General features: G+C 52.5%; 50 protein-coding genes and 1 pseudogene (1 of these 51 running past the window's edge). 31 read left to right on the forward strand and 20 right to left on the reverse strand.

The features are described from left to right. Positions 1-176: 176 nt before the first annotated feature. The 6 genes from KDM89_RS13280 to KDM89_RS13305 all read right to left on the reverse strand — a co-directional run bounded on the left by KDM89_RS13280 (position 177) and on the right by KDM89_RS13305 (position 7,979). Positions 177-404: an acyloxyacyl hydrolase gene (locus KDM89_RS13280; protein ID WP_212688556.1), complete on the reverse strand. Its 228-nt coding sequence runs from the start codon at positions 402-404 to the stop codon at positions 177-179. A gap of 259 nt (positions 405-663) precedes the next feature. Beyond that, a complete protein-coding gene (locus KDM89_RS13285) occupies positions 664-2,154 on the reverse strand; it encodes a vanadium-dependent haloperoxidase (RefSeq protein ID WP_212688418.1) in 1,491 nt (496 codons plus the stop codon). Positions 2,155-2,601: 447 nt separating this feature from the next. Then, complete coding sequence (locus KDM89_RS13290) at positions 2,602-5,424, reverse strand: ATP-binding protein (RefSeq protein WP_212688419.1); 2,823 nt, start codon at positions 5,422-5,424, stop codon at positions 2,602-2,604. 39 nt (positions 5,425-5,463) lie between these two features. Continuing rightward, positions 5,464-6,159 (reverse strand): hypothetical protein, encoded by a 696-nt coding sequence (locus KDM89_RS13295; RefSeq protein WP_212688420.1) that lies wholly within the window; start codon positions 6,157-6,159, stop codon positions 5,464-5,466. Further along, positions 6,156-7,484, reverse strand: coding sequence for a hypothetical protein (locus tag KDM89_RS13300; RefSeq protein WP_212688421.1), 1,329 nt, complete (start codon positions 7,482-7,484; stop codon positions 6,156-6,158). The genes KDM89_RS13295 and KDM89_RS13300 overlap by 4 nt, the downstream gene beginning before the upstream one ends. Before the next feature lie 162 nt (positions 7,485-7,646). Next, positions 7,647-7,979: a hypothetical protein gene (locus tag KDM89_RS13305; protein WP_212688422.1), complete on the reverse strand. Its 333-nt coding sequence runs from the start codon at positions 7,977-7,979 to the stop codon at positions 7,647-7,649. A gap of 408 nt (positions 7,980-8,387) precedes the next feature. Here KDM89_RS13305 and KDM89_RS13310 point away from each other — a divergent pair, with 408 nt between their 5' ends. The 4 genes from KDM89_RS13310 to KDM89_RS13325 all read left to right on the forward strand — a co-directional run bounded on the left by KDM89_RS13310 (position 8,388) and on the right by KDM89_RS13325 (position 12,100). Continuing rightward, entirely contained in the window at positions 8,388-9,386 is a 999-nt protein-coding gene (locus KDM89_RS13310; protein WP_212688423.1) for a reverse transcriptase domain-containing protein, read from the forward strand. Continuing rightward, positions 9,383-10,891 (forward strand): AAA family ATPase, encoded by a 1,509-nt coding sequence (locus KDM89_RS13315; RefSeq protein ID WP_212688424.1) that lies wholly within the window; start codon positions 9,383-9,385, stop codon positions 10,889-10,891. The genes KDM89_RS13310 and KDM89_RS13315 overlap by 4 nt, the downstream gene beginning before the upstream one ends. Positions 10,892-10,920: 29 nt before the next feature. Then, positions 10,921-11,472 carry a peptide-methionine (S)-S-oxide reductase MsrA gene (msrA, locus tag KDM89_RS13320; RefSeq protein WP_212688425.1) on the forward strand — a complete coding sequence of 184 codons (552 nt, stop codon included), beginning with the start codon at positions 10,921-10,923 and terminating at the stop codon, positions 11,470-11,472. Positions 11,473-11,587: 115 nt separating this feature from the next. Further along, positions 11,588-12,100 (forward strand): lysozyme, encoded by a 513-nt coding sequence (locus tag KDM89_RS13325; RefSeq protein ID WP_212688426.1) that lies wholly within the window; start codon positions 11,588-11,590, stop codon positions 12,098-12,100. A gap of 43 nt (positions 12,101-12,143) precedes the next feature. On the opposite strand, the gene KDM89_RS13330 is transcribed toward KDM89_RS13325, so the two are convergent. Both KDM89_RS13330 and KDM89_RS13335 read right to left on the reverse strand, forming a co-directional pair. Continuing rightward, a complete protein-coding gene (locus tag KDM89_RS13330; protein WP_212688427.1) occupies positions 12,144-12,644 on the reverse strand; it encodes a hypothetical protein in 501 nt (166 codons plus the stop codon). After that, complete coding sequence (locus KDM89_RS13335) at positions 12,553-13,791, reverse strand: MGDG synthase family glycosyltransferase (protein WP_212688428.1); 1,239 nt, start codon at positions 13,789-13,791, stop codon at positions 12,553-12,555. Before KDM89_RS13335 ends, KDM89_RS13330 begins: the two co-directional genes overlap by 92 nt. 628 nt (positions 13,792-14,419) lie before the next feature. Between KDM89_RS13335 and KDM89_RS13340 the strand changes: the two genes are divergently transcribed. The 3 genes from KDM89_RS13340 (at position 14,420) to KDM89_RS13350 (ending at position 17,495) form a co-directional block, all read left to right on the forward strand. Beyond that, on the forward strand, positions 14,420-14,938 hold the full coding sequence (locus KDM89_RS13340) for a hypothetical protein (RefSeq protein ID WP_212688429.1): 519 nt from the start codon (positions 14,420-14,422) through the stop codon (positions 14,936-14,938). A gap of 837 nt (positions 14,939-15,775) precedes the next feature. Continuing rightward, complete coding sequence (locus KDM89_RS13345; RefSeq protein ID WP_212688430.1) at positions 15,776-16,078, forward strand: hypothetical protein; 303 nt, start codon at positions 15,776-15,778, stop codon at positions 16,076-16,078. 1,057 nt (positions 16,079-17,135) lie between these two features. Further along, positions 17,136-17,495 carry a hypothetical protein gene (locus tag KDM89_RS13350; protein WP_212688431.1) on the forward strand — a complete coding sequence of 120 codons (360 nt, stop codon included), beginning with the start codon at positions 17,136-17,138 and terminating at the stop codon, positions 17,493-17,495. A 272-nt stretch (positions 17,496-17,767) separates the two neighbouring features. On the opposite strand, the gene pdxH is transcribed toward KDM89_RS13350, so the two are convergent. Beyond that, the gene (gene pdxH / locus KDM89_RS13355) at positions 17,768-18,403 is read right to left on the reverse strand and encodes a pyridoxamine 5'-phosphate oxidase (protein ID WP_212688432.1); all 636 of its coding nucleotides are present in this window, start codon (positions 18,401-18,403) and stop codon (positions 17,768-17,770) included. A 31-nt stretch (positions 18,404-18,434) separates the two neighbouring features. Continuing rightward, positions 18,435-18,974, reverse strand: coding sequence for a hemerythrin domain-containing protein (locus tag KDM89_RS13360; RefSeq protein WP_212688433.1), 540 nt, complete (start codon positions 18,972-18,974; stop codon positions 18,435-18,437). Positions 18,975-19,135: 161 nt separating this feature from the next. Between KDM89_RS13360 and KDM89_RS13365 the strand changes: the two genes are divergently transcribed. Then, complete coding sequence (locus tag KDM89_RS13365; RefSeq protein ID WP_212688434.1) at positions 19,136-19,936, forward strand: tRNA threonylcarbamoyladenosine dehydratase; 801 nt, start codon at positions 19,136-19,138, stop codon at positions 19,934-19,936. 29 nt (positions 19,937-19,965) lie between these two features. After that, positions 19,966-20,454, forward strand: a complete 489-nt coding sequence (locus tag KDM89_RS13370; protein WP_212688435.1) for a chemotaxis protein CheW — start codon at positions 19,966-19,968, stop codon at positions 20,452-20,454. A 175-nt stretch (positions 20,455-20,629) separates the two neighbouring features. Here KDM89_RS13370 and KDM89_RS13375 read toward each other — a convergent pair whose 3' ends face one another. From KDM89_RS13375 to KDM89_RS23065, 5 genes and pseudogenes are all read right to left on the reverse strand, one after another. Next, positions 20,630-21,394 carry an energy transducer TonB gene (locus KDM89_RS13375; RefSeq protein ID WP_212688436.1) on the reverse strand — a complete coding sequence of 255 codons (765 nt, stop codon included), beginning with the start codon at positions 21,392-21,394 and terminating at the stop codon, positions 20,630-20,632. Between the two features lie 371 nt (positions 21,395-21,765). Next, positions 21,766-22,806 (reverse strand): GMP reductase, encoded by a 1,041-nt coding sequence (locus KDM89_RS13380; RefSeq protein ID WP_212688437.1) that lies wholly within the window; start codon positions 22,804-22,806, stop codon positions 21,766-21,768. A gap of 186 nt (positions 22,807-22,992) precedes the next feature. Further along, on the reverse strand, positions 22,993-23,910 hold the full coding sequence (locus KDM89_RS13385) for a metallophosphoesterase family protein (RefSeq protein WP_212688438.1): 918 nt from the start codon (positions 23,908-23,910) through the stop codon (positions 22,993-22,995). A gap of 463 nt (positions 23,911-24,373) precedes the next feature. Continuing rightward, positions 24,374-26,224: a copper-translocating P-type ATPase gene (locus tag KDM89_RS13390; protein ID WP_438947524.1), complete on the reverse strand. Its 1,851-nt coding sequence runs from the start codon at positions 26,222-26,224 to the stop codon at positions 24,374-24,376. A gap of 195 nt (positions 26,225-26,419) precedes the next feature. Beyond that, a pseudogene (locus KDM89_RS23065) lies at positions 26,420-27,052 on the reverse strand (YHS domain-containing protein); the annotation flags it as partial. Between the two features lie 56 nt (positions 27,053-27,108). Between KDM89_RS23065 and KDM89_RS13395 the strand changes: the two are divergent. The 8 genes from KDM89_RS13395 (at position 27,109) to KDM89_RS13430 (ending at position 35,476) form a co-directional block, all read left to right on the forward strand. Further along, on the forward strand, positions 27,109-27,591 hold the full coding sequence (locus KDM89_RS13395; protein ID WP_212688440.1) for a MerR family transcriptional regulator: 483 nt from the start codon (positions 27,109-27,111) through the stop codon (positions 27,589-27,591). Between the two features lie 108 nt (positions 27,592-27,699). Continuing rightward, positions 27,700-28,086, forward strand: coding sequence for a hypothetical protein (locus KDM89_RS13400; protein ID WP_212688441.1), 387 nt, complete (start codon positions 27,700-27,702; stop codon positions 28,084-28,086). Further along, positions 28,067-29,347 (forward strand): efflux RND transporter periplasmic adaptor subunit, encoded by a 1,281-nt coding sequence (locus tag KDM89_RS13405; RefSeq protein ID WP_230427863.1) that lies wholly within the window; start codon positions 28,067-28,069, stop codon positions 29,345-29,347. Before KDM89_RS13400 ends, KDM89_RS13405 begins: the two co-directional genes overlap by 20 nt. Before the next feature lie 35 nt (positions 29,348-29,382). Next, positions 29,383-30,084 (forward strand): ABC transporter ATP-binding protein, encoded by a 702-nt coding sequence (locus KDM89_RS13410; protein WP_212688442.1) that lies wholly within the window; start codon positions 29,383-29,385, stop codon positions 30,082-30,084. Between the two features lie 11 nt (positions 30,085-30,095). After that, a complete protein-coding gene (locus tag KDM89_RS13415) occupies positions 30,096-31,409 on the forward strand; it encodes an ABC transporter permease (RefSeq protein WP_212688443.1) in 1,314 nt (437 codons plus the stop codon). A 4-nt stretch (positions 31,410-31,413) separates the two neighbouring features. Beyond that, a complete protein-coding gene (locus KDM89_RS13420; protein ID WP_212688444.1) occupies positions 31,414-32,664 on the forward strand; it encodes an FtsX-like permease family protein in 1,251 nt (416 codons plus the stop codon). Between the two features lie 79 nt (positions 32,665-32,743). Next, the gene (locus tag KDM89_RS13425; protein ID WP_212688445.1) at positions 32,744-34,081 is read left to right on the forward strand and encodes a sigma-54-dependent transcriptional regulator; all 1,338 of its coding nucleotides are present in this window, start codon (positions 32,744-32,746) and stop codon (positions 34,079-34,081) included. 9 nt (positions 34,082-34,090) lie between these two features. Continuing rightward, positions 34,091-35,476 (forward strand): sensor histidine kinase, encoded by a 1,386-nt coding sequence (locus KDM89_RS13430; protein WP_212688446.1) that lies wholly within the window; start codon positions 34,091-34,093, stop codon positions 35,474-35,476. On the opposite strand, the gene KDM89_RS13435 is transcribed toward KDM89_RS13430, so the two are convergent. Further along, positions 35,453-36,064: a TetR/AcrR family transcriptional regulator gene (locus KDM89_RS13435; RefSeq protein ID WP_212688447.1), complete on the reverse strand. Its 612-nt coding sequence runs from the start codon at positions 36,062-36,064 to the stop codon at positions 35,453-35,455. The two genes, KDM89_RS13430 and KDM89_RS13435, sit on opposite strands and share 24 nt — an antisense overlap. Before the next feature lie 177 nt (positions 36,065-36,241). On the opposite strand from KDM89_RS13435, the gene KDM89_RS13440 reads away from it, so the two are divergent. The 5 genes from KDM89_RS13440 (at position 36,242) to KDM89_RS13460 (ending at position 44,121) form a co-directional block, all read left to right on the forward strand. Continuing rightward, positions 36,242-38,554, forward strand: a complete 2,313-nt coding sequence (locus KDM89_RS13440) for a putative bifunctional diguanylate cyclase/phosphodiesterase (protein WP_212688448.1) — start codon at positions 36,242-36,244, stop codon at positions 38,552-38,554. Positions 38,555-38,821: 267 nt separating this feature from the next. Then, the gene (locus KDM89_RS13445; protein WP_212688449.1) at positions 38,822-40,744 is read left to right on the forward strand and encodes a PrkA family serine protein kinase; all 1,923 of its coding nucleotides are present in this window, start codon (positions 38,822-38,824) and stop codon (positions 40,742-40,744) included. A 40-nt stretch (positions 40,745-40,784) separates the two neighbouring features. Further along, complete coding sequence (locus KDM89_RS13450; RefSeq protein ID WP_212688450.1) at positions 40,785-42,059, forward strand: YeaH/YhbH family protein; 1,275 nt, start codon at positions 40,785-40,787, stop codon at positions 42,057-42,059. Between the two features lie 11 nt (positions 42,060-42,070). Then, positions 42,071-43,615: a SpoVR family protein gene (locus KDM89_RS13455; RefSeq protein ID WP_212688451.1), complete on the forward strand. Its 1,545-nt coding sequence runs from the start codon at positions 42,071-42,073 to the stop codon at positions 43,613-43,615. A 188-nt stretch (positions 43,616-43,803) separates the two neighbouring features. Then, positions 43,804-44,121, forward strand: a complete 318-nt coding sequence (locus tag KDM89_RS13460) for a hypothetical protein (protein ID WP_212688452.1) — start codon at positions 43,804-43,806, stop codon at positions 44,119-44,121. Positions 44,122-44,303: 182 nt separating this feature from the next. On the opposite strand, the gene KDM89_RS13465 is transcribed toward KDM89_RS13460, so the two are convergent. Further along, positions 44,304-46,415: a heavy metal translocating P-type ATPase gene (locus KDM89_RS13465; RefSeq protein WP_212688453.1), complete on the reverse strand. Its 2,112-nt coding sequence runs from the start codon at positions 46,413-46,415 to the stop codon at positions 44,304-44,306. Positions 46,416-46,733: 318 nt separating this feature from the next. On the opposite strand from KDM89_RS13465, the gene cadR reads away from it, so the two are divergent. Next, positions 46,734-47,189 (forward strand): Cd(II)/Pb(II)-responsive transcriptional regulator, encoded by a 456-nt coding sequence (gene cadR, locus KDM89_RS13470; RefSeq protein WP_212688454.1) that lies wholly within the window; start codon positions 46,734-46,736, stop codon positions 47,187-47,189. Positions 47,190-47,231: 42 nt separating this feature from the next. Here cadR and KDM89_RS13475 read toward each other — a convergent pair whose 3' ends face one another. Beyond that, positions 47,232-47,927: a MarC family protein gene (locus KDM89_RS13475; protein WP_230427864.1), complete on the reverse strand. Its 696-nt coding sequence runs from the start codon at positions 47,925-47,927 to the stop codon at positions 47,232-47,234. A gap of 166 nt (positions 47,928-48,093) precedes the next feature. Here KDM89_RS13475 and KDM89_RS13480 point away from each other — a divergent pair, with 166 nt between their 5' ends. The 7 genes from KDM89_RS13480 (at position 48,094) to KDM89_RS13510 (ending at position 54,309) form a co-directional block, all read left to right on the forward strand. Beyond that, positions 48,094-48,675 (forward strand): GNAT family N-acetyltransferase, encoded by a 582-nt coding sequence (locus KDM89_RS13480; protein WP_212688455.1) that lies wholly within the window; start codon positions 48,094-48,096, stop codon positions 48,673-48,675. Beyond that, positions 48,672-49,754 carry a calcium:cation antiporter gene (locus KDM89_RS13485; RefSeq protein ID WP_212688456.1) on the forward strand — a complete coding sequence of 361 codons (1,083 nt, stop codon included), beginning with the start codon at positions 48,672-48,674 and terminating at the stop codon, positions 49,752-49,754. The genes KDM89_RS13480 and KDM89_RS13485 overlap by 4 nt, the downstream gene beginning before the upstream one ends. A gap of 65 nt (positions 49,755-49,819) precedes the next feature. Beyond that, the gene (locus KDM89_RS13490; protein ID WP_212688457.1) at positions 49,820-50,425 is read left to right on the forward strand and encodes a hypothetical protein; all 606 of its coding nucleotides are present in this window, start codon (positions 49,820-49,822) and stop codon (positions 50,423-50,425) included. Between the two features lie 10 nt (positions 50,426-50,435). Beyond that, positions 50,436-50,783, forward strand: a complete 348-nt coding sequence (locus KDM89_RS13495; RefSeq protein WP_212688458.1) for a hypothetical protein — start codon at positions 50,436-50,438, stop codon at positions 50,781-50,783. Between the two features lie 535 nt (positions 50,784-51,318). Beyond that, positions 51,319-52,779 (forward strand): APC family permease, encoded by a 1,461-nt coding sequence (locus tag KDM89_RS13500; protein ID WP_212688459.1) that lies wholly within the window; start codon positions 51,319-51,321, stop codon positions 52,777-52,779. A 76-nt stretch (positions 52,780-52,855) separates the two neighbouring features. Beyond that, positions 52,856-53,329, forward strand: coding sequence for a CreA family protein (locus KDM89_RS13505; RefSeq protein ID WP_212688460.1), 474 nt, complete (start codon positions 52,856-52,858; stop codon positions 53,327-53,329). Between the two features lie 122 nt (positions 53,330-53,451). Then, the gene (locus KDM89_RS13510) at positions 53,452-54,309 is read left to right on the forward strand and encodes an HDOD domain-containing protein (protein ID WP_212688461.1); all 858 of its coding nucleotides are present in this window, start codon (positions 53,452-53,454) and stop codon (positions 54,307-54,309) included. A 253-nt stretch (positions 54,310-54,562) separates the two neighbouring features. Here KDM89_RS13510 and KDM89_RS13515 read toward each other — a convergent pair whose 3' ends face one another. Both KDM89_RS13515 and KDM89_RS13520 read right to left on the reverse strand, forming a co-directional pair. Beyond that, positions 54,563-55,360, reverse strand: coding sequence for an N-acetylmuramoyl-L-alanine amidase (locus tag KDM89_RS13515; protein ID WP_212688462.1), 798 nt, complete (start codon positions 55,358-55,360; stop codon positions 54,563-54,565). Beyond that, positions 55,357-56,313, reverse strand: coding sequence for an N-acetylglucosamine kinase (locus tag KDM89_RS13520; protein ID WP_212688463.1), 957 nt, complete (start codon positions 56,311-56,313; stop codon positions 55,357-55,359). The genes KDM89_RS13515 and KDM89_RS13520 overlap by 4 nt, the downstream gene beginning before the upstream one ends. Before the next feature lie 243 nt (positions 56,314-56,556). Here KDM89_RS13520 and KDM89_RS13525 point away from each other — a divergent pair, with 243 nt between their 5' ends. Then, on the forward strand, positions 56,557-57,671 hold the 5' portion of the coding sequence (locus KDM89_RS13525) for an MFS transporter (protein ID WP_212688464.1). 175 nt of this gene lie beyond the right edge of the window; only the first 1,115 of its 1,290 coding nucleotides appear in the window; the start codon lies at positions 56,557-56,559; the stop codon falls past the right edge of the window.

Consider the following 57,671-nt stretch of genomic DNA (forward strand, 5'->3'; position numbering starts at 1 on the left):
GGTCAAAAACAAAAAGACAAAGACAAAGACAAAACAAACCCGGCTGCCGCCGGGTTTGTGCTTTGCAGATCAGAAAACAGGCAAAATGCGGTGTTCAGCACACCAGCTCCCCGCTCCACGGCAGAAAGTCTGGCTCTCCAAAAACAGCGAATGCCGATATCTGCACAGACTACCCGTCAGAACGGATACGCAACCCGGATGACCGCAACATTGGCGCCGGGATTAGGGCGTTTGATGGCGCCGTTCGAGAAATGCTGCACCTTCAGGCCAACGTCCAGCCCGTTGTCGAACACATAGCCGACACCGAGGTGATCGCCAAACTGGAACGCCGTTGAAAACCGGCGGCCGTTATTGTTATACACATGGCTGAACAGATGGATACCGACGGCGGCTTCGCCGTACAGACCTTTACGGTTGTTTTGCTGACTGACTCAGTACACCTTTGCTGCGTCATTAGTCAGTAATGCAGTTCGCTTGCGAAATGCCGCAGCATAAAAGTTCACTATCGAGGAATGAGAAGTGCGGAGCGAGCAGCGCAGGAGTATGAAGGAATCAAAGAATCAAAGCGAAAACCTGTTACCGGATAATCGAAATACACTTACCAAAAACAAACCCGGCTAAAACCGGGTTTGTTTTACTCATCCTGATTCAGTGCTCAGCAGATCAGGCGGTACCTTCCCAGTAACGGCGGGCTTTGGCAAATGCCTGAGCGCCGGTTTTTTTACCGATATCTTTACCTGCATTATTACCGTCGGCGAAGTGAATGCCGCCGTATAAGCGTGACATGCCGGCTTCTTCGGTGGCTTCCGTAAATGTTGCCCAGCTCAGTGTGAGCGGTGCAGCGGGCAAGCTGTTGTCGGCGATCAGCGAACGCGCCGGAATGGTGGCGCTGTGACCGAAGGCATCGCTGCCGGTAAAGCTGCGCAGCACTTCGGCGCCGGCAGCGGAGAAAGCGCTGTGACCGGAAGTGTATTCCGCGAACGGTGGTGTCGGGAAAGTGTCGCGCTGGAATGGACGCCATCCGGAACCGGAAATATCGACGAGTCCGGCTGGCGGGCCGCCTGCACCATAACCTTTGATGGTCTGGCTGTTGAACAAATAACGGATAGCGCTGATCGGACGTACGTAATCATAGAATCGTTTGCATTCCCAGGTGGCGATACCGGCATCAAAGACCGCATTCGTCAGCGCAAAGAACAGACGTACGTCTTTGTCGTTATCGTGTTTATCGCGTTCGGAAATGACCTGAGCAAACAAATTCCAGTGACCCGGCGGTAACTCGGAGTTCGGGCCGTCGGCCCAGTATTCCGCGATACATTTCTGTTTTTCCGTCAGATTGATGAGCAAGTCGACGATTTGCTGTGCCTGTGCGGTAAATGCCGGTGTATTCAGCGCAGCGGGCGGGCCGGGGCGGAACTGGCTGGATGAAGTCATCGCGAACGGTACGACATGACGCCAGTGTGGTGCGATGAAGCCGGGCGTGCGCGTGACACCTGCCGCATCGGTGAATGTCAGCGGCTGCCAGTGATCCGGTGCCGGAAAGCTGGTCATTGGTGTGGTGCCGGTGAAAACGGTCGCAGGATTCACAGGCGCGTAGCCAGTGTAATCAGCGTAGGCTGTACCGGATGCCGTCAGGCTGCCATCCTGATTGGAGCCGTCACCGCGACGGAAGTCGATTACGGCCTGAGCGGCCAGATTGCCGATGCCTTCCGGTTGCGCTGGATCAAAAGACGCAGAAACGCTGAAGCCAAGCTGACTCATCGCTTTATCAAAGATCGCTTTTTGCGCCGGAAACTGGTTCAGGCACGCGACATAAGCGGCCTGACTCATGGCTTTGACTTTGTTCAGTGCGGTGCGTTCTGCCTCCGGGCGACGCAAGGCGCCGCGTAAGCGAGTGCCGATGGCAACCGCATCATACGCAGCCCAGGCATCGTAAATGGCGGTGTGAATGACGGCCAGCGAACGTGCCACCATCGGCGGACCCGGTTTCGCATCACGCACCGCAGCCAGCGCTGCGGTATTCCACAGCACAACTACTTTGGGTTGCGGTGCTTCTGCCACACTGCCTGTACCGCTGTCGCTGCCACCGCAACCCGGCAAGGCTGCAGCAGTACCGCTGATGGCGCTGATACGTAAAAAGTCACGTCGTTTCATTTTTCTCTCTGATGAATAATAGTTTTTTGTAAAGTCAGAAAAATAATCCACGAAACGCAGAATGCCAATATCAAAGTTATAAAAAATTCAAATATTGTGTTGGCAGCAAATAGCGGTGGCACATTTTCCTGTTAACCGGGAAAGTAAGGACAGTACGCAGAGACACTGCTACATACCGGCGGCGACGCTGAAAACACCTTAAATGCGGTGTTCAGCACAGCAATTCGGCGCTCCACGGCAGAAAGTCCGGCTATCCGGAATACGCCAATGCGGATAGTTGCACAGCGGAGCGCAGAAAATCATCCGCAGTGTTGTATGTAAGCAATCCGGAAAATCCGGAAAAAACGGAAAGTGGGAAAAGAAAACGGGTTCTGCTGTTCAGGCAGAACCCGTTAGTGCAGCAGAATCATCAGTCCCGCTGAAACCTGAGATCAGTGGCCGGCGCTATCAGCGTGCATCGCGGCCACGGGCTTTACGCTGCAGTACGAAGATTGGCTGCGCCCACGGCATTTCTTTTTTCTTTTTGCTGGTGATCAGCGTCAGTTCAGACGGGTCGTACACATCGGTATTATGTGTCAGCGGCGTCGTCATCAGATACTGTGCATCGGTGTTTTTCAGGAACTCGCCGACCAGCTGAATATTGCGGATATCCAGATGGGCAAAAGGTTCATCGATAAACACGAAGCCACCACTGCCATCTTCGGATTTTAATAAACCGATTAACAAAATCAGCGATTTCATGACTTGCTGACCGCCGGACGCTTCGCCGTCATTCATGCCGATCGGGCCTTTGCCGTCGAATTTGAAGCGCACATGCAGGCCAGCCTGATTGAGCTGGATATCATCATTTTCCAGCTTCACCGGATCGGTATGCACTTCGATGCCAGCCAGTTCACCCAGTTCACGGATGTTTTTGCTGTACGCCTTGATCGTGAAACGCAGACGTTCGATATAAGCAGCGCGCGCGTTGATGGTCGCTTCAATCGCGCGGTTATTCTGATAGCGGCGCTCTTCAGTTTCAGAGACGCGGGTTTGCAGCAAATGCTGCAGGCGGCTGTACTGGCTGACCACGGTTGCATCGGTTTCCCAGTCTTCGCGTGCCAGCTGATTACCGAGATTGCGCAAACGCAGTTCGGTCTGATGCGCGTTTTCATGTTCTGCGATCAGCGCTTCGCGATGTGCGCGGCGACGCCAGCCAACCGGCAAATGCTTCCATTCCGTGCGCAGATTGCGCAAGTGTTCCGCATGACTGCGACGCTCGTCGGCATAGCGTTTTTCTGCCTGTGATTTTTGCGCTTCGGTTTCTGCCAGCGCCGCTTTCGCCTGCTCCCACTTCAGATGAGTGACTGAGCGTTGTTCGGTCGCGGATTTCAGCAGCGGTGCGATCTCGCCGAGGCGTGTTCCGGTTTCGGTACGCTGTGTACGCAGCGGCGCAACCTGCTGTACTGCTTCATCAAATTCCGCCTGACGTGCCATCAGTTCCTTGGTGGCATCGACACCGGCCAGACGGCTGCGGATATCGCTGATCTCGCCGGCCAGACGCGAGATTTGCAGCGTCAGCTGATCTTCCTGTGCCTGCAGACGCGGCAGACTGCGCTGCAGCGCTTCCAGACGTTGCGAACGGCCTGCATTACCGAAGCGGTAGCGTGAGACTTCAACAAACAGCGAGCGGCCGCCGCGACGTTCGAAATGGTAGGCTTCTGGTGTGATCCATTCGCGCTGACGCGAAAACGCCAGACCTTCTTCAATCGAATCGACACGGGTAATACGCTGCAGCTGATCAATCAGCCATTCCGGCGCGAGCGCGGTGAAATTCACCACCGACAACAAGCTGTTATCTTTGACCAGCGGTGCGCTGACGCGGTCTGCCACGATGAAGTGGTTGTAGCGTTGCTTTTCACCGATCTTATACGCACGCTGTGCATCGCTGGCTTTATCCAGCAGTATCACCGAGGTATAGCTGCGCAATACACCTTCAATTGCTGCCTGCCAAGCCGGATCGGTCACTTCGACGATATCGGTCAGCATGCAGTGCGCGATGTCTTCATCACGCAGTGCTTTGCGCATCTGGCGCACATTGTCCGGGTCCGGCAAACCGGTTTTACCCTGCAATGCAGAAATCGTTGACTGGTCAGCCGCAATGCGCTGGCTGAGCTGATCGCGTTCTGATTTCAGGCGCGTAAATTCAGTTTCTTTCTGCGTTAAACCCTGCGCCAGACCGGCAACCTGTTCATCGGCTTCCGCCGCCAGTTTTTCCAGTCGCTGCTTTTGTTCCATCAGACTTTCCAGCGGTTTCAGTTTGCTGTTGATCTTGCCCAGTTGTTCGCGCAGCGTGTTTTCTTCCTGTTCCAGTGCCGCTTCCGACTGACGCGATTCCGTCAGCGTTTGCGCCAGCTTTGCAATGTGCTGACGCTGGCTGCTCAGGGTTTCATTCTGACTGCCCAGATGGCGTCGTGATGCGCGCAGGCTGGCAGAAATGCCACCGGCTTTTTCGCGCGCTTCATGGTATTGCAGGGTCGGCAATACCGATTCCTGCAAATCGCGTTTTTCTTTGTTCAGGCTTTCATACTGATGGAAATTCGCGACGCGCAGACGCAAGCCTTCCAGGCTGGTTTTTGCGCCATCCAGTTCGGTTTCAAAGCGCTGCAATTCGATTTCCGTATCGTGCTGATGGCGCTTGGCATCGTCATACGCATCCAGCACTTCTTTATCGCCGAATACCTGAAACACCAGATCCAGCAACTGACGCGGCGAGTATTCGCACAGCTTGTCGGTTTCACCCTGTTCCAGTGCCAGCACCTTGCCCATCGCATTCGATAAGCCGGCATGCGCCAGACGTTTTCGGTAACTTTCCACACCCAGCCAGTCACTGGCTTCGGTCACTTCTTCGATATCGACCACGCCACCGCGCATCAGATACTGACGCTTCCAGTCGCCGCCGTTTTTTTCGATTTTGCAGATCAGTGTGACTTCATCGTCATACAGACCGGACATGCGGAACGGACGATTAGAAATCTGCGGGCCAACCGCTTTGTTATCGACCACAGCGCGTATCCACGATGACTGCTGGCCGGAGTGACGCGCATAATGTTTATATGAGCGGCCCATCGAGCATTCCAGCCCGAACAGCGTGCGCAATGCATCCAGCAGCGTGGTTTTGCCGGAACCGTTCTGGCCGGCAATGGTAATGATTTTCGCATTCAGCGGAATATTTTTGATGCGCTGCCAGTAATCCCAGTGCACCAGTTCCAGCGATTGAAGATGAAACATAATTCTGTCTTATTAACGTTGAGACGGCGGGATGCCTGATCAGGAGGCGTCGTCAGCGGACGGTGCCGCGACATCATCCTGCGTGCTTTGCAGTTCAGCAGCAGGGCGGCTGACCGGCAGCGGGAAAATATCCGATAAGGCGCCATTGATAATGCGGTCGCGCAAGGTATCGGTATCCATCAGCAAATCCAGCAGCGGCCCTTCCAGTAACTGATCGCCTTTGCGTTCGATAAAACCCAGACGTGCCAGCAAACCCAGATTCATATCCAGACGGGTTTTTTTGCCAAGCTTTTCACCGAAATCCGCCAGCAGCGCACGGTAAGAAATGCCGACCGAAGTTTCTTCTGCGCGCAGCATCGGTTTTTCTTTGCCAAACATATCGGTCTGATCTTCCGCCGCAGCCTGATGCGCTTCCTGACGGGCGCGTTTCGGCAGAATAATCAGCGACCATAACACCACCAGTAAGGCGACGCCATCACGTGCCAGTCCGAAATTATTGTTTTGCCAGGTTTCGCGCGTACCGAATACACGCGGTTCGCAATCCCGGGTAAATGCCAGCGTGACGTGATCGGCGTACACATTGTCCACAAAGCGCATGCCACAGGCTTTCAGGCGCGCATCCAGATCGGTACGGAAAATTTCGTCAGACAAGGCGCGTTTCACCAGCTTATCGTCACGGCGCAAGGTCTGATGCGCCAGCAATCTGGCGATCAGGATTTGTACTTCTTCAGTCATGATGTGGAATCGGAATTCGGTGTGGTTTCGGATGGCAGGCGGACGATGGTCGCAACGGACATTGAGGCGATGTCCTGCGCCTGTACCTTTTTCATTTTGTCCTGAATCTGCCATTGCAGCGGCAGGCGCGCCAGCGTACCGGTTGCGCCCTGTAAGGCAGATTCGTTCGGATCGCCGATCAGCGGCAGCATGGAAGCGCGGTAAGAAGCCACCGCAAAATTCACCGGCGTCAGCAAGTCTGCCACCAGTTGCGGTTGTTCGTTCTGGCTTAGTCCCTGCAACATGCCCAGCCAGTGATCCAGTTCATGCAACGCATCAGAATCATCACCGGCCAGCGCGACCGCATTCTCACCGGCAGGCAGCGCGCCGGATACCGCAGACACGCGGTGACTCAGCAATTCGCTCTCTGCCACGTCGATCATTTCAGACGGTGTGATAAACAGCGGCGTGACCGGATGCGATAAGGCATCGTCAGCCAGCGAGGCCAGATCGTCTTTTTGCAGCAGCCAGGTTTTGATATCGGTGGTGGATAAGCCGGACTGGCCCAGATGCACGCGCTGGCGTTCAATCTGGTTCAGTGCGCGCGAGAACATGCCCTGCATATTCAGCAAATGACTCTGCGCACGGCCAATCGCTTGTGCTGCTTTATGGGTGGCTGCATCCGCACGTTCATCATGCGTAATGGCATGGATAATTTGCGAACCTTTTTCCACCCAGTCGCAGGCGCTGTGCCACTTTTGCTGCGCGCTGCGTAACTGAAATTCCGAGCCGGAAGCAATCGCATCCGAAAACTCTTCTGTCAGTTCCAGCAATCGGCCCAGCAAGTGATGCAATTGTTCGACCGACACGCCGCCCACCGCCTGCGCACCGGCCACCTGTGTCAGCACAAAGCTCATTTCAGCCGCATCGGCATTTTCATCCGTGCCGAGCAGGGATTCGGTGGCAGCCAGTACATTGCGCGCATTCGGCGTAATCCGGTACACAGACTGGCTGTTATCCCAGCTGATCAGACCGGTGGAACGCAAACGGGTCAGCACGGTTTCCAGTGCATCGGGGTCCAGATAACCGAGACGGGCATTGATATCGGCACGGCTGAATGCCGTTGTCGCAGTATCGGAAGCCAGCTCGCGCAATACCAGCAGACGCAACAGTACGCCGTTAAATCCGCCGTGAAAAATCGCTGTGAACGCCTGCAAAACGGGTTGCGCCCGTTTCAGGGAATACACAGCGGAAATATCGTCGGGGGAAATACCGGTCTTAAAAAAAGTCTGCAGAGCGAAATCATCAGCGCTCTGGGTATGAACATCGTCGGAAAAATTCTGCATACCGCATTTTAACCGTTCACCCAGTGCTTGAGTACAGGGCGACGGCAGGCGGTGGCGGTGTACAGACAGGTCAGTGGCAGATGCCAGCCGCAAGCGGGGATACCAGCGGCTGGCCGGAGAGAGAACTTGTTACAAAGCTACGTTTATGTGCGCTTATCTGCATCAGTGCAGATAACGTGCCGGATAACGGGTATCCAGGATGCGCTGATGGATTTCATGGCGCTTTTCTGCGTCGGCGCGTAATAAGCGCTCCACGGCCTTACGCGGCACGCGGTAGTAACGGCGGCGGTTACTTTTGTAATCCATCGCGCGCCAACCCTGTGCAGTCAGGAAATCCCACTGTTCATAATCAATCGCCAGAAACAATTGCATTTTCAGATTGTCTTTCACGATGGACGTACCAAAAGCCGGTTTCGGCCCTGCGGGCGGCAGCGCACGCGGCTGACGTATTCTGAACAACGTGCGCAGCAAGTCTTTGAATTTGCTGGTTTGCATGGGAATGTGATCAATTCTGGAAAAGGCGCGTATTGTAAAAGCAAGACGGTGCAGAATTTGCAAGGCTTTGTAAGCGTTAGTAAGAAACGTGGCAGACTGTCAGGAAATGGCAGTTCGCGCAGACTAAGTTGCATTGAGCGATTGCAATATCGTATTGCTGATTCTGGCAGAAATGTACTTTTGCAGAGATATAGCTTGGCTGCGGGAGGGGAATCTACTATTGCGTGGCTTAAATGTTAATTAATTTAAGCCACGCAACCAAATTTGGTAGAATCAGACGGCGGAGAGGTCAGCATTTCGACTGGAGCTACTCCTAGTCACTGACATACGTTAATCCTACAGTATTTGCAAGGCTATTGCAACAATGTTGCTCTAGCTAATGAGTATTTATCAATAATACTAACTAAGATGATGGAAAAGCAACCATTACGAGCGCTATTTAACGCCATGTATCACGAAAAATTTAATTTCGATGATTTTTTGACCTATTCTGTTTCTGATAGTTATGAGATTTCTTCTAAAGAAAAATTATTTGAGAGGAAGTTTAAAAAACCAAAAGATATGGTTAAAAATTATCATCGATTCTTGAATTTGTTTGTCTTTGATTATTTGGAAACAAATCCTCGAGTTGTTTTCTCTTATAAAAAAGGACTTAGTGCACTGAATGCTGTTGAAAGGCACTCATTAAGTAAGTTTTTTTTTCAAACAGATATAAGCTCTTTTTTTGAGTCAATAGACAAAAAATTGATTCGAGAAACAATAGTGGCTGGATGTAGTGCATGCCCAGTATCTGATATTGACTTATATATTGATCGTATTGTTGATATTGTATGTATAGATAATGCATTACCTGTTGGGTTGCCATGTTCTGCGCCTATAAGTAATGCAGTTCTTTTGTTATTCGACAATGAGATTGAGAAAATTTGTGCGCAAAGAAATCTGATTTACACTCGATATTCTGATGATATTATCATTTCAGGGATGGAGAGGAGCTCTTTGGATGGAATTGATAAACAAGTTAGGGGTAGTCTTGAGGTTATTTATAACAATAAATTCAGTATAAATATTGCGAAGACCAAATTTTTCAAAGTTGGAAACAAGATAAGTATACTTGGAGTTAATATTCTTCCGAATGGGAAGGTTACGCCTGACAAGAGTAAAAAAGAAGAATTGGAGATTTTGCTTCATTTTTATTTGACTGATAGAGATAAATTTATCTCTCGAGCCTCTGAAATGAAGAGGGGTAATAAAAATACTTTAAGCGAAGAGGATTGTTTGAATTTGCTCGGTGGTAACTTGAACTATGTTGATTCGATTGATAAGGATTATACTGATAAATTAAGAAGGAAATTCGGTGTTGTAACTATTGATAAGTTAATTCATAGAGGATTTCCGGTGAAGAAATGAATTTTGGTATTGAAATTGTTGATGTTCAGCAGATAAAAAGCTTGAAATTTAATTTTGATTTTGAGCGAAAATCAATTATCTGTATTACGGGTAAAAACGGATGTGGTAAGACTACGTTAATAAAATCCGTAAAAAATCTTATTAGTTCGGATACTTTTTACAAAACAAATTCATCTCGATCACTTGGTGAGTCGAGTCGGATAATATATGGGCTTGATGAGAATAAGGTAATATTTGGTTTTAATAGAAAAAGTAAGACAATGGATTCGCGGGATAGTATTCCACGCGATTTAAGAAATAGTTTTTTTGTTGAATTGCCAATCCCTCATGGTGAGAGATTTAATTTCTTTCAGAAGATCAGTGAAATTGATCGTGATATTAGGCATCATGTTGTATTAAAGAAGTATAGTCAACCTTCTCAACTTATCGATTTTCTTGAATCAGTATACTCGACGAGAAAGTTTTTTAATTTGGTTGAGGTGATTATAAAAAATAGTCCATACTATGCATTAGTTTATGATGATGGCTATTATTTGAGGGAAGATTATTTTAGTTCTGGTGAGTACTTTTTAATAAATTTATATAAGCGAGTTAAATCTGGCTATCGTTTTGTTTTTATTGATGAGATTGATATTTCTCTTGACGCTGCTGCGCAAGTCAAGTTGATTTTTTGGTTAAATAAATTCAATAATTTATATGGGACAAAATTTGTATTTACGACACACTCTCTTGCTATGATGAAAACTATTTCTTCCGACAACCTTTATTGTATGGAGGTTGTTGGCGATGGTAGTACAGTAATAGAGAACAGGTCTTATGCATATATAAAGAGTACACTCTTTGGTTTTTATGGGTGCGATAGATATATTTTGACTGAAGATGAGGTTTTGAAGGATTTTTTGGAATTTTATATATCCAAGTGTTTTGGGGATACTTTTTATAAGTACAAAATTATTTACGTTGGAGGCGGTACGAATACGACAGATTTGATGAGTCGTAACATAAGTGAGAAGTTTTTTTCAGAAGATCCGTCGAATGTAATCGTGATTTTAGATGGTGATCAAAAAGATAAGAAACATGCTAAATTAGATAATGTGTTTTGTGTTCCATTTGATAGTGTTGAAAAAGATTTTCTTTGTAGGTGTCTTCATCGTGAATTTGGGGATTTTAATGAAATTGAATTGATTATTCCGGATCATATCCGGTTGTTAAATTTTATTGATAGAAAAAATAAACCTAAGAAAAAAAATTACTTATTAATTGTAATGTATCGAATTTCCTTGTTTTTCAAGAAAACTCCGGAGCTGAGGGATCAATTAAGTGCTGCAAAGGGGGAGCCGATAACAGAAAAAAAATACAATAGGGATGGGAAGAAACTGTACGACGTAATGGTGAAGGAAAAAAATTGTAAGCGTGGAATATTTGATTTTCTTATGAAAAAAAATGAGGCTGGGTTAAGTGATTTAAAAATGAAGCTAAATTCTTTTTTGAGTCGTCCAACTTGATGATGTTATTTTTTTAGGCTATCTACACGATGCATGAAAATCTATTTCAAACCCCAGTTCAATATGCAACCCTGGGCGGCGGATGTTTCTGGTGCCTAGACGCCGTGTTCCGCAAAATACGCGGTGTGGTGCAGGTGGAGTCCGGTTATTGCGGCGGGCGGACGTCGGATCCGACTTATGAGCAGATTTGCACCGGCCAGACCGGGCATGCTGAAGTAGTGCGGGTGGTGTTTGATGCAGATGAAATTTCGTTTGCGGAATTGCTGCAGATTTTCTTTGCGATCCATGATCCGACTACCTTAAACCGGCAGGGCAATGATATCGGTACGCAGTATCGTTCTGTGATTTTTTACCATGATGAACAACAGCGTCAGCAGGCTGAAGTGGCGATTGCGGCGGCGGGTGCGCTGTGGGATGCACCGGTGGTGACTGAGCTGGCAGCGCTCGCGCCTTACTATCCGGCGGAAGACTATCATCAGGATTACTTCACTCAGCATCTGGGGCAGGGTTATTGCGCGTTTGTGGTCGCACCAAAGGTGGTGAAAGCGCGACAATTGTTTGCTGCGCGCTGGCAGAACTGAGTTGCAATGGCCTGTATTTGATTGCATTTTGCTATCATGCTGTATGCCGTTATCGCGGGGATAATGGTAGAAACCGGTAGCGCCGTACGGCGGCCGCTCTGCGAAAGGAACAGCAATGGCATTACGTGCAGTCAATCAGGCGACTATCGACCTGATCAAGCAGTATGAAGGGCTGGGAGATGGCAAACCGCAAACCAGCGCGATTGATCCGTATCTGGACCCGGTCGGCATCTGGACCATAGGCTGGGGCCACGCAATTGTGTATCAGGGCCGTATGCTGCGCGGTACGGCGGATCAGGCGACCGTGAATCAGTTGTATCCCGGTGGCATTACCGAAGCGCAGGCAGAAGCCTTGTTATCCGGCGATCTGATGAATACCGGCCGCGATGTGTCAGCAGCGGTGACCGTGCCACTGAATGACAATGAATTCGGCGCGCTGACCAGCTTTACCTTTAATCTGGGCATTGGCAATCTGAAATCTTCCACGCTGCTGAAAAAACTGAATGCCGGAGACCGCGCCGGTGCGGCAGATGAATTCGGTAAATGGGTGAATGCCGGTGGCAAGCCTTTGCCGGGACTGGTCAAGCGCCGTGCGGCAGAACGGGCTTTATTTCTGACACCAGTTTAAGTTCAGTCAGATAAATCTCAATCAGATTAATTAATAAACTGATTTACGCAGCCAGTTTTACTTCGCTGTTAAGCGCAGTGCGCTGGCTGTACCACAGTAAACCCAGCATCACCAGCGTGCCACCCCAGTATTCCACCGGCAAACCCCATAACCAGTGTTTATGCCAGTGTGCCACTGCCGGATTCAGTGCCTGCCAGCCGAAGCCCGGATTCATCACAAACCACATCGCATCTTCGATAATCCAGAACTGAATAATCGCTGCAATCACACCGGCTTCGTCACGCCATGAGGGGCGCGGTAAATGCAGCAGCGGCCAGTGAAAAAATAAGGCAATCCACGGAAAAACCCATGCGTGATAACCGGTCATCGCGCGGCCGCCCCAGAACACATCCAGCAGCCAGTGATTTTCGATACGCCAGGTCGGTAAGCTTGCGCCCCAGCCTGCGCTGCCTTCAATCTGAATTTCGACCTGTGCAAAGCCGATGGCCAGCAGGCTCACAAAGATCAGACGGAAGATTAACGGCAGCAGGCGTTGCAGACTCATACATCACTTTCCTATCAGCATGCGATAACACCAGATGCAGCACTTGTAATGCCGCCGCCGGACGCCCGAGCGCTCTGGCTTTATCGCACATACGTTTCATCATATCGGGTTGATCGAGCAGGGTTTGCAGGCGGTACAGCAGACTCGGAAAATCCCATGCATGCAGCGCCACACCTTGCTCCAGCAAATAATTCGCATTGCGCTCTTCCTGCCCCGGAATCGGATCATGCACGATCATCGGTACGCCCATCGCCAGACATTCGCTGCTGGTTAAACCACCGGGTTTGCTGATCACGATATCGGCGCAAGCCATATACAGTTCTACCTGCTGGGTAAAACTGACAGCCAGTAAGCGTTGCGGATAGCGTGTCTGCAGCGCCTGACATTGCTGCAGCTGCACCGCGTTTTTTCCGGTCAGCACAATCAGCTGAATATCGCTGCGCTGCTGCAGTAACTGTTCCGCCAGCGTCACTGCATTCCCCAGTCCCGCACCGCCGCTCATCAGCAACAGCGTCGGCCGTTCGGCCTGCAGCGGCAGGCTGGCAAAACTGTGCGCCCGTGTCGGCGGATGCACAAAACCGGGCATCAGCGGAATACCGGTTACATGAATACGCTGCGCCGGCACGCCATGCATACGCAGCCGGAAAGCGATTTCCTCATTCGGCGCAAAATAGCCCGCCACACCCGGCTGTATCCACATTCTGTGCAAATCAAAATCGGTAATCTGTACCCAGACCGGACACGGCAAGCGGCGCTGATGTTTCAGGCGGCTCAGAATTTCTGCAGGTAAAAAATGCGTGCAAATCACCGCATCCGCGCCGTATTCCCGCACCGCCTTCAGCAGCGGCCGCGCATTCAGCCTTTCCAGCGCACGGCGCAAACGCTCGGTTTTACTGTCCTGCTGCGCATCATGGCTGAACTGGTACAGATAACCCCACAGCCCCGGCGCTTTGCTGATCAGCTTCAGATACAAATCGGTGTACAGCTTACGAAACGCCGCGCTGACAAACTGCATCGCATCCAGATGACGTATCTCCGCCTGCGGAAAATGCCGCGCCGCATGCGCCGCAATAGCCTCCGCCGCCCGCTGATGACCGGCACCGGCAGACACACTCAGAATCAACACACGAAAAGGCGCTGGCTGCATACAAACGTCACGCTGTTTCAGACCGCACCAGACTAAACAGCAAATATGTCAGCCTGATGTCATCTGCCTGCAACGCAGCGGTCATTTTGACCCGTATTCCGGCCTGCGCTTACAAAACGCCGGACAACATCGTTTTTGCGGCTCAAAATGCCCCAAATGCGGGGTTCAGCACAGCGATCCGGCGGTCGTCGGCAGAAAGTCCGGGCCTTGGAAAAAGTGAAATGACGATATTTGCATAGTGTTTGTGTCGAAGAACAGATAAGACTGACCCGAATTACATAAGAATCTTTGACGTCTGTGTTTGCGGAATTTTGAAAACTCAACGCCGCAAACTTTTATAATGACCAGCGATACATTGCGATTGATAAACCATCGCTGACGTTGTGCGTGGTTCAAACGGTGTTGTTCGATTACTCGCCATTCTCTATTGGCGACAGCAAGTTAAAAAACAGATTTGGCCAAATCAATGGCTACAATATATTCACAGTGGACTCCTTACGTTGAAAACAGATCTTCATCCTCAATATGAACCAGCGCACTTAATGTCGCGCAATAAGGCGGGGGAGTTCATCCCATCATTTCTGCGGATCGCTTCGGCGTCCGCTGAATTCACACGTTAGAGCCCTATATGCAGACGCTCCTAAGTCGCGAATCAGTAGCGCTGGAAATTCTTCGAAAACCTGAATTATTTCCAAGCCTTCCAAAAAGGAGGGAATTCGATCGCCTCATTTGCCTGTGGCGAATCCCTTCATTTGAACCACACTCTTCTTGGTCACTGTATCGAGGGAGAAAAACAAACGAAAATTTCGTTAGGCGCTTGGAGCATGACCCGCGTCGAGGCTTTCCTTCTAATGTCGTCGATCCTCATATTTTTGGTTCCGAGGTACCCATTCCAACCGAAATGGCAACAAAGATTATTGAGCAATTCGAAGGTCTGACTGTTCCAATGTTTCGCAGCCCCGCTTGGGCTGGCGTGGACGGAGTGTCATTCGGTGCACACATCGGGAATTTTTGGCAAAGCACTACCGTAAACTGGTGGTCATCCTTCAGTCCAGAGTGGAAGCCGCTGAACGAATTGTTTCAAGAGACAGTAGCTCAATTAGATTCTCTGCTCCCCACGAGTACGCTGCGTAAAATCGAGCTTTAACCTTTCGGTCAACGTGACGGCTCAAAGCTGCGCTTTGGGCTCCCTCCATGCTTGCGACATTCTTGCCGCCCGTTACCTCCAACGTTAGGCGGTGTGCTGATTTAGCATGTTTTGCGTTCGTCAGTAAAATCACCGACTACAAATATTTGCGCCGAGTTCACCGTAATTTTCCGGTTTCGCAATCAGCACGCATCGCGCGAGTTCATTGTCATTTCCATCGCGGCGCTTTACAATCAGCTAACATTTTTTAGTTTGGGTTCAGGGTGTGTTATGCGTCGTCGTTCATCAACCAGCCTAACCCATCATTGCAGCGGATCGCCTGTGGCGCCCGCTGAACTCACACGTTAGGCAAATTATATGTCGTGTCCAATTTGTGGTGCAGGCCACGACAGCATTCGACGACCGGTAGAACCAAGTGCAATGGAGGTTCACTTATGCACATCGTGCGGTCATGAATTTGCTGTCCACTGCCAGTACCCGATTCCAGAAGAATATTGGAGTAAGAACAAAATTTTCCTTGGAACCTATACCGTTCCGAACGAAAACGAAGTCGCAAAGAGCTATATCAAGCTTACGAAAATTCTAAGATACTGTGAGTGGTTCCAACTATCTAAACTTGAGCAGCAAAGAATCGAAGGAAAGAAAACTTGGGAACTTGGCCAATTTCTGGATGTTGAGGTTGAGAGAATAAAAGAGGAATGTAGAGCGCATGCAATTTCCATATGTTTTGTTGAAACAAACTAGAGTCAAAAGGTATTACTTCTCCGCGAACATTTGCCTAACCCATCGTTGCAGCGGATCGCCTACGGCGCCCGCTGAACTCACACGTTGAGCGTCATGAAACTAGCGCAGATCGTAGCCACGTTGGAATCGAGCGATGAGTCGCTCTGTATCGTTGCCAAGCGACCTTGGTCTGGCGATTCAGAAGCGAAACTTGTAGCTTTCACCGAAGAATTTCGAATTTCCGAAGAGGTTTTAGCAAATGGCTACAAATACTTCTTGGAGGTTTCTGTCGCGGTGGATGATGTGCTCACTGGGCCAGTAGCGTTGTCAGCTGAACAAAGAGTAGCGGCCGTCATCTACTACGCCGAAAACGATGCGTATCCAGAGTGGCTAAATGAACTGTGGAGCGGGCAGTGACGCCCAACCCTTCATTGCAGCGGATCGCCTGCGGCGCCAGCTGAACTCACACGTTAGGCGATATAGATGCAGGCAGTGTATATCTCTGGGGATGAACTTATCGATTGGTGTGACGCGGATGCGCTGCTTGTGGGATTGCCGCAAGGTGACGCATCAGTGAGCGCACGAGTTGGCGTCGTATTAGATGGAGGAGGCAGGCTCCGAATCGATCTTCAAGCCAGTGCAGGCCGCTCATGCTTTCATGAAGTCCGATGTGTGAACGGTATTGTCTATATTGGCTTTGGCGAGTACGTCTTCGTCCTCTGGCCCGACAGTCGGGAATTTGATGCTCATCCCCTTTGGGGCTACTTTGGACACCTATGCACCGCGGCCGAACTAGAAGCGTCGGAACAGAGTTTCGCAGTACTTGTCGGGTCGGCTTCGGAGCTTTTGTGCTTTTCTCGTGATGGCATACTTCAATGGCGAGCAAGTAATCTTGGAATCGACGGGGTCATCCCTTATTCAGTCCAAGAAGGCGTCGTGACTGGGGCGGGCGAATGGGATCCTCCGGATGGATGGGAGCAATTCAAGGTTAGTCTGAGCACTGGCGATAAAATTGTTTCCTAACCCAGTCGTATATGGACTCCCCCCAAAGTACAAGAAATTAATCAATAGGTCAGTGATCGAAACAAAAAGCCATGCATCACAACTGATTTGCTGAGTTTTACGTCCGTCAGTAAAAACACCGGCTACAAATTTTTGCGCTGAGTTCGCCGTAATTTTCAGGCTACACGATCAGCGCACATCGCGCGAGTTCATTGTCATTTCCATTGTTGCGCTTTACAATTAGCTAACATTTTTTCGTTTGGGTTCAGGGTGTGTTATGTGTCATCGTTCATCAATCAGCCTAACCCATCGTTGCAGCGGATCGCCTGCGGCGCTCGCTGAACTTACACGTTAAACCGTACCAATGAAAGCCTGTGATCTTCAGTTCGTCTGCGGAAAGCAATGGGTGCAACTTGAGCCTACTGCTTTAGCCAATGCAAGGTACTGTGGAGACTGCCGAAAGGCGGTTTTCATGGTGAAGACAAGACACCAACTTCACGTTGCTTCCGCTTTAGGCCGCTGTGTAGGCATAGCAGACGACAATGATTTCATTGGGGTAATTGGTGACCCTGTGGCGTTGGGCGAATTTGATTGGATGGAGGACGATTATTTCGAAAACACGGTGGTAAATCTTGCTATGTTTCCGACGCCTGATCGCGTCGCTCAGCTAAGGATGCTTTTCCCCAAGCTTTTTGATGGTGGTAAAAATGAAATCGCACTCCTAAGTGGAACCACGGTTTCTATTGGAAATCTGTGCCGCAAAGACAGGGAACAGTTGGCTTCAGAATTAGGTGAGTTCGCCCCTGAATTAAAAATGCGCAGTACGGTTTAACCCTTCCTGTATGCCCCCAAAGTACAAGAAATTCATCAATGGTTCTGGCCCGTGGTAATGCATGCAGTCGACTATCCCTCATCTGGTGTGGAATCTATAGTGTTCCGCGCCGACATGGAATCGGCCTGATCATTGCGCCACTCGCGACAAGCGGCAGGCGTAAAGCTGCCGGAATCTCAGTTTCGGTGCCTTTGACGTTCATTGGTCAGCGGTAGAAAACAAAAAGCCATGCATTACAGCATGGCTTTTTTGTCTGAGCAGCGGCGCGGCGTTTAAGGTTGCAGGCGCTGGATGGACCAGCTGCCGTCGGTTTGTTTTTCGTAGACGATGCGGTCGTGCAGGCGGGACGGGCGGCCTTGCCAGAATTCGATGCGTTCCGGAATCAGGCGGTAGCCGCCCCAGTGGGCCGGACGCGGTGGCTGGTCGCCGAATTTGGCGACGACGTCTACCAGTTGCTGTTCCAGTGCTTCGCGGTTGGCAATAGGCTGGCTCTGGTGCGATGCATGAGCGCCTTGCTGACTGCCGACCGGACGGCTGAAAAAGTAAGTGTCGTTTTCAGCGTCGCTGAGTTTTTCGACACGGCCTTCGATGCGCACCTGACGTTCCAGCGGAATCCAGAAAAACAACAGCGAGGCAAACGGGTTGCTGGCCAGATCCTGACCTTTGGCGCTGTCGTAATTGGTGAACCAGCTGAAGCCGCGCTGATCGTAATCTTTGATCAACACGATACGGCCGCTCGGTTTGCCTTCGGCGCTGACGGTGGACAGGGTCATGGCGTTGACTTCCGGTACACCGGCGGTCAGTGCCTGATCGAACCAGCGGGAGAACTGGGCAAACGGATCGGCGGCAACGTCGGTTTCCGTCAGTTGATCGCGTTGATAGTCGGTGCGGATATCAGCTATAGACATACTTTTCCTTTAAAAACAGATTGAATTCGGTTCAGGTGGCGGGCACGATGCCGCGGCGTTCCTGCATCGAGGCGCCGAGTTCGCGCATTTGTTGCTCGCTCAGCACGCGCATCGCCAGCGGTGCGATCTGGCCTTCTTCCAGCGCCATGTGTTCACGGTACAGCGCACTGAAGTCTTCGACATCGGCAGCCGATAAATCGTAGCCGGAGCCATCTTCCAGCGCTTCTAACTGGGCGCGCAGGGTTTGCCACAGGCGGTCCATTTCTTTGTGGTGCTGCAGGATGGTGGTGGTTGCTTTTTCCAGCAGATGCGCATCCTCACCCTGTACAGTGGCGCGCAGCGCAGGCAGAAGGTCAACTTCTTCATCCTGATGATGCAGCGGCGCTGCTTTGTTGAAGTACTTCAGCACGGCTTTGGCGGCAGCCTGTACGCTCTCGTCCACGCCACGGTCGGGCAGATAACTGACCAGTTTATCGAGCGTGGTCAGTTGTTTGCGGATACGCTCATGACAATGGCGGATCACAGCAATCGGTTCATCGAAAGCGGGGGCGGTATCGTACAAATTAGCCATGGTGACTCCTAACACTGAGGCAGATTCTCATTATGAAGCAGTACTTTGCAGCGCGCTTGCGACACATCAATGCCGCTCAGACGATGCTTGCGGAACAGTCCGGCAAAAATTGCAGGGTGAGTTCCAGTAAAATGTAGTCTGAATTTTCCCTGACTTCAATTATGCAACAAGATTCAGAAATCGACTTTGAGCGCCGTTTTGGCGGAATAGCAAGACTTTACGGTGCCGAAGCACTGGCACGTTTCCGTCAGGCGCACGTGGTGGTAGTGGGTGTCGGCGGCGTCGGCTCGTGGGTGGTGGAAGGGCTGGCGCGCAGCGCGATTGGCAAAATCACCATGATCGATCTGGATATGGTGGCGGAATCCAATATCAACCGTCAGATTCAGGCAACATCGGATACCATCGGCAAGGCCAAAGTCACGGCGCTGGCCGAGCGTATCGCGCTGATTAACCCGTTTTGCGAGGTGCGTGAAGTCGAAGACTTCATCCTGCCGGAGAATATGCCGGAAATGCTGGGTGACGCGCCGATTGATTACATCATCGACGCGATGGATCACGTCAAAGCCAAAACTGCGCTGATTGCGTATTGCCGCGAAAAAGGCATTCCGCTGATCACGATAGGCGCAGCGGGTGGGCAGACTGATCCGGGCAAGATCGAGATCCGTGATTTGTCGCGCACCGAGCAGGAGCCATTGCTGGCGCTGGTACGCAAACGCCTGCGCCAGAATTTCGGTTTTCCGCGCGGCACCAAAAATAAATTCGGCATCGACGCGGTGTTTTCTATGGAAGTGCTGACCATGCCGGAAACCGCAGAAGCTTGCGACACCGGTGCGGGTGCAGCCAGTGCCGAAGGGATTACCGGTCTGAATTGCGCCGGTTTTGGTTCGGCGGTGGTGGTGACTGCCTCATTCGGGTTGCGTGCAGTGGCCCATGTATTGCGCAAACTGGCCGGTCTGGCCTGATGAATGTGATTTTTTGAAACGGAAACAGTATGAACGATCAGCAGCAAGCATCTGAAGGCATCGTCGCCGAACGCGAATTTCTGGCGTTTCGCCTGGGTAAAGAAGAATACGGCGTGCCGATTCTGCTGACCCAGGAAGTGCGCAGTGTAGAACCGGTGACCGTGATTGCGAATGCACCGGCGCACATGAAAGGTGTGCTGAATCTGCGCGGCGTGATTGTGCCGGTGATGGATATGCGCGTTTGCTTTAACACCGGCCCGGATACGGTGGATGCAGAAACCGTGGTGATTATTCTGCAATTGCACGGCCGCGTGATTGGCATGGTGGTGGATGCGGTATCGGATGTGATCCGCCTGCCGGATTCTGCGATTCGTCCGGCACCGGAAGTCGGCACGGCATTCTCTGCAGATGTGATCGATGGCATTGGTCAGATGGATGAAGGTCGCATGATTATCCTGATCGACATCATCAAGGTCATGCGCCTGCCGGAAGTCGGCTTGCTGAAACCGGAAGCCTGATTTTTTGATAATTTGATGGTTTGATCGTTTGACGGATTACTGCTGACCGGTTTGTATGACGGGCAGCGTGCCAAAGAAAAACAGCCGCATATGCGGCTGTTTTTTTGCGGGAAATTTTCCCGCTGCTGCATGGCGCGGCGGATGGGGCCGCGCCATTGTTGACTGCATTGCCTGCTTAATTGTCGTATTTGAAATTGAATTCGGTCACCACTGTCTGGCCTTTTGCGATCGGTGCGTATTTCCATTGCGATGCAGCGGCAATGACTTCTTTGTCAAATACCTTGGTTGGACGTGCTTTCAGGATTTCCACCTGTGAAACACGGCCATCCGGTTCCACATGCAGACGTGCGCTGACTGCGCCTTCGGTGATACCGGCACGTGCTGCGGCAGTCGGATATTTCGGTGCCGGATTGCTGATCAGTTTCAGGACATTGCTTTTTTCAGGTTCCGGTGCGGCAGCTGGTTTCGGCGCTGGTGCGGCAGCGGCAACCTGAACCGGTGCCGGCGCAGCCTGTACCGGCGCAGGGGCTGGTGCAGCAGCTTGCGGAGCGGGAGTCACCGGTGTCACGGTTTCACGGATAGCCGGTTTGGCTGCTGCAGATGCGGTTTTGGCTTCCTGTGCTTTTTTGGCTTCCTGCGCGGCTTTTTCTGCCTTCTCTTTCGCTTCTTTCGCAGCGCGTTCTTCGGCGGCGATTTGTTGCGGTGTTTTGGTGCCGGCTTTATCCATCCATTGCGTCACATCGGCAACGTGGCCGTGTTTGACCGGATTTTTGACCAGGCCGGTAGGCTGGTCAGGATTGGCCGGTGCAGAGGCTGTTTCTTCCGGGGCAGCCTGTGGTTGCGGGTCTTTGGAACAAGCTGTCAGCAAGCATGCTGCCAGTACACTCGTAATTGCCAGCGAAGGGATGCCCTTGCGGCTGTGGTCTCCTGCCTTCTTCATATCTCTCCATTTACAAAATGCGGTTTATCCTGGCTTGCCGGATGTGGATCTTGTCTGCCTGAAAACGGAAGATTCTTATTGCCAGTGTTGTTATCGCTCTGTGCTTTATTCCCTTGCGTCCGGTCTGCAGACTGCTTGCAGCCGGGTGCTGAAAAATATCGTGCCACGGAAAAAAACAGGGTGCAACAGTTCTTTCATCACGGGCAGGGAATACGGAAATTTGTTTAGCACATTATGTGCCAGTTGTTGTTTTCGGCTCAGTTTGTGCTGGAAAACGGCTATTGCCGGAGATTGTGCAGAAAAAAAGGGCTGACCGTGAGGCCAGCCCGTAAGCAGGGAGCCGCATTGCGGCCAACTACACGAAAAACAGATCAGGATTTGCCGAGTGACTCGTTCAGTTGCTGGGTCACACGTACAAAAGTGGTGCGTTTGGTCAGTTCTTTGAGTTTATGTGCACCAACATAGGTACAGGCCGAGCGCACGCCGCCCAGAATATCCTGCACGGTTTGTTCGACCGGGCCGCGATACGGAACCAGAACTTCCTTACCTTCGGACGCGCGGTATTTGGCAACGCCACCGGCGTATTTATCCATCGCGGCTTTGCTGCTCATGCCGTAGAAGCGTTTGTATTGCTGACCGTCACGTTCAACCAGATCACCGGCACATTCATCATGGCCTGCCAGCATGCCGCCCAGCATAATGAAGTCGGCGCCGCCGCCGAAGGCTTTGGCCAGATCGCCCGGTACCACGCAGCCGCCATCAGCACAAATCTGACCACCAAGGCCATGTGCCGCGTCCGCGCATTCGATGATGGCAGACAGTTGCGGATAACCGACGCCGGTCATTTTGCGGGTGGTGCAGACTGAGCCCGGACCAATGCCGACTTTCACGATATCCGCGCCAGCGAGGATCAGTTCTTCGGTGATATCGCCGGTGACCACGTTACCGGCCATGATGGTCAGTTGCGGGTAAGTCTGGCGGACTTTCTTAACGAATTCGATAAAGGTTTCGGTATAACCGTTGGCGACATCGATACACACGTATTCAATCGCGGAACCGGCTTGCTTCATCACGGTAGTGAATTTTTCGTAATCTGCCGGTGTAATGCCCATCGAGTAAAACACCGCTGATTTGTTTTGCAGGCCGGTGAAAAATCTGACCAGCGTTTCCACATCATAATGTTTATGCAGAGCGACGGATAAGCCGTGCGGTTCCAGCGCATTCGCCATTTCCAGCGTGCCGGTAGTATCCATGTTGGCGGCAATTACCGGTACACCGCGGTAATGACGTTGCGAATGACGGAAAATGAATTCACGTTCCAGTTCGACTTGTGCGCGGGAGGTCAGGGTAGAACGTTTCGGGCGGATCAGGACGTCTTTAAAGTCCAGCTTCAGGGATTCTTCGATGTGCATAACGACTCCAGTATGCGTAGGGCAGACGCGAAAATAGACGGTCGGGGCGCGTGTATGCCTCAGACCGTTGGGCCGTAGTTCAGTATAGTCGGAACGGGGGAAGCGCTGGCATCAGCGCAAGCGATACACGGTATACGAAAATGTGTATACCGTGATCAGAATGAAAAGTGCTCAGTAGGGGGAGGCTCAGTGGCAGCTGCCGTTGCCGCTGTCACGCAGATTGTCGCCGGGGATGGACAGAAATTCCCAGCTGTAACTGTTTTCCTGCAACACCAGTTTCAGCACGCCGTGGTTATTGTTGTCGCGGATTTCGGTATTGGCTTTCGGGAAAAACATCGGCGTTAATTTCGCACCGCCGGTGCCAACCACAAAGCTGCGTATGCCTTTGCGCTCATCCGCTTCGCCCTGCGCATTCATCGGCGCAAAGCGTTCGTAATCATGGTCGTGCGAAGCCAGCACGATGTCTGCACCGGCATCAGCCAGTAATTTCCACGCTGGCCACATTTGCTTGTTATTGCCGTGACCGCCGGAACTGTAAGCAGGGTGATGCCAGAATGCCAGTGTGCAGCGGCTTTTATTCTTTTGCAGTTCGTCTTTCAGCCATTGCAGCTGCGCCTGCATCGCATTGCCGCTGAGCTGGCTGTTCAGCGAATACAGCGTCCAGTTGCCGAGTTTTTTGCTGTAGTAACCGCGCCGGTCCGGGCCAGCCAGTTCACCGAAATAATTGAAATAACCAAGCGCTTTCGGCTGGCCGTAATCATGGTTGCCCGGTGATGGCAGTGTGCGCTCTTTGAAGCGGCCCCAGGTCGGTTCATAACATTCGGTGAATTCCGATGGCGCACCAATCGGGTAAGTATTGTCGCCCAGCGTGACGGCAAAGGCTTGCGGATCTTTGTCCAGCGCTGCGGCGATCAGATTCGCGGTTTGGGCGGCAGCGGTTTGCAATGCCGGTTTTTTGGCGCAGTCGGCAATATCACCGGCGGCGTACAGTGTGTAGACCGGGGCTTTCGCGCGTGGCTTGGCCTGTCCGGCGGCTGGCGTATTGCTGGCGCTGGCAAACACGGGGAGGATCAGACTCAGGGCAGCGAGGGCCAGTTTTTTCATGGAGCAAATCCGTTAGGCAAAAAACCACTATTTTACCTGTGAACGGCTTGCGCTTCCTTCACAGGCAGCGGCACGGCAAAGGGTGCCGGCAAAGTGGCAGGAGCTGCGCTGCCGGGTGCATTCTGCGGCCACTGCAGCGACGGGGAAGCGGTGTGCTGACTATGCCTGAGTTTGCGCTTCACTCAAAGAAAAACATCACGAAAACAGATACTCCCCCCTGTTTTCGTCAAAATCGCCTTGTTGTCGGCATGAATGCTGGGGCTTTTTTGATACCCCCGGGGGTATTTTTGAGGCAAAAAACGGCCGAAAATGGCAAAAAACGGGGATCAGACATGCAACGGAAGGGCGTACCGGTTGCCAGCAGCGCAGGCAATCCGTTACCGAAACAGCGGGGGTGATGTGGCGAATGCGGTTTCCGGCAGCCACACAGCGCGCCGGAAACCGCAGAAAACAGAGGATGGATTTACAGCGACTGACGACGCAGTCGCAACGCGTTGCTGATCACGGACACCGAGCTCAGACTCATCGCCGCGCTGGCCAGCATAGGACTCAGCAGCAAGCCGGTGAACGGGTACAGCAAACCAGCTGCCACCGGTACGCCGATGAAGTTATAGCCGAATGCAAACCACAGGTTCTGGCGGATATTGCCCATGCAGCGCTGGCTTAAGGCAATCGCTTTGCGTATGCCTTGCAAATCGCCTTTGACCAGCACGCATTGCGCTGAATGCAGCGCCACATCGCTGCCATTGCCCATCGCGATACCGGTATTCGCTTTGGCCAGCGCCGGTGCATCGTTGACGCCATCGCCCGCCATCGCAACAATCTGGCCAGCAGCCTGACATTGCTCCACCATGCGGTATTTGTCTTCCGGTGTTACATCGGCATGCCATTCGCTGATACCCAGTTCGGTCGCAACACGCTGTGCGCTGGCGGCATGATCACCGGTCATCAGAATCACGCGTAAACCGGCGGCACGTAATTCGGCAATCGCGGTTTTGCTGTTCGCTTTGATCTGATCTGACAAGGCATACCATGCGACCACGCGCTTGCCTTCACTGAGTAAAGCCAGACTGTCACCGCGTTGCTGCGCAGCTTGTATCGCTTGCTTCACCGGTTGCAAATCCACGACTTGTGCTGCCAGCCAGTCCGGCTTACCGAGGCGCACAATGCGGCCGTACCAGTCTGCCTGCACACCGGCACCGTGTACCGATGTGAAGCCGCTGAGTGTGATCTCCGGCATGTCCGCTTGCTGGCTGCGTACATGACGCAGCAGGGCTTGCGCCAGCGGATGCGCGCTCTGGCTTTCCAGTGCCGCAGTCAGTGCCAGCCAGACTTCCGGCTGTTGTCCGGCATCGCGGTGCAGCCACTGATTGCTGACCACCGGTTTGCCTTCGGTCAGCGTGCCGGTTTTATCAATAATCAGGGTCGTGGTTTTGCCCAGTTGCTCCAGCGCCGCTGCATCCTTAATCAGTATGCCTTCAGACGCGCCGCGCCCCATGCCCACCGTCACCGAAATCGGTGTTGCCAGACCCAGTGCGCAAGGGCAGGCGATGATTAACACCGATACCGCCGCCATCAGACCATGCGCCAGACCCGGTGCCGGTCCCCACAAAGCCCAGCCGGCAAACGCCAGCACGGCAATCAGTATCACCGCCGGAACAAACCAGCCTGCGACTTTGTCGGCCAGTTGCTGCACCGGCGCACGCGAGCGGCTGGCCTGATTAACCAGTTGTATCATGTTGGCGAGCAGGGTTTCGCTACCGATTTTTTCGGCGCGCATTTGCAGGCTGCCTTGCTGGTTCAGCGTGCCGGCAATCAGCGCATCACCTACTTGTTTGCTGACCGCGACCGGTTCGCCGGTCAGCATCGCTTCATCGACATAGCTTTCACCCGATACCACGCGGCCATCGACCGGCACACTGGCGCCCGGACGTATCAGCAACAGATCGCCGCGCTGCACTTCATTCAGTGCAATCTCCTGTGTGCTGCCATCGGCACCGATTCTGACTGCCTGCGACGGTGTCAGTGTTAACAAACGCCGTATCGCGCTGCCGGTCTGCGCACGGGCGCGCAACTCCAGAATTTGTCCGAGCAGCACCAGACTGATGATCACCGCTGCTGCTTCAAAATACAATGGTGGCATACCATCTGCCATAAATGCTTGCGGCAGCAAACCCGGTGCCAGTAAGGCCAGCAGACTGAAGCCGTACGCGGTGGCAGTGCCGATGCCGATTAAACTAAACATATTCAGATTGCGGCTGCGGAACGATGCAATTGCGCGTTCAAAAAACGGTTTTCCGAGCCAGACCACCACCGGCGTTGCCAGTGCGCATTGCAGCCAGTTCCAGATTTGCATCCCCATGCGCTGATGCCAGTTCACGCCGGGCAGCATGTCGGTCATGGTCAGTATCAGTAAGGGCAGGGCCAGCAGCAGGCTGATACGGAAGCGTTTTTCCATATCGCGCAATTCGCTGTCATCTTCTTCCAGCGTCGCTTCTTTGGGTTCCAGCGCCATACCGCAGATCGGGCAAATGCCGGGGCCGATCTGTTCAATTTCCGGGTCCATCGGGCACATATACACTGCATCCGGCGCCGCCGCTTTGCTGGCTGCTGCGCGCGCGGCTTTGCGTTCGGGATCAAGATAGGCTTGCGGATCTTTGCTGAATTTTTGCAGGCAACTGTTGCAGCAGAAATACCAGGTCTGATCCTGATACTGCCACTGATGCTGGCTGTTTTCATTCACCTTCATGCCGCATACCGGATCGGTGTGCGCACCCTGCGCATCGCTGACCATGGTTTCTTTCGCATGGCCGCCACAACAACTGGCGGACGCTGCTTGCAGTGCGGCGGGGCTGACTGGTTTGACCGGCGCTGCAGCAACTGCCATGCCGCCAGCCAGCGGAATGACTTTGCGTGTCTGCACAAAATTTTCCGGTGCCGCATCAAAGCGGGTCTGGCAATGCGGGCTGCAAAAATAATAGGCGACGCCGCGCCAGCGCGATTGCAATGCGCCTTCGCGTACCACACTCATGCCGCAGACCGGATCTTTGGCTGGTTTGGCGGGCGCAGGCTGTTCCGGTGCCGGATGGCCGCCGCAGCATCCGCCCTGATGTTGATGATCGTGTTCCATCGTGACCTCCATAGACGTTTGACCGTATCATAGACTCTGTACCTGAGTACGGAGTCAAGGAGATTTGTATGACACAGCACAAAACTGACAACAGCCCGCAATTTACGATCGGCAAACTGGCTGCTGCAGCCGGCGTGGGCGTGGAAACCATACGCTATTACCAGCGGCGCGGCCTGTTGCCGGTGCCGGATAATGCGCAAGGTTTTCGCCATTATCCGGCGACGCTGGCTGACCGTATCCGCTTTATCCGCCGTGCTCAGGAGCTGGGTTTCAGCCTGGATGAAGTCGGCCATTTGCTGCAGTTAGAGCAGGGCGGCGAACGGGTCGCGATTCGCAGTCTGGCGGGGGAGCGGCTGGCGCAGGTACAGGCCAAAATTCATGATCTGCAAAAGATGGAAAGTATGCTGTCCGGCCTGATACAGGCTTGCGCGCACAGCAGCGGCGATACCGCCTGCCCGATTATTGCGGCACTGGCCGGTGAGCTGGCTGTGTCCGCGCCGGACTGTCCGCCTGAGCGTCCGGACTGTCCGGTGTCCGGCTGCGGACACTGATGCCTGATTATGCTGAAATAAAAAATCCTTTTAAATCAAAGGTTTAAAAATTTTTAAAAGCTGGCACGGTTTTCGCGATAGTCAGGATACAACTGACCGGAGAACCTTATGTCTGCGCAATCCGATTTTCTTCTGACTGGCTGGTGGCAACGCTGCCAGCAACTGGCGACAGCAACACTGCTGGCGGTGGTCTTGCTCGCCTGCACGATGACATTGCTGACCCGCGCCGAATCCTACAGCGTCCTCACGCTGCGTTCGGTTCCGACCGCAGGCGCGGACAGCGCGTGTCCTTCAGTCGGTCTCCGCATCGATGTCAGCCGCCAGACTTATCGCATCGAAGCATGCTGGCAAATCCGGCAGTGGCAATTGCGCTATCTATACAGCGGTGTGTGGACATTCGCTACAAAAAATCTTCGCAGCCTGAGCCCGGCAGGGGCTTGGTCTGCTCCTTCCTTACTGTCTGAAAATACGGAATATGATGAACTCGATTCGTGATACCTCGGCGCAGGATACGGTGCTGCTGGCACAACGCTGGTGGCAGAAAAAGCGCGTCTGGCTGATTGCAGCCTGCATCAGCGGAGCAGCGGTGGCCAGTGCGCTGCTGATACAGCAATGGACAACGCGCACGCTGGCAGTGTCGCGCGACAGTCTGGGGATTGCCACGGTCACCCGTGGCACTCTGGTGCGCGATATCGTGGTGAATGGCAAGCTGGTGGCGGCGAATAGTCCCGCTTTGTACTCCACTACCAGCGCTACGGTGCGTTTTAAAGTAAAGGCCGGTGATGCAGTGCGCGCCGGTGATGTGGTAGCGGAGCTGGATTCGCCGGATCTGATGTCTGAGCTGAGACGTGAAGAAGCCAGTCTGCAGCAATTAGAAGCGGATATTGAGAAACAGAAAATTCTGGCACGTAAGCAAAAATTGCTGGCACAACGTGATGCTGATACGGCGGAAATCGAAAGACTCACGGCAGAACGCGCTTATCAGCGTATAGAGCAGGCCGGTGTTGCCGGTGTGGTGCAGAAAAATGAATTTCAGCGCGCCCGTGATGCACTGGAAGCGGCAGGTATTCGTGCCAGACATGCGCGTCAGGCCAGTGAACTGGAAAATGAAGAAGTCGTACAAACCCTGCGCAGCAAACAGGCCCAACTGCAGCAACAGCAACTGGTGCGCGACAATCTGCAGCGCCGTGTTGATCAGTTACGTCTGCGTGCCCCGGTGTCCGGTGTGGTTGGCACACTGGCGGTGGCAGACCGCACGGTGGTCGCAGCGAATACCGCGCTGATGACGCTGGTGGATTTATCTGAGCTGGAAACCGAGCTGGAAATTCCGGAATCCTATGTGTCAGAACTGAGCGTTGGCATGCCGGTGGAGCTGAATGTGAACGGCAGCAAAGTAACGGCTTCACTCAGCGCATTATCGCCGGAAGTGGTCAGAAATCAGGTCGTTGCACGTGCCCGTTTCAGTGGCAGCATGCCTGCCGGTTTGCGCCAGAGCCAGCGTGTCAGTGCGCGTTTGTTACTGGAATCCCGCCCGAATGTGCTGATGCTGAGTCGCGGATCTTTCCTCGAACAGGATGGCGGACAAACAGCCTGGGTAGTGCAGGACAATCAGGCGATTCGTAAACCTGTGCGCACCGGTGCAACCAGTCTCAGTGCAGTGGAAATTCTCAGTGGCTTGCGTGAGGGTGAGCAGGTTGTGATATCGGGTGCTGAGCGCTTCGGCGATCATTCCCGCGTGCAGGTTAATCAGCACTGAAAAGTGCAGCGTATTTTCTCAAGAAAGGAATTCAGATGCTGGTCATGAAAAATCTGAGCAAGGTGTATCGCACACATTTAGTCGAAACCCATGCTTTACGTGGTCTGGATATGGAAGTCAAAGAAGGTGAGTTTGTGACGGTGACCGGCCCTTCCGGTTCCGGTAAAACCACGTTTCTGAATATTGCCGGTTTGCTGGAAGATTTCAGTGCCGGTGAATATTTGCTGGATGGCGTCAAGGTGCAGGGCTTGAACGATACCCAGCGTACACGCTTACGTAATGAAAAACTGGGTTTTATTTTTCAGGGATTCAACCTGATACCGGATCTGAATCTGGCGGATAACGTCGATGTGCCTTTGCGCTATCGTGGTTTCAGCGCGGCAGAACGGCGCGAACGGATTGAATCCGCACTGGAAAAAGTCGGTCTTATCTCACGCCGCAAACATTACCCGTCTGAGTTGTCAGGCGGGCAGCAACAGCGGGTGGCGATTGCACGTGCGCTGGCAGGAAATCCGCGCTTGCTGCTGGCCGATGAACCTACCGGTAATCTGGATACGCAAATGGCGCGCGGCGTGATGGAGTTGCTGGAACAGATTAATCAGGCCGGCACGACGATCCTGATGGTGACGCATGATCCGGAGCTGGCGGTGCGGGCGCAGCGTAATGTTCACATTATTGATGGTCAGGTCGCGGATCTGGTGCACCCTGTGCCCAGCCTGCGTCAGGCATCACGTTAAGCGGAGTCGCCATGTTCACGTATTATTTCTGGCTTGGTTTGCGTGCCCTGCGTCGCCATCGCTGGCTGACCGGCTTAACCGTCATGATTTTGTCGGTGGGCGTTGCGGTCAGTATCGCTGCACTGACAATTTTGCATCTGATGTCGGCAGATCCTTTACCGTTTAAGAGCGACCGTGTGCTGACCACGGTGCTTGATAATGGCCCGTCGGAAGGTTACCGGCCCGGTGATCAGTATGTAGATCATCAGATGAGTTATATCGATCTGATGGCATTGCTGGAGCGCGCACCTGCCATGCGCAAAGCCGGTATGTATGCGGTACAGAGTCCGGTGGAAATGCCGCGTAAAGAGCTTGGCGTTTTGTCCGGCATGGGCGTGGCCGGTACGCTGGACTGGTTCGGTATGCTGGAAATTCCGTTTCTGGCCGGACAGCCGTGGTCGCTGCAGGATGATCAGCGCGGTGCCGCTGTGGTGGTGATTTCAAAAAAATTCGCTGCGAAATTATTTGGTTCAGAGCCAGCGCTCGGTAAAAGTATCACGATGTGGGGCCGGCCTTATCAGGTGGCAGGCGTTATGGATGAATGGCATGTGCGGCCGCGTTTTTATCTGATTAACGGACGCAGCGGTGCATTTGCTAATGATGAAGATTTTGTGATTCCGTTCAGGAATGCAATGCAGAATGAAATCCCGCATGCCGGTGGCATGAGTTGTTCTAACCGGAGCGATGCAAGCTGGAAATCATTGCTGGAGTCGGAATGTACCTGGCTGATGTTCTGGGCTGAACTGAAAAATGCTTCGGACCGGCCACAACTGGAAGCATTTCTGCGTGCTTATCAACAGGAGCAGGAAGCACATGAGCGTTTCCCGCGTAAGGCGGCAGTCCGGGTTTTCAATATCCGCGAATGGCTGACGGAACGGAAAATTGTCGGTGCAGAAAATAAAATGGCGGCATGGCTGGCGAGCGGATTCTTACTGTTGTGTCTGGTGAATGCAGTCGGATTATTGCTGGCGCGTTTTTCACGCAGAGCGGCGGAAGTCGGTGTGCGGCGTGCGCTCGGTGCTTCGCAAATCCAGATATTTTTTCAGTTCTTAACCGAGAGTGCTGTCATGGGGATTGCAGGCGCAATCGGCGGAGTATTGCTCAGCCTGCTGCTGTTATATCTGATCGGTTCGCAGTCGGCTTATCTGAAAGTAGTGACCCGTATGGACTGGACCATGCTGGGCGTGACAGTGCTGATGTCTTTATCAGCCGCAATGTGTGCCGGTGTGTTTCCGGCCTGGCGGGCATGCAGAGTAACACCGGCTATTCAGCTTAAATCTCAGTGAGGAAATGATGACAGGACTTTTTCAACCGGGGCCGGTGCTGGCCGCAATGCTGCGCCATAAAACGGGTCCTTTGTTGGTGGCATTGCAAGTCGCGCTGAGTCTGGCGATTCTGTGTAATGCGATGCTGATGATCAGTGAGCGATTGAGCATGGCAGCAAGGCCGAGCGGCATTGCAAATGAACAGGATGTGTTTTACGTGCATGTCAGCAATCAGAAAGTTGACGGACACGAAGCGCAACTGGCGATGCAAAAACAGGAGGAGCAAACCATGCTTGCAGTGCCCGGTGTGGAGGGAGTTGCGCGTACCAATTCTGTACCGATGTCACAGTCCGGCTGGTATAACTCACTTTCGCAAAGCGGTGAGCCTGAAAGCGCAACGGTGACGGCAGCTGCATTTATGTCACCGGGTTCACTGATCAGCGTCTGGAAGCTGAAGCTGACGGAAGGCCGTGATTTTCTGCCGGAAGATGTGATGGAGGCAGACAGTAAGGCGATGACCAGTTTGCCGGGCGTTGGTGTCGTGACCAGAGCGCTGGCAAAGCGTTTGTATCCGAATGACAGCAGTTATGTCGGCAAGTATTTTTATAACGGCAGAGGCAGTGGTGCAGACCGCATCCGTATTGTCGGCGTGGTTGATCATATACAGTCGCCGAATGCAAATGCAGGACCTGACGACAGCCTGGGGTTTATCCTGCCGATACGTGCTACACAGGATACCTATTCCGGATACACCGTCCGTGCCCGCGCCGGACAGGCAGACCGTGTAATGCGCGATGTGACTGCAGCATTGCGTAAAGCGTCTGTTTCACCGTTAAAAATCGATATGCGCAGTGTTTCTGAAATTCGTGCCGACCGCTATCGTAATGATTACGGCATGTCGTGGATGCTGATTGCCGTGTGTGGTTTGCTGTTTCTGGTGACGGCAACCGGCATCATCGGTATGTGCAGCTTGTGGGTCAGCCAGCGTACCCGTCAGATTGGCATTCGCCGTGCGCTGGGTGCGCGTCGTGTCGATATTCTTGCCTACTTTCTGACAGAAAATCTGATGATCACGACAGGTGGCATCGTGCTGGGTGTACTGCTGGCAATGGGGCTCAACCAGTTACTGATTCGTGAATTTGAAATGGCAGCGCTGCCAGCGCATTATCTGTTACTGACGCCGCTGGTGTTCTGGCTGCTGGGTCTGGTTTCGGCTGCAGCACCGTCGTGGCGCGCTGCCTGCGTTGCACCGGCAACCGCAACACGTACGGTGTAAGGCTTGGCGCGGACATGACGAAATGGTATGTTGTGTGCGCCGGTCATCCCGGTTTTTCTGACGCTTCCGGAGTAAATGCATGCCGCTGGTACTGATCATTGATGATAACCCCGCTGTTGTGATGGCGCTGGAGGTGCTGTTATCGCTGCATGATATGCAGACGATCCATGCTGCATCTCCGCAAGAGGGGATGGCGCAATTGCAGGCACATGCAGTGGATCTGGTGATACAGGATATGAACTTCTCCGCCGATACCACGTCCGGTGACGAGGGTGTGGCCTTGTTTCATCAGATACGTGATGCGTTTCCGGATATGCCGGTGATTTTACTGACGGCATGGACGCATCTGGATGTCGCGGTAAGGCTGATCAAAGCCGGTGCGGCAGATTATCTGGGCAAGCCCTGGGATGATGAACGTCTGATGACCACGGTACGCAATCTGATTGAGCTGGGTCAGGCCGGTCGTTCGCTGCGTCAGCGACTGGCGCGTGACGTACAGGAAAAACAGGCGCTGGAGCAGCGTTACGATTTATGTGATCTGATCTGGCAGGATGCAGCGATGGCGCGCTTGCTGCAAATGGCATGTCAGGTTGCCGTGTCGGATGTGCCGGTGCTGATTACCGGTCCGAACGGTGCGGGAAAGGAAAAAATTGCGCAAATCGTGCAACGCAATTCATCGGTGAAGGATGGCCCGTTTGTGGTGCTGAACTGCGGTGCAATTCCTGCCGAACTGATCGAGGCAGAATTATTCGGTGCGGAAGCCGGTTCCTATACCGGCGCTGCAAAAGCGCGTGAGGGAAAGTTTGAAGCGGCTGACGGTGGCACGCTGTTTCTGGATGAAATCGGCAATTTACCGTTAAGCGGGCAAATGAAGTTATTGCGCGTGCTGGAGACAGGCAGTTTTCAGCGCCTCGGTTCAAATCGCGAGCGGCGTGTCAAAGTCCGTATCCTGAGTGCCACCAATGCCGACTTACCGGCGATGATCCGCGCCGGACAATTCCGCGAAGATTTGTATTACCGGCTGAACGTCATACCGCTGACGGTGCAGTCGCTGAATGAGCGGCCTGACGATATTCTGCCATTGGCGCAGGCTTTCCTCGGGGCGCACAAGCAACTGAGTCAGGACGCAGTGCAGGCTTTACAGCAGTATCCGTGGCCGGGCAATGTCCGCGAGTTAAAGAATCTGATGCAGCGGGTGCAGTTATTGTGCCCGCATGCAATGATCGGTCGCGATGATTTACAGTTACCGGTTTCCGGTCCGCGTTCAAAAGAGACTGAGGCAGGTCCCGATAAAGCCAGCATCGAAGCTGCGCTGGCGCAGGCAGGTGGCGTCGTGGCGCAAGCGGCGGCGACGCTTGGTCTGAGCCGGCAATCGTTGTACCGGCGTATGGAACGTTTCGGCATAGACCGTCACTGAGCCTGAACGATGCGTATCATTCACTGGTTACGGAAATCCACATTTACCCGACGCCTATTGCTGGTGCCTTCGCTGATGCTGGCGGCAATCTTGCTTACCGCCTTTTTTCTTTACCGTCATCCGGCGGAGATTGCGACAGTGTACGTTCTTATCGCGGTGTTGCTGGCGCTGAGCGTATTGCAGATTGTGTGGCTGCAGCGCGAATCCAGCGAGGTGCTGGCCTTGTTCCGTGCCCTGAGCGGTACGGTCTATTGTTATAAAGACGGTGATTACAGTTTTGGTATTCACTGGCCGCGTCCGGATGAACTGGGGGAGCTGGCGCTGGCCCATCAGCAACTGGCTGGCAGTCTGCGTGACCAGCGTCTGCACCTTGCGCAGCGTGAGTTGTTACTGGACACCATGCTGCAAAACACGCCGGTAGCAATGTTGCTGGTGAATGAGCAGGAAAATATTCTGTATGCGAATTTAGCGGCCCGCCATTTTCTGAATGAAGGCAGGCAACTGGAGGGTTTTCATTTATCTGCCCTGATGCCCGCGCTGTCACCCGCGCTGGTAGCTGCCTTGCAGCAGGAAAATGATGGCTTGTTCACCGACACCGCAACAAGCGGTGAAGCGGATGCCGCAGATCAGCCCGAAACCTATCATCTGGCACAGCGCCAGTTTTTACTGAACGGCCGGCGTCATCGCCTTATCATGCTGAGACAGCTGACTGCGGAATTGCGGCGTCAGGAAGTGCAGACCTGGAAAAAAGTGATCCGGGTGATCAGCCATGAACTGAATAACTCGCTGGCACCGATGCGTTCGCTGGCTCACTCCGGACAACTGATGATGCAGCGCGGACAGACCGAGCGGGTTCCTGAACTATTCAGTGCAATTGCAGACCGCGCGAATCATCTTGATCAGTTCATTCAGGGTTACGCCAGTTTTTCCAAACTACCTGCGCCCCGACTGGAGCAGCACAGCTGGGAAGCCTTTTTCGCTGGCCTGTCTGGTCAGTATGCATTTACTCAATATGGTCAGATGACCGGACAGACGTTTGTGGCAGACCGGGCGCAACTGGAGCAGGCGATGATAAATCTGTTGAAGAATGCCGCAGATGCCGCGCCGGACAGCACGCCGGAAGTGCACTTGCAGCGCTTGCCCGATGGCTGGCGGATTGATGTCATGGACAACGGGCCGGGTATGAGTCCGGCCGTACTGGAAAATGCACTAGTGCCTTTTTATTCCACTAAACGTCACGGAACCGGACTGGGGCTGGCGCTGACCAGAGAAATTATCGAGGCGCATGGTGGCCGCATCAGTCTGCATAACCGCCCGCAAGCGGGATTATGTGTCAGCCTGTTTCTGGCGCAGACTGATGTGAGCAATGCCTCACAAAGCAGCGTTCCCGAATAAACACTGCATGGTCTGGCGATGGGCTGCGTGTAAGGCATGCCCGTCTTTCCTGACTTTGGCCAGAATCGACGCACCGATCCAGCTACTGTATAAAAAACTGGCCAGCTCAGAGGGTTCAGAGTTCGCTGCGACGCTGCCTTCCTGAATTGCATCACGAATCACACCTGCAATCTGATCGCAGTGCAGCGCCATTCCTTCTGACAATGCCTGCCGCATTGCGTCCGATAAATCGGCTACTTCCGCCGCCAGCTTCACGCCAAGGCAAAGCTTGTTGCAGCCAGGGACGTCAGCGAGGCTGAGCCATTGATCAAAATACAAAATCAGCTTTTGCTTTGCGCTGAGTTCACTGTCGCCGAATAATTCAGCCGTTTTTTGCTGATAGTCACGGAAATATCGTTCAAGTAATGCGACGCCGAATGCCTCTTTGGAGGCGAAATAATGGTAGAACGAACCTTTTGGCACTGTTGCGGCAGAAAGCAATTCGCTCAGCCCCATTGCACTGAAGCCTTTACCGAGGATCAGGCATTCGCCAGTTGCCAGTATCCGCTCGCGGGTATCCTGGATGGCAGGTCGGTTTTCATTGCTCATGTTAAGATCTATTGGACCGGTCGTCTAATCAGTATAGCGCGTATACAAAAAAGTACGGCAGGTTTGTGGAAAGTAGAAAAAATTGTAACAATCGTCTATGATACCACTCCGCTTTATGCGAAAATGCTAAATTCCTGACTAGTACCATTTGATCTTTTTTCATTCCAATCTTTCACTATGTTCCGCTGGCTTTTTTTAAATGAGAGTGCTCTCGCGCCTGCCGAACATGCTGCATGGAAGATCAGTACGCTCAGGATTTTGCTGGTTTCCGGCTTCATTCTGGAAGCCTGGGTGGCATTGCACAGTTCTTTCCGCGCCGTGGAGCGCGGAGCCTACGAAATTCTGCTGACAGTCGTCAGCCTGTATGCGCTGAAATCCGTCGCTATCTGGGGGTCCCGTAAATATCCCCGATTCAGCGCAGCGTTATTATTGCTGAATATCTACGGCATAGCGAGTGCCATCAGTATCTTCACCCGCGATCCCGATCTGGCCAAACTGGGCTATATGTTTGTTTACATCACGCCGATTCTGGCGCGGATATTTTTCCACAGCCGTCTTGCACTGACTCTGATGCTGCTGAATACGATACCGTATGTCAGTGTTATCAGCGGGTACTCACATTCGCTTGAAGGTCATCATTCGATTCCGGATGCAGAGGTGTATATCCACACCCTGTTTTACTTCTTCTTTAATATCTGTCTGCCACTGGCTGTCTTCCGCATTCTGTATGCACTGGATACGACGCTGGTGCGCTATCAGGACACCAGTGGTGCATTGCAGGTCAGCCACGCACAGTATCAGGAAGTGTTTGAAAATGCCGGAACCGCGCTGCTGCTGACGGATGCCTACGGACAAATCCTGCAGGCAAATCAGCAGGCAAATCACTTGCTGGGCCGGAATCCGGAAACCGACAGTGAGCTGGCACTGTTCGGCTGGCTGTCGCTGGATGAAAGCTTCAAATTGTCGCAGGCTGATGAGGTGGCGGGCTTGCGCACATCGGCGTATCGCACACGTGATGGCAAGCTGGTAGCGCTCGATAATATTTCCCAGACATCAACAGAGCATTACATTGTAGCTTTGCGCGATGTCTCCGGCCTGCACAAAATGCAGCATGCACTGAAAGCCAGTATTGAGCGTCAGGATTACCTGAGTAGTCATGACTCACTGACCAATTTGCCGAATCGCGATATGTTGCGCCAGTTCCTGCAGCAAAAGCTGGAAGGCTTATCGACGGATCAGGTGACAGCGCTGGTGTCATTCAGACTGAACAGTGTACGTCAGGCAAATCAGCAATTCGGTGCTCATACAGGCGACGTTCTGCTGCGCCGCTTTGCAGACGAGTTAACGCAGGTTTTGCCAAAAAACTGCTTCTGTGCCCGCTTGCGCAGCATCGTGTTTTCATTTGTGATTGACCAGTTGCATTCACCTGCGGACGTGGTTCAGTTTGTTGATCAGATTCGTGAGGCAATGCCTAAGGAACTGATGGTGAACGGCGAATTACTACTGGTCCAGTTTTCTGCCGGAATTGCCGTCTTGCGGCCTGAAGATAAAGAGCCGGATGAGCTGATACGCCGCAGTGAAGTTGCACTGGATACATCCCGCAGGGGCTCAGATCAGAACGTCACGCTGTTTGATGAACATGATGCTAACCAGATCCGCCGTAATGTGGAAATCGAAGTTGGTATTCTGAACGGACTGAAAGCTGGCGAATTCCATCTGATGTATCAGCCCAAAGTTGACTGGGATGGCAGAATCGCGGGTGTCGAAGCACTTATCCGCTGGGTATCTCCGTCGCTGGGGAAAGTGGCTCCGTCCGAGTTTATTCCGATTGCAGAACGCTCGGGTCTGGTGCGTCAGGTCAGTAATTTTGTGATTGAACAAAGCTGCTCGCAGATACGTGCCTGGCTGGATGAGTTTGGGCACAGTCCGGTTGTTGCGATTAATCTGGCTGTCAGTGATATTGCCCGCCCGGATCTGATCAGTCTGATTGATGATACCTGCGCACGCTATCGTATCGCGACCAGCTACCTTGAGCTGGAAATTACCGAAACCGGTCTGATCGCGAATGAGCAGCAATCTATCGAGCACCTGAATGTCCTGAAAAACCGTGGTTTCGGTATCGCGATCGACGACTTTGGTACCGGGTATTCATCACTGTCCAAACTCAGTCATTTCCCTGCGCATACGGTTAAAATTGACCGCTCTTTTGTGGCCCAGATAGGCTATAACCGTAAGAGTGAAATGATTGTTAAGGCGATCGTTTCACTGGCTGAAATTCTGGCATGTAATACGATTGCGGAGGGTGTGGAAAACGAATCACAGGAGCAATTCCTGAAAGAAGTCGGTTGTCAGTATTTCCAAGGGTATCTGTATTATCGTCCACTTGATCTGGACGGTATGCGTAGCTTATTAAGTCAGCCCGGACTGAATCTCTCAGCAGACCAGATGATCGCTGATCAGATGTTAAAAACAGGCAACACTGCAGCCTGAGTTATACACAATTCCGTGTTCGAGGATGTGTCATATTCCTTCCTGACTTGCATTAAAGCAGTCACAAAACAGCATTCGATATTCGTTTATTGCGTTACCTCACAGAATTTTTTTGTCATTTTGTGAAATGAATTATTTAACGCAACACAATTTCCCAAATTCATCTACACTAAAGTCATAGTCTGCAGGTTGGTGACACCACCGGCTGTCTGTGACCAATGCTGCTGTTCGGAATTTGCGTGTTGATGCTTAACCCGGGAGGTCAGGATGAACATCTTTGACAACTATGCTGCACGGTATGAACGGACCAGAGAAGAAGAGTATTCTATGCAGGAATATCTTGAGCTCTGCAAGAAAGACAAACTTGCATTTGCCAGCGCTGCCGAACGTATGCTGGCTGCGATCGGTGAACCTGAACTGATCGACACCCGCCATGATTCGCGCCTCTCGCGCATCTTCTCAAATAAAGTGATTAAGATTTACCCTGCATTCCGTGAGTTTTACGGTATGGAAGAGGTGATTGAACAAGTGGTTTCATATTTCCGGCATGCTGCGCAGGGACTGGAAGAGAAAAAGCAAATTCTTTATTTGCTTGGCCCTGTCGGTGGCGGTAAATCATCAATCGCTGAAAAACTCAAATACCTGATGGAGCGGATTCCGTTTTACTGCATCAAGGGGTCGCCGATTAATGAGTCTCCGCTTGGCTTGTTTAATGAAGATGAAGATGGCGCTATTCTTGAAGAAGACTATGGGATTCCCCGTCGCTATCTGAAAACAATTCCGAGTCCCTGGGCTGTGAAACGGTTGCATGAATTTAACGGGGATATTAATAAATTCCGTGTGGTGAAGCGCTATCCTTCGGTTCTGAAACAGATAGCGGTTTCCAAGACTGAGCCGGGCGATGAAAATAATCAGGATATTTCATCGCTGGTAGGTAAGGTGGATATCCGTAAGCTGGAAGATTTTTCTCAGGATGATCCTGATGCTTATAGCTATTCCGGTGGCCTGTGCCTTGCCAATCAGGGGCTGATGGAATTTGTAGAAATGTTTAAAGCCCCGATCAAAGTGCTGCATCCTTTGCTCACGGCAACGCAGGAAGGCAATTTCAAGGGAACAGAGGGCTTTGGTGCGATTCCGTTTGAAGGTGTAATTCTTGCTCACTCAAATGAATCAGAATGGAAGAGCTTTAAAAATAATAAAAATAATGAAGCATTTCTGGATCGTATCTATATCGTCAAAGTCCCGTATTGCCTGCGTATCTCGGATGAAATTCATATTTACGAAAAGCTGATACGCAGTTCTTCGCTCGCTCTGGCGCCATGTGCGCCCGGAACTCTGAAAATGATGGCGCAGTTTGCAGTATTGTCGCGTCTGAAAGAGCCTGAAAATTCCAGTGTTTTCAGCAAGATGATGGTGTATGACGGCGAAAATCTGAAAGATACGGATCCGAAAGCTAAATCGCTGCAGGAGTACTCTGATTATGCCGGCGTTGATGAAGGGATGACCGGACTTTCCACGCGCTTCGCGTTCAAAATACTTTCTAAAGTATTTAATTTTGATAATACAGAGGTGGCGGCAAATCCTGTTCATTTGCTGTACGTGCTTGAGCAGCAGATAGAGCGTGAACAATTTGCGGCTGAAACAGAGCAAAAATACATTTCCTATATCAAAGAATATCTGGCACAGAGATATGCTGAATTTATTGGTAAAGAAATTCAGACAGCTTATCTGGAAAGCTACTCTGAGTACGGCCAGAATATTTTTGACAGATACGTCACGTTTGCCGATTTCTGGATTCAGGATCAGGAGTTCCGCGATCCGGATACGGGTGAAAGTTTCGACCGGGAGTCACTGAATAACGAGCTCGAAAAAATCGAAAAACCTGCAGGCATTTCGAATCCGAAAGATTTCCGGAATGAGATTGTCAATTTTGTATTGCGAGCCCGGGCGCAGAATGGCGGAAAAAATCCGACCTGGACCAGTTACGAAAAGCTGCGCACAGTTATCGAGAAAAAAATGTTCTCGAATACGGAAGATCTGTTGCCGGTTATTTCATTTAATGCGAAAGCCAGTGCGGAAGATGCGAATAAGCATCAGGAATTTGTTAACCGCATGGTCAGTAAGGGATATACACCGAAACAGGTTCGCTTGCTGTGTGAATGGTATCTGAGGGTCAGAAAGTCATCTTAGTGATGACGACTGACAGTGTCTGAACGAACGGGAGAATATCTTGGTGCATCTGATAGACCGGCGTGTTCAGGGGAAAAATAAATCTGCGCCTAATCGCGAGCGTTTTTTACGCCGCTATAAGGCGCAGATCAAAGAGGCAGTTGCCAAAGCTGTAAAAGGACGCTCGATCACTGATATCGAAAGCGGTGAGAAAATTTCTATACCGGTGAAAGATATCAGTGAGCCTACTTTCGGTCATTCACGTGGAGGCGTTTGGGAGGGCGTTTATCCGGGCAATGATCAGTATCAGAAGGGCGATCAGATCGCACGTCCTAAAGGCGGAGCAGGTGGCGGAGGCAGCGGTAAAGGGCAGGGCGGTAACAGTGAAGAAGTTACTGAAGATGATTTTGCTTTCCAGCTCAGTCGCGAAGAATTTATGAATTATTTCTTCGAAGATCTGGAACTGCCGAATATGGTCAAGACTCAACTCAGCGCCACGCAGGATTTTCGTACCCAGCGCGCCGGTTACAAAACGACGGGAACGGCGTCCAGTCTGCATGTGATACGTTCTCTGCGGGGGGCGCTCGGGCGCAGAATTGCTATTGGCGGAAAGTCCAGACGGCGCTTGCAGGATGCGGAAAAAGAGCTCGCGGCAGAACTTGCTTCCGCTTGCCCTGACCATCGCAAAATCAGCATGCTGCGGGAAGAAATTCATCATTTGAAGATACGCCTTGCGGCAATTCCTTTTCTGGATCCGTTTGACTTACGTTACAGCAACCGCATCCGTGTTCCTAAACCCGCAACGCAGTGTGTGATGTTTTGTCTGCTGGATGTTTCCGGTTCGATGGATGAGCAGAAAAAAGATACGGCCAAGCGGTTCTTTATTTTGCTATATCTGTTTCTGACACGAATGTATGAAAAAATTGAAGTGGTGTTCATCCGTCATCACACAACGGCACTGGAAGTGGATGAGCATGCATTTTTTCACTCGCGTGAATCCGGTGGCACGATCGTTTCTTCGGCGCTGAATCTACTGCTGAAAGTGATACAGGAACGATATGCAACCAGTGACTGGAATATCTATGTCGCACAGGCTTCTGACGGTGATAACTGGGATAACGATTCAGTGCAGTGTCGTGAAATTTTATCGAAGGCGATTTTGCCCTTAGTTCAGTACTATGCATACGTAGAGATCACGGAAGGTGACCCGCAGAATTTGTGGCTGGAATATGAACAGGTAGCGCAGGCGCGTGAAAATTTCGCGATGCAAAAAATTGAAAGCCAGGCGGATATTTATCCGGTGTTCCGTGAACTGTTCAAGAAACAACCTGCCTGACGAGGTGGCTTATGGAAACAACTGTCGCCGCAGCAAGGAAAAAACACCCGAATGCACTGCCAGAGCAGTCTGAGTGGACTTTCGAACTGATTGAACAAATCCACGAAGAAATCCGGCGTGTTGCAGATGGTTTCGGACTGGATACTTATCCGAACCAACTGGAAATCATCACCGCCGAGCAAATGATGGATGCTTATGCTTCGGTGGGGATGCCGGTTTCGTATAACCACTGGTCCTTTGGTAAGCATTTTCTGCATACAGAAAAAAGCTACAGACGTGGCCAGATGGGGCTGGCCTATGAGATTGTGATTAACTCCAATCCCTGCATATCGTATCTGATGGAGGAAAACAGTCTGACGATGCAGGCACTGGTGATTGCACATGCCGCCTATGGTCATAATTCTTTTTTCAAAGGGAATTATTTATTCCGGACCTGGACGGATGCCGATGCGATTATTGATTACATGGTCTTCGCAAAAAAATATGTGTCGCAATGCGAGCAGCGTTATGGTGCTGAGGCGGTTGAACGGATCATTGATTCCTGCCATGCGCTGCAAAACTACGGAGTTGACCGTTACAAGCGTCCGGCAAGAATTTCGATGCTGGAAGAACGTGAACGGCAGGAAGAGCGCGAGCGGTATATTCAGTCCCAGATCAATGATCTGTGGCGTACTTTGCCAAGGCGGCCCGAAGTGCAGGAAGCGCCGCAGGAGCGTCAGCGTTTCCCGAAAGAGCCACAGGAAAATCTTCTTTATTTTATTGAGAAGTATTCGCCTCTGCTGGAACCATGGCAGCGTGAAATCGTGCGGATCATACGTAAAATTTCTCAGTACTTTTATCCTCAGCGTCAGACACAGGTGATGAATGAAGGCTGGGCAACGTTCTGGCATTACACGATTCTGAACCAGCTGTACGACGAAGGTGTGGTTGGTGATGGCTTTATGATGGAATTTCTGCAAAGCCATACCAATGTGGTCTATCAGCCTCCGGTCGGAAGCCGCTATTACAATGGTATCAATCCGTACGCACTCGGCTTTGCGATGATGCGTGATATTCGCCGCATCTGTGAAAATCCGACGGATGAAGACAAAGAGTGGTTCCCTGATATTGCAGGCAGTAACTGGCAGGAGACGTTGCAGTTTGCGATGCGGAATTTTAAAGATGAGAGTTTTATTGCCCAGTTTTTATCGCCGCGTCTGATTCGTGAGTTTCATTTATTTTCCGTGCTGGATGATGACCGTAAAGATAAGCTGACAGTGTCAGCCATTCATGATGAGTCCGGCTATCGTTATCTGCGCCAGCAACTGGCCGGGCAATATAATCTGGGTAACCGGGAACCGAATATTCAGGTCTGGTCGGTGGATATGCAGGGCGATCGCTCGCTGACATTACGCCATTCTCAGTATCAGCGCAGGCCACTGAGTCAGAGTACACAGGAGATGCTGCGTCATGTGGCACGCCTGTGGGGATTTGATGTCTATCTGGATACGGTGGATGGCGATAATAAAATTATCGCCCGGCACGATTGCAAGTGGGAAAAGCGGCACCGGCCATAAAACACTGATCATCTGATTTGCTGCAACTGGTTCGGCGGTGTGCTGTCATTGTGTTACGAGCCGGTGGGCAGGCAAACCGTTGCATGCAGATCAAAAAGAAAGTCAGCTGCATGTTTCCGGATGCCTGCTTGGAGTAGAATCTGAGCATTCACCGGCACATCTGAACCGGCAAACTCTGGAGAAGGCGTATGTTCCTTGATATTCCCAAAATTTCTGCAACCAACAGTGAAACAGAGCCAGATCGTCTGGAGCGTTTGAGCCGCGTATATGGTTACGCAGCTGCGTTGTCTGATATGGATGGTAATGCGGACTTTTGTGCAAAAGTCGCCAAGCTGCATGATCACAAAGGTAATCTGGTGGTGATCTGGTACGAGCAGCCAACTGCCAGAGAACTGACGTATTTCCTGCGCGCCTGGCAAAGCCGCATGGGAGATGAGTCCACCAATATTGAGCATGCGCTGATGCTGCGAGAATTGCCGGAAGCCGATGACGAAAGTGACGCATGATTTGACGTTGCCGATGATCTCTTCAATACGGGATTGAATCAGCATGCAAAAAAAGAAACGCCGGTGCTCATTCACCGGCGTTTCTTTTTGAATTTTCAGGGATTCGCTTCAGCAACAGATCAGCATCACGCCTGCTTTATCCGTCAGTGAGTAGATACGGAATCTTCTGGCGTCTTGTGCTATTAAGCGCTGTGGCTGCGCAAAATACGCAAACCATTCAGCACCACCAGCAAACTTGCTCCCGTATCCGCCATGACGGCTGCCCACAAGCTGCCGTGGCCTGTCAGCGTTAGTCCAAACACGATCAACTTCAGACCGAGTGCCAGCACGATGTTTTGCCAGAGTACGCGGTGTGTTGTTGCAGAAATCCGGATCAGCTCAGGAATTTTTTGCAGATTGTTTTCCATCAGTGCAACGTCTGCTGTTTCCAGCGCGATATCACTACCCGCACCCATTGCAATACCCAGATGTGCTCTGGCAAGTGCGGGTGCATCGTTAATGCCGTCACCCGTCATTGCGGTGACGCCACTGCTTGCCAGTTCAGCAATCAGCTTCGCTTTTTGCTCAGGCAATAACTGGCTGTGTACGACGGCAATTCCGGCTTGCTTTGCGATGTAGCGCGCAGTACCTTCCTGATCGCCGGTCAGCATATGAGTTTCCACACCCATCGTCCTTAACTCATTCAGCGCAACGGTACTTGTGCTGCGCAGACTGTCGGCTACGGCAAACACAGCCAGCAATTGCTGCTCATCACACAGATACAGCAGACTGTTACCTTGCTCGGTCAGTCCGGTCAGTGCTGTCAGCCAGTCCGGTTTTTGTGGCAAGCTGTTTAAGATCGCCTGATTGCCGATCCGGTAATGCCGGCCATGGATTTTTCCCTGAACGCCGCGTAATGCGTCTTCTTCCAGCAAGCCGCTGTCTGTGACTGGCAGCAGAGCTTGCGTGCAGGCGGACAGCAATGCGTGTGCGAGCGGATGGGAGGAGTCCTGCTCCAGGCTTGCAGCAAGTTGCAACGCCTGTTCCTCAGAAATAGCGGGCGCGCAAAAGATATGTTGTAACCTGGGTTTGCCTTCGGTCAGTGTGCCGGTTTTATCCAGTGCCAGAAATTTCAGCGAGCGTGCCAGTTCCAGATATTGTCCGCCTTTGATCACAATCCCACGCCGCGCTGCCAGTGTCAGCCCGCTGACAATCGTAACCGGTGCTGCGATCACCAGAGCGCAGGGGCAGGCAATCACCAGTAATATCAGTGCCCGGTACAGGCTGGTTTGCCAGCTGAGTTCGCCCATCAGCGGTGGTAGTACTGCAATCGCCAGTGCAATCAGGCCGACTACCGGTGTGTAGATTGCAGCGAACCGGTCGATCATGCGCTGACTTTGTGCCCGCTGGCTTTGTGCCTGCTGAACAGAGTCAGCGATACGTGCCAGCATACTGTCGGATGAAGTTGCTGTTACGCGAATTTCCAGCGCAGCACTGATATTCAGCGTGCCTGCATAAACCGTATCGCCCGGTTGTTTTTCGACCGGAAGACTTTCGCCGGTGACGGCTGCCTGATTCAGCGCAGAGCGCCCGTTTACGATGATGCCATCCAGCGCAATGCGGTCGCCTGGGCGGCATTGCATCAGGCTGCCGGTTGAAACGTTTGCCGCTGGCAGTGTTTGCCACTGTCCGTTTTCGTCCTGTATCCGGACTGTATCCGGTGCCTGTTGCAGTAAGGCGCGTATCGCATCTCTGGCTTTATCCAGACTGGCTGCTTCAATTCTTTCTGCAACGGCAAATAAGACGATGACCATCGCCGCCTCTGGCCACTCACCCAGCGCCAGCGCACCGGCAACAGCAATCGTCATCAGTAAATGAATATTCAGTGTCAGATGGCGCAGCGCTATCCAGCCCTTTTTCAGCGTTGCCCCGCCACACAATAATACTGCTGCCAGGGCACTGGCCGGTGCCAGCCATGCCGGAACACTGGCTGTTGCCAGATCGGCGATTTCTGCCAGCAGTGCAAGCGCACCGGCTGCTACCAGATGCCATGGAAAACCACCCGCCGGCATGACCGCAGCGGTACTGCCTGCCGGCACTGCTTCCATCCCCAGTCCGCGCAGCGCCTTCTGCAAAGCTTCCTGCGTCAGATTTTCGTGGTGCACCGTCAGCAAGCGGTTCAGTAAATCGAATTCCAGATGCCGTACTTCCGGCATCGCGGACAATTGCTTACGGATCAGAGCTTCCTCTGTCGGGCAATCCATGGCATCGATGCGTACCCGCAGCGTTGCGAACCCTTGCGGTGCGTCGGGCACAGGTGGACTGATCAGGTCGGCTGGTGCACAGCAGTGGGTATGTCCGCCGCAGGTTGCGGAAGTTGCCGTATCCTGATGCGCATGGGTATGCGCATGATCAGCGTGATCCGTTTGTTCGTGTGAATGAGAATGCGGATGAGCGTGTGGATGGGCATGATCCGCACAGGAGGTGTGTAGTGTCGTGTGACTGTCTGATGATTTACAGGAATGCATGGCGCTCTTTCTCTGCGAAAGTTTACGGGCAAAGCCGTGATATTCTGCAGTCTAGAGGCTGTAGTCACTACAGGGTCAAGCGGTAATTTGGAACAGGGGAAAAGAATGCGGATAGGTGCACTGGCAGCAGCAACCGGCGTGGATCTGGAGACAATTCGTTATTACGAAAAGAGCGGCTTATTACCTGAGCCGCAGCGTCAGGATAATGGTTATCGCGACTACCAACAGGCGCATCTGGAGCGGCTGGCATTTATCCGCCATTGCCGCGCACTGGATATTCCGCTGGCAGATATCCGGCGGCTGGTACAGTTTATGGAAAATCCTGCGGAAGATTGCGGTGACATCAACCATTTAATTGATGCGCAGATAGAGCGGGTGCAAGCCAGACTGGCCAGTATGCAGGCGCTGGAAAAGCAACTAAGCCGTTTACGTGCTGCTTGTGATGAAGCGCATCACGGACGTGAGTGCGGCATTTTGCATGAACTGGTAGCGGCTGCACATGGTGAGGCTTGCCTTTGTCACACCCATACCTCATCCGCTGAGCATAAAAAAAGCGGCTGAAAAAATCAGCCGCTTGTCGTTGAGTTGCCTGTGAATACCGGATCAGGACACCAGTTCTGTGACCAGATCTTTAATCAGTTCTGAAATACCTGCCCAGCTGATAGCGATACCCAGGCAGACCAGAATAAATGCGGACAAGCGCAGTAAAACAATACCGCCGACGTCGCCGAGGAAGCGTTCCATTTTGTGGGCGAAGCGGTAGCAGAAGTAAATCACCAGTGTGGTCGCCAGTACGCCGAGTGCGGATGCGAGGCTGGTCACCAGCCAGTCTATCGGTTTGTGCGGCATTTGCGTACCGATCGTGACCGAGGCAGCAATCGTGCCGGGACCGACAGTCAGCGGAAAGCTGAACGGATAGAAACTGCGGCGCTGCAATTCTTCTTTTGTCCACTGGCCTGCATGGCTGGATGCCGCCACCGAGCTGCGCAGCTTATCCTGACTCTGGTCATTCAGCAGCTTCCAGCCAGCCATACCAACAACGATACCACCGGCTACGCGCACGATAGAAATCGAAATGCCGAAAAAATCCAGTACATAAGAACCGACGAAGACTGCGCCCATCAGCATAAAAAAACAATTAATAGCAATACGTTTTGCGAGGCGTCGCGCAGTGACCGGGTCCAGCGGGCCGGTCATCGATAAATAAATCGGTGCAATCGCAATCGGATTCACCAGCGGTAACATGGCAACGGGCACGACCAGAAATGCCTTAAAAAAGACAATCATCGCAAGGTTCATTACAGCTCCTTTTTTTTAACAGATCTGCTGGATTATACGGGGCGGGCGAGCACAAAAGCTACCGCTTGTAATCAGCTTTTTCAGTCCATTAGCAGGATGGCATGACATGAAGAAATGCTGAATCGCGTACACTGCGGTGTGTTGTGATGTTAACGGAGGATACACAGTGTCGGTGAAACCAGATTTCCCGGTCTTACGAACACAGCGGCTGGGCTTGCGCCGGATTGTGGCAGAGGACCGCACAGCTATTTTTCAGGGTTTGTCTGATCCGCAAGTGACGCAGTATTACGGCGTGCATTATGAAACGTTCGAAAGCACACAGGCTCAGATGGATTGGTATGAACTGATTTTACGCAGCGGCACCGGCATCTGGTGGGGGCTGCATTTGCACGACACGCCGCAAACCCTGATCGGTACCTGCGGTTTTTATGAGTGGGAGCAGGAGCACCAGTGTGCGGAACTGGGATTCTGGCTGCTGCCGCAATATACAGGGCAGGGGCTGATGAGCGAAGCCTGTGATGCGATCCTGCGTTGCGGATATACCCGATTGCAAATGCACCGTGTACAGGCGCGTGCTGAACCCGAAAATATTGCCAGTTGCCGCCTGATTGAGCGTGCTGGTTTTCAGCTCGAAGGGGTGCTGCGTGAATGTGAACGCAAGCAGGAGCGCTATGTCAGTCTGCATTGTTATTCGCTGCTGCGCACCGATGCACAGGCAGCTATTTATCTGAAAGAGAGTCCGACATGAAAATCACTGAACGCTTGCCGGTCTGGGCGAAAGCCATACCTGTTCTTGCCTGGGTAACGCTGGGTATTGCCAGCGTCAGCAGCAGCCCGTGGCTGGCGCTGTTGCTGGTACCGGCATTGTTTGCCGGTGTGACTTGCGCGGTGTACCACGCCGAAGTGGTGGCACATAAAATCGGCGAACCTTTCGGTACCTTGTTGCTGGCAGTTGCCGTGACGCTGATTGAAGTGGCACTGATTGTGTCGCTGATGATTGCCGGTGGCGAATCGGCTTCCGGTCTGGCACGCGATACGGTGTTCGCCGCGATTATGGTGATATTGTCCGGCATTATCGGTGCCTGCCTGTTGCTCGGTGGTTTGCGGCACCGTGAACAGAGTTTCGGTTTGCACGGTGCAAGTACTTCGCTGGCAACGCTGGCCGCGCTGGCAGTGCTGACACTCGTATTGCCGAACTTCACCTCAACGATACCGGGACCGTTTTACAGCAAATCCCAGCTCGCTTTTATCGCACTGGTTTCACTGGTGTTGTACGGCACTTTTGTGCTGGTGCAAACCGTGCGTCACCGCGATTACTTTTTGCCGGCGAATGCCGCAGCGGATGAAGCAGTGCATGCGCCGCGCCCCAGTAACAGAATGGCCTGGACCAGTCTTGCCTTACTGATTGCGAGTCTGGTTGCGGTAGTGTTGCTGGCCAAAGCGCTGGCACCCGGCCTTGAACAGGCAGTGGCGGCACTCGGCGCGCCAAAGCAACTGGTGGGGATTGTGATTGCAATTATCGTGCTGTTACCGGAAGGACTGGCGGCACTCAGCGCCGCACGTGCTAACCGGCTGCAAACCAGTATTAATCTGGCACTCGGTTCTGCGCTGGCATCGATTGGTTTAACGATTCCGGTCGTGGCGGTGATTTCGCTGTGGACCGGCTGGCCGCTGAGTCTTGGGATAGATGCGAAGTCCACGGTATTGTTATTACTGTCGCTGCTGGTTACCTCGCTGTCGCTGAGTACCGGCCGCACGACGATTATGCAGGGCACGATTCATCTGGTGATTTTTGCGGTGTATCTGCTGACCACCATCGTTCCCTAATTCCTGAATTCTTTAATTCCTTAATTCCTGAATTCCTTAACTCATTCATTTATTCCGGAGTGTGCATGTCTTTGATGGAATCTTGTTTCCGGCAGCATCGCTTACGCATGGTCATGGTAGCGACAATCGCTGTGACGCTGACGGCCTGCCAGCCGCTGGCGCTGGTCAGTCCGGCAGATCCGCTGACCGAACGCGCCATGCTGGAATACGCGACGCGCTTACAACTGCATCTGGGCAGCATGGCGGAACTGGCAGGCAAGCCGGAAGGCAGCTATGAGGCGAACTGGCGTAGCTATCAGGAAATGGATGCGCAGCTTGCCGCCCTGATCACACGGGCAAGCGTGTATGCAGGCAATACGTCCTGCGCTGTGCAGGATGCGGTGTATCAGCGTTTGCAAAACACCTTCGGGCAAGCGCTGCCGTTTCCAGTTAAAACGGCAGCGCAGACCGGCAGCAGTGCGGCACAAGCCTGTCATACCTTGCTGCTGACACAGGTCCGTCAGCAACTGGCAATTCTGCAGCAGATTCACCGCGATACCGACCGCTGCGGTGCTTACTCCTGCCTGCGTCCGGCCACCGCGGCCGATGCAAAAGCCATCACGGATCAGGCGATCCGTGCAGTATTTGTGATCGAAGCTGCCAAAGCCGGTCACGCCACCATTCAGCCTTAAGTGAATTCTCATGTCTATCGAAGACTTGTTTCAGGAAATGATGTCGAATGCGCAAGCCGCATTCGGTGAGCACTGGCAGCAGGCCAGAAACTATCTGCCAGCCGAGCTGCGCAAAATGGCAGAACATTTGCAGCGCATTGCGGACAATGTCACCGCATATCAGCTCGATAACACTCAGGGTTATAGTCCCGATACCGGCAAGCTGATGCTGAAGATGCAACAGCAAGCCTGCGTTTCGGTGCTGGTCACGGCGACCCAGCTGACGCTGCTGGCGGTACAGGCGGCGGTCAACAGTATTCTGCAGGCCTTACGCACTGCGCTGATCCGTGTCGCTTCACCTTTATTGCTGGTGCTGTAAGCCGGTCTTTTTGCCTGCACTTCTGCTTTACCTTCCTCGCCCGACCGTTAGGTTCTGCACCGGTCGGGAGCAGTTCATTGTGCAGAAGTCCGCATGGGTACTTTTGCGAGAGCCGGACTTTCTGCCGACGACCGCCGGATCGCTGTGCTGAACACCGCATTTGAGGCATTTTCAGCCGTTTTCAGGCGTTCTGGCGCCTCCTGATCACTGGCTGTCAGCCAGGTGCCGGTATGTCAGCCAGCACCAGCCTGCGACAGTAATTCGTCGCACAACATTCGCCAGTGTTGGTATTTTGCAAATCCGGCCTTCCGCACGCTTTCACCAGCATCCGCAGGCCCAGCGTGGTATCTGCGCTGACGCTGTCGTAAAAAGCACATTTTCTGCGCTGATTTTGGGCTTTTGCCGCAGCATGCGCGGCGCTTTTGCCTATATGATGGCGGTTTTTATGTCACCGGACTGACATAAAACCGAATACAGCAATACAGATGCTGATCCCGCCCCGCCACGACGGGGCAAATCTCGATAAGGAAAAATCTTGAGACAGACGTTCTTACAACAGCTGTTACGAACCCGACCGCTGGATGCACCGGAAGTCATCGTTGAAGGTCAGCACGGTTTGCACCGCACGCTGGGCTTGTTTGCCCTGACCATGATCGGCGTCGGCGCCACCATAGGCACCGGTATCTTTTTTACCATGGTGGAAGCGGTGCCTAAGGCCGGGCCTTCCGTGATTCTGTCTTTTCTGATTGCCGCAATTACCGCTGGTCTGACTGCTTTGTGCTATTCCGAACTGTCGGCAAGGATTCCCGCTTCCGGTTCTTCTTACTCGTTCGCCTACGCCAGCGTCGGTGAGTTCGGCGCTTTCGTTGTTGCTGCCTGCCTGTTGCTGGAATACGGGCTGGCTGGCAGCGCCACCGCGATTGGCTGGTCGGCTTACCTGAACAACTTCCTCGAAAATGCCGCTGGCTGGCATATTCCGACCATGCTGCGCAGCCCGATGATCGTGGCCGGCGCAAACGGAGTGGAATTCCATCCGGGTCAGATCAATCTGCCGCCGATTGTGCTGGTCGTGATTTGCTGCTTTTTACTGCTGCGCGGCGCGAAAGAATCTGCCAGCGTTAATGCGGTCATGGTCATGGTCAAGCTGGCGATTCTGGTGTTTTTCTCGGTCATCGCTTTCAGCGGTTTTCAGGCAGAACACTTCACCCCGTTTTTTAATACTGATAACAGCAAAGGCATGGCCGGCATGGCCGGCGTGACAGCCGCCGCCGGTACGGTGTTTTTCTCGTTTATCGGTCTGGATACCGTCGCAACGGCGGGCGCTGAAGTCAAAGATCCTAAACGTAATGTGCCGCTGGGTATCATGCTGGCGCTGCTGATCGTGACGGTGTTTTATATGCTGGTAGCGGTGGCGGCGGTTGGTGCGCAACCTGCAGCCATGTTTGAAGGGCAGGAAGCCGGTCTCGCGGTGATTCTGCAGAACGTGACCGGTAAATCCTGGCCTGCGCTGATTCTGTCTGCCGGTGCTGTGATTTCTGTGTTCAGCGTAACGCTGGTCACGATTTACGGCCAGACCCGTATTCTGTATGCGATCAGTAAAGACGGCCTGATTCCGCCATCGTTTCAGATCGTGAATCCGAAAACCCGTGCACCATTCGTTAATACCATTCTGGTCTGTATGGTGGTTGGTATGGTGGCCGGTCTGGTCGATGCAACCTTGCTGTGGGATATGGTCAGCATGGGCACGCTGGTCGCGTTTATCGTTGTGTCTGCCGCTGTGCCGGTGGTGCGCCGCCGCCATCTGGGTGTGCACGGTGAAGGTTTCCGTGTTCCTTTCGGCCCTTACCTGATTCCGGGCACCAGTATTCTGGCTTGCCTGTATATTCTGAAAGACTTGTCGGCGGTCACTTACCATGTGTTTTTTGCATGGATGCTGGTCTCGCTGGCCATTTATTTGTTATACAGCCGTCATCATTCACGCTTGAATAAAAACTGACAGACCGCATATCTTGTTAAGATGGCAGGGAGGCATTGCCTCCCTGTTTTTTTATGACCGTTCTGAAAGGGTAAGCATGAAAACTTCTGGCTGGCTGGCAGCGGCTGTACTGGTTGCAATCAGCGGTATGGCGCAGGCGGAAAATATCGGCAGTGTCGATACCGCGTTTAAACTGATCGGGCCGGATCATAAAGTGGTAGTGGAGGCCTATGATGATCCGAAAGTGAATGGCGTCACCTGCTATGTATCGCGTGCCAAAACCGGCGGTATCAGCGGCGGTCTGGGTCTGGCAGAAGATAAATCAGAAGCATCCATTGCCTGCCGTCAGGTCGGACCGATCAGCTTTAACGGACAACTGCGTCAGCAGGAAGAAGTCTTTAACCAGAGCCTGTCGATTTTGTTTAAAAAGCTGCGCATCGTCAGGATGGTGGATGCGAAGCGCAACGCACTGGTATATCTGACGTATTCGGATAAACTGGTGGACGGTTCGCCGAAAAACAGTGTGACCGCAGTGCCGGTTGACCGTGCTGTCAGTATTCCATTGCGCTGAAACAATTCTTTGCAGATATGGCAGGCATTTCACGGAAACGCCGCCAGTCTGCGCTGCTGTTTCCTGAAGGAAAATGTTACACTCTGCCCCTGCTGTTTTTCTGTCTTACCGTTGATGATGCTATGAATTCCACCACCGCTGCAGTTGCCGAAAAGTCTGTTGACAGTCTGATCAAAACAATCCGTATTCCGCCACGCCCGAGTCTTCTGGCCGACGTACAGGATGAGCTGGCCGGCAGCGATCCCGATCCGCGTCGCTTGTCCGGTCTGATTGCCAATGATGTCTCGATGTCCGCATCTTTACTGAAACTGGCAAATTCGCCGTTTTACGGCCTGCGCTTAAAAGCAACGTCGGTTGAGCATGCGGTGCAGCTGATCGGTATGCGTCAGTGCGGACTGGTACTGACCGGCATCATTGCGCGTCAGTCGGTGCAGACGGAAAAAATGCCTTTAGAACAATTCTGGGATTTTTCCACTAAGCGTGCGCAGGCGATGTCTTACCTTGCGTCCCGTATGCGTGTGTGTCCGCCGGATGTCGCACATACCTTCGGATTGTTCTGCGATATCGGTATTCCTTTGCTGATGGAGCGTTTCGAAGATTATCAGGCGACGCTGGATCTCGCAGCGGAAGCCCGGGAAGTACGATTTACCGAAGTTGAGCAAGACCGGCATTCCACCAGCCATACCTCCGTTGGTGCGCTGATGGCGCGTACATGGGGTTTGCCTGAGCAGGTCACATCCGCCATTCTGCTGCATCATGATTACAGCGCGCTCAATGACACCGCGACAGATGACATGGTGCGTGCGTTGATTGCTTTATGCGTGGTCGCTGAATTCAGTATTCACAAATACCACGGGCGTGAAAACCAGGCGGAATGGGATAAAGGCGGAGCCATAGCCTGCGAATTCCTCGGCCTGACGCACGATGAACTGGAAGACTATTTCGAGGAACTGCACGACATCTACAGTCACGTGCAGTGATGAAAAACCCGGCGCGTTTGCCCCGGGTTTTTCCTTGCCGTTTCAGTGTGCGATCTGCGATAAAAACTGCAGCGCAGCGACCAGAACAAAGCTCAGTAAAATCAGCGATTCAAAGGTATCAGTGAGTTTCATGGCAGCCTCCTTGTTGCACTTACAGTGTAGGCCGCCATCAGAAAAAAACGAGGGTCATCAGATCAGATGCATCCGGCAGGGAACAGAATGCTGTTTTGCCGGATGAATGCAGCGCGGATGATCAGCGGGTCTGCGCAGCTACCGAATCAATCATCGCAGCGGTTTCCGCATCTGCCATACCATCAAATTTTGCCGGACGGTATTTGGTCTGGAAAGCAATAATGACATTGCGGGTTGCATCATCAAACTGCCCGCTTTGCGGTACACCATAACCAATCTTCGCCAGCTTTTGCTGGAACCAGCGCGCTTCCGGTAATTGCTGCGTGTACACAGGCGTCAGTCGCGCTACCTCATCTGCATTCGGCCAGATAATCAGTCCGGCATCGGCAAATTGTTTCCACGGAAATAAAGGCCCCGGGTCCTGTTTGCGCGAAGGGGCAATGTCAGAGTGGCCGAGTACGAATTCCGGCTTGATGTTATAGCGCTTGACGATATCTTTCGACAAGGCGATTACCTGATCAATCTGTGCTTGCGGAAACGGGAAATAGACACGTCCCTGCGGTGTATCCTGAAAGCCCTGATTCACGATTTCGATGCCGACGGAAGACGCATTCAGACGGCTGTAACCTTTCCATTCGCTGAGTCCGGCGTGGTAGGCCATGCGGCTCTCATCCACCAGTTGCCATACTTTGACCGGATTCTGGTCGCCTACCAGATAGTGCGCGCTGACGTCACGCTGGCTTAAAACACGCAGCGAGGCTGGTTCATTGATGGCGGTGTAATGCAGAATCAGAAACTGAATCCGTGGCTCCTGACTGACCGAGACGACGCTGCGGTCGATCTGGGTCAGTAACGGCGCGGGTGTGGAGCAGGCGGACAATAAGCCAGCCAGCAGGGCAACAGCGAAAAGACGTTTCATGTTGTGATTGGTAATTGTTTGGCCGCCAGCCGGGCCGCAGAAAAATGGGCCTGACAGGTACTCTGACGCAGGCTGATTTCTGAAGGCAAATGTTTGCGCAGTGATTCGGTAATCAGCGGATGCAATTCCTGCACCCGGCCGCTCAGCACCACCGGACGCGGGCCGTAACGATGACAAAGCGAAATCGCCAGCCGCGCCAGTTCCTGTCCTGCTCGCCACAAAATATCAGCCGCTACCGTGTCCTGACTGGCCACAGCAGCAACGCCAAGCGCGAGTTTACCAATATCGCCGCGACTGCGGTGATATACGAACTCTTTTGTACGTTGCCAGTCGTGGCTGCCGATCTGATGGAAGATGCTTTGTGCAAGGCGTGACTGGCGCCAGTAACCCGGCTGCTCATCTTCATTGCGCCAGATGTATTGCAATGCCTCACGTGCAATCCAGTAACCGCTGCCACCGTCATCAATCAGATATCCGCGGCCACCGGCGCGGTGAAACTCACCATTTTCATCAATATACGCGGCGATGGAACCTGTGCCTGCATAGATCAGGTAACCACTGCCCGGTGAAAAAATATCGAGATACGCGATTTCAATATCGTTGCTGATCGAAACGCATGCATCCGGCAACTCAAAAATACGCGCAATCATATGATGCAGTTGCGCCTGCTCCGCACTGAATCCGGTAATACCAGCTTTGACATAGCCGAGTTCGCCGTGGCTGCGCGCAGTCGCCGCGAGTGTTGCGAACAAATGCTGAAACGCTGTTTTTCCTTCCCGGGTGCCAAACTGTAATGCGGTAAATCCTTCCGCTGTGCCACTGGCGACCACAGATTGCTGCTGATTTGCCAGCGCCCAGCGGGTCTGTGTTCCGCCGGTATCGATACCGAGGCCCAGTAGTGGCAATGGCGGGGGAAGTTCCCCTGATTCAGGAAGAAAGATTTCCGAGTTCATTACTGATAATAAAATTCCGGGCAGCGGGGCAGATTTTTCATCTTACTCCCGTTCTCTGCAGATGCATGAGTTTTTAATATGTACCGGCGGCGATGCCTTATCATTACGGCACAGGTGTGAAAGACCGGAAGAACAACACATTAGTTCAACCAGTGTATTAATACCACTATTGTACTTGCCCGGATGCAAGCAAAGTGATTGACTGACACCGATTTGATACATCCCTAAGAACGGAACGATTTAATGACAACATCTTCTTCCGGACGCTCAGTCTGGTCCTGGATACCGACACTGTATTTTGCACAGGGTTTGCCGTATGTGATTGTGATGACCTTATCGGTCATTTTGTACAAAGATCTCGGAATCTCGAATACCGATATCACGTTCTATACAAGCTGGTTATATCTGCCGTTTGTGATTAAACCGCTGTGGGCACCGCTGGTGGATATGACCGGCAAAAAGCGCGGATGGATCGTTGCAATGGAACTGGTGATAGGCGCTTTGTTTGCAGCGGTTGCGCTGACCATTCCTGTATCTGATTTTTTCCGCTGGTCGCTGGCGATGTTCTGGTTGCTGGCCTTTGCTGCCGCGACGCACGATATCAGTGTGGACGGCTTTTATATGCTGGCGCTGGAAAAGCATCAGCAGGCTGCTTACGTTGGCTTCCGCAGTTTGTTTTACCGGTGTGCAATGCTGACCGGGCAGGGCGGTCTGGTATGGTTGGCCGGACACAGCGCCAGTCTCAGCGGCAGTGTTGAAAAAGGCTGGATGCTGGTCTTTGGCTTGCTTGCGGCGGGGTTTCTGATGATGGCATTGTGGCATCAGTTCGGATTGCCAAAGCCCGTATCAGACCAGCCGCAGCGGCACGGCGAGCACTGGTGGCAATCATTCGCTGCGGTGTTTGCGCTGTATCTGCGTAAGCCGCAATTTGGTCTGGCTGTTGCGTTCATGCTGCTTTACCGCTTTGGTGAAGCGCAACTGGTGAAGGTAGCGCCTTTATTTTTAAAGGACAGTATCGCCAATGGCGGACTGGCGCTGAGTACTGAGCAGGTCGGTCTGATTTACGGGATGGCGGGTATGGCAGCACTGACCACCGGCGGTATTGCCGGTGGTGCAGCGATTTCGCGCTGGGGGCTGAAAGCCTGTTTGTGGCCGATGGCGATAGCGATCAATCTGCCGCATCTGGTGTATGTGTATCTGGCATGGATGCAGCCTCAGCATGCAGGCATTATCGGCATATCGGTTGCGATTGAACAGTTCGGCTACGGCTTTGGTTTCGCTGCATATTTGCTGTATCTGATGATGTTTTCTGACGGCGAGCATAAAACAGCCCATTACGCGATCTGCACCGGTTTCAT

The organism is Cognatundibacterium luofuense, from assembly GCF_018139685.1.
GTDB classification, from domain to species: domain Bacteria; phylum Pseudomonadota; class Gammaproteobacteria; order Burkholderiales; family Burkholderiaceae_D; genus Undibacterium; species Undibacterium luofuense.

Bases quoted from the DNA above. Each gene is read 5' to 3' on its own strand.
- KDM89_RS13285 (WP_212688418.1), bottom strand. From the start codon at position 2,154: ATGAAACGACGTGACTTTTTACGTATCAGCGCCATCAGCGGTACTGCT.
- KDM89_RS13290 (WP_212688419.1), bottom strand. From the start codon at position 5,424: ATGTTTCATCTTCAATCGCTGGAACTGGTGCACTGGGATTACTGGCAG.
- KDM89_RS13295 (WP_212688420.1), bottom strand. From the start codon at position 6,159: ATGACTGAAGAAGTACAAATCCTGATCGCCAGATTGCTGGCGCATCAG.
- KDM89_RS13300 (WP_212688421.1), bottom strand. From the start codon at position 7,484: ATGCAGAATTTTTCCGACGATGTTCATACCCAGAGCGCTGATGATTTC.
- KDM89_RS13305 (WP_212688422.1), bottom strand. From the start codon at position 7,979: ATGCAAACCAGCAAATTCAAAGACTTGCTGCGCACGTTGTTCAGAATA.
- KDM89_RS13310 (WP_212688423.1), top strand. From the start codon at position 8,388: ATGATGGAAAAGCAACCATTACGAGCGCTATTTAACGCCATGTATCAC.
- KDM89_RS13315 (WP_212688424.1), top strand. From the start codon at position 9,383: ATGAATTTTGGTATTGAAATTGTTGATGTTCAGCAGATAAAAAGCTTG.
- msrA (WP_212688425.1), top strand. From the start codon at position 10,921: ATGCATGAAAATCTATTTCAAACCCCAGTTCAATATGCAACCCTGGGC.
- KDM89_RS13325 (WP_212688426.1), top strand. From the start codon at position 11,588: ATGGCATTACGTGCAGTCAATCAGGCGACTATCGACCTGATCAAGCAG.
- KDM89_RS13330 (WP_212688427.1), bottom strand. From the start codon at position 12,644: ATGAGTCTGCAACGCCTGCTGCCGTTAATCTTCCGTCTGATCTTTGTG.
- KDM89_RS13335 (WP_212688428.1), bottom strand. From the start codon at position 13,791: ATGCAGCCAGCGCCTTTTCGTGTGTTGATTCTGAGTGTGTCTGCCGGT.
- KDM89_RS13340 (WP_212688429.1), top strand. From the start codon at position 14,420: ATGCAGACGCTCCTAAGTCGCGAATCAGTAGCGCTGGAAATTCTTCGA.
- KDM89_RS13345 (WP_212688430.1), top strand. From the start codon at position 15,776: ATGAAACTAGCGCAGATCGTAGCCACGTTGGAATCGAGCGATGAGTCG.
- KDM89_RS13350 (WP_212688431.1), top strand. From the start codon at position 17,136: ATGGTGAAGACAAGACACCAACTTCACGTTGCTTCCGCTTTAGGCCGC.
- pdxH (WP_212688432.1), bottom strand. From the start codon at position 18,403: ATGTCTATAGCTGATATCCGCACCGACTATCAACGCGATCAACTGACG.
- KDM89_RS13360 (WP_212688433.1), bottom strand. From the start codon at position 18,974: ATGGCTAATTTGTACGATACCGCCCCCGCTTTCGATGAACCGATTGCT.
- KDM89_RS13365 (WP_212688434.1), top strand. From the start codon at position 19,136: ATGCAACAAGATTCAGAAATCGACTTTGAGCGCCGTTTTGGCGGAATA.
- KDM89_RS13370 (WP_212688435.1), top strand. From the start codon at position 19,966: ATGAACGATCAGCAGCAAGCATCTGAAGGCATCGTCGCCGAACGCGAA.
- KDM89_RS13375 (WP_212688436.1), bottom strand. From the start codon at position 21,394: ATGAAGAAGGCAGGAGACCACAGCCGCAAGGGCATCCCTTCGCTGGCA.
- KDM89_RS13380 (WP_212688437.1), bottom strand. From the start codon at position 22,806: ATGCACATCGAAGAATCCCTGAAGCTGGACTTTAAAGACGTCCTGATC.
- KDM89_RS13385 (WP_212688438.1), bottom strand. From the start codon at position 23,910: ATGAAAAAACTGGCCCTCGCTGCCCTGAGTCTGATCCTCCCCGTGTTT.
- KDM89_RS13395 (WP_212688440.1), top strand. From the start codon at position 27,109: ATGACACAGCACAAAACTGACAACAGCCCGCAATTTACGATCGGCAAA.
- KDM89_RS13400 (WP_212688441.1), top strand. From the start codon at position 27,700: ATGTCTGCGCAATCCGATTTTCTTCTGACTGGCTGGTGGCAACGCTGC.
- KDM89_RS13405 (WP_230427863.1), top strand. From the start codon at position 28,067: ATGATGAACTCGATTCGTGATACCTCGGCGCAGGATACGGTGCTGCTG.
- KDM89_RS13410 (WP_212688442.1), top strand. From the start codon at position 29,383: ATGCTGGTCATGAAAAATCTGAGCAAGGTGTATCGCACACATTTAGTC.
- KDM89_RS13415 (WP_212688443.1), top strand. From the start codon at position 30,096: ATGTTCACGTATTATTTCTGGCTTGGTTTGCGTGCCCTGCGTCGCCAT.
- KDM89_RS13420 (WP_212688444.1), top strand. From the start codon at position 31,414: ATGATGACAGGACTTTTTCAACCGGGGCCGGTGCTGGCCGCAATGCTG.
- KDM89_RS13425 (WP_212688445.1), top strand. From the start codon at position 32,744: ATGCCGCTGGTACTGATCATTGATGATAACCCCGCTGTTGTGATGGCG.
- KDM89_RS13430 (WP_212688446.1), top strand. From the start codon at position 34,091: ATGCGTATCATTCACTGGTTACGGAAATCCACATTTACCCGACGCCTA.
- KDM89_RS13435 (WP_212688447.1), bottom strand. From the start codon at position 36,064: ATGAGCAATGAAAACCGACCTGCCATCCAGGATACCCGCGAGCGGATA.
- KDM89_RS13440 (WP_212688448.1), top strand. From the start codon at position 36,242: ATGTTCCGCTGGCTTTTTTTAAATGAGAGTGCTCTCGCGCCTGCCGAA.
- KDM89_RS13445 (WP_212688449.1), top strand. From the start codon at position 38,822: ATGAACATCTTTGACAACTATGCTGCACGGTATGAACGGACCAGAGAA.
- KDM89_RS13455 (WP_212688451.1), top strand. From the start codon at position 42,071: ATGGAAACAACTGTCGCCGCAGCAAGGAAAAAACACCCGAATGCACTG.
- KDM89_RS13460 (WP_212688452.1), top strand. From the start codon at position 43,804: ATGTTCCTTGATATTCCCAAAATTTCTGCAACCAACAGTGAAACAGAG.
- cadR (WP_212688454.1), top strand. From the start codon at position 46,734: ATGCGGATAGGTGCACTGGCAGCAGCAACCGGCGTGGATCTGGAGACA.
- KDM89_RS13475 (WP_230427864.1), bottom strand. From the start codon at position 47,927: ATGAACCTTGCGATGATTGTCTTTTTTAAGGCATTTCTGGTCGTGCCC.
- KDM89_RS13485 (WP_212688456.1), top strand. From the start codon at position 48,672: ATGAAAATCACTGAACGCTTGCCGGTCTGGGCGAAAGCCATACCTGTT.
- KDM89_RS13490 (WP_212688457.1), top strand. From the start codon at position 49,820: ATGTCTTTGATGGAATCTTGTTTCCGGCAGCATCGCTTACGCATGGTC.
- KDM89_RS13495 (WP_212688458.1), top strand. From the start codon at position 50,436: ATGTCTATCGAAGACTTGTTTCAGGAAATGATGTCGAATGCGCAAGCC.
- KDM89_RS13505 (WP_212688460.1), top strand. From the start codon at position 52,856: ATGAAAACTTCTGGCTGGCTGGCAGCGGCTGTACTGGTTGCAATCAGC.
- KDM89_RS13510 (WP_212688461.1), top strand. From the start codon at position 53,452: ATGAATTCCACCACCGCTGCAGTTGCCGAAAAGTCTGTTGACAGTCTG.
- KDM89_RS13515 (WP_212688462.1), bottom strand. From the start codon at position 55,360: ATGAAACGTCTTTTCGCTGTTGCCCTGCTGGCTGGCTTATTGTCCGCC.
- KDM89_RS13520 (WP_212688463.1), bottom strand. From the start codon at position 56,313: ATGAACTCGGAAATCTTTCTTCCTGAATCAGGGGAACTTCCCCCGCCA.